Source organism: Kitasatospora sp. NPDC089509 (assembly GCF_044749365.1).
GTDB lineage: Bacteria > Actinomycetota > Actinomycetes > Streptomycetales > Streptomycetaceae > Kitasatospora.
Map to the genome: position 1 here is coordinate 56,693 of NZ_JBIVHS010000021.1, position 56,261 is coordinate 112,953.

The window sequence follows — 56,261 nt, forward strand, 5'->3', positions numbered from 1 at the left end:
GGACCTGCTGAACGACGCCTGGGGCGGAGTGGACCCGAAGCTCGCCGAGGTGGCCGCCCGGTACGACGCCGGGCTGGTCTGCACCCACGCGGGCGGCGCCGAGCCGCGCACCCGGCCGCACCGGGCCGGCTACCAGGACGTGATGGCGGACATCCTGCGGGTGACCACGGGGCTGGCCGAGCGGGCGGTGGAGCTGGGGGTGCGCCGGGACGCGGTGATCATCGACCCGGGGCACGACTTCGGCAAGAACACCCGGCACTCGCTGGAGGCCACCCGGCGGCTGCCGGAGATGACCGCCACCGGCTTCCCGGTGCTGGTCTCGCTCTCCAACAAGGACTTCGTCGGCGAGACCCTGGACCGGCCGGTGAACGAGCGGCTGCTCGGCACCCTGGCCACCACGGCGGTCTCGGCCTGGCTGGGCGCCCGGGTCTACCGGGTGCACCAGGTCGAGGAGACCCGCCAGGTGCTGGACATGGTCGCCTCGATCCGGGGCACCCGCCCCCCGGCGGTCGCCCGCCGGGGACTGGCCTAGATCTCGTCGCCGGGCCGACGGGCCTCGGCGAGGATCTTCAGGACCTCGTCGATCTCGTCGGTGATGTGGAACAGCTCCAGGTCGTGCGGGGCCGCCTTGCCCTGGGCGACCAGGGTGTTCTTCAGCCACTCGTAGAGGCCGCCCCAGTAGTCGCTGCCGAAGAGGATCACCGGGAAGCGGGTGACCTTCTTCGTCTGCACCAGGGTGAGCGCCTCGAACAGTTCGTCCAGCGTGCCGAGCCCACCGGGCAGCACCACGAAGCCCTGGGCGTACTTCACGAACATCGTCTTGCGGACGAAGAAGTAACGGAAGTTGAGCCCGAGGTCGACGAACTCGTTGAGCCCCTGTTCGAAGGGCAGCTCGATGCCGAGCCCGACGCTGAGGCCGCCGGCCTCCGAGGCGCCGCGGTTGGCGGCCTCCATCGCGCCGGGGCCGCCGCCGGTGATCACCGCGTAGCCGGCCTCGGCGAGGGCCCGGCCGATGGTCACCCCGGCCTCGTACTCGGGCGAGTCCGCCGGGGTCCGGGCCGAGCCGAACACGCTGATCGCGGGCGGGAGTTCGGCGAGGGCGCCGAAGCCCTCGACGAACTCGGAGGTGATCCGCAGCACCCGCCACGGATCGGTGTGCAGCCAGTCGGTGGGACCGGTGGTGTCCAGCAGCCGCTGGTCCGTGGTGCTGGTGCCGACCTGGTCCCGGCGCACCAGCACCGGGCCCTTCTGCTTCTCGGGCCAGGCCTTCTTCTTCCGCGGCACGCCGACCTGCTCGGGGCCGTGTCCGTAGTGCTTGTCGTCTCCTGTGCCTGTCATGACGAAACCCTACGCCGATCTTCCCCCGTTTTCAGGCAACGGGGGAAGGTCGGTTGGGCGACCGGAAGGTGGCGTTCGACCGCCGGTCCGGTCGGCGCGAACACTTTCGATTCAGCTGGTCAGCCAGGCGCGCAGGCACTCCTCGGTCTCCGCGATGGCGGTCAGCGAGCAGTGCTCCTCGCGCTTGTGGGCGAGGTTCGGGTCGCCGGGGCCGTAGTTGACCGCCGGGACGCCGAGCGCGCTGAACCGGGCGACGTCGGTCCAGCCGAACTTGGCCCGGGCCCGGCCGCCGGTGGCCGCCAGGAAGGCCTGGGCGGCGGGCTGGGACAGTCCGGGCAGGGCGCCCGGGGCGAAGTCGGTCACGGTCAGCTCGAAGCCGTCGAAGACCTCGCGGACGTGCTTCTCCGCCTCGGCCTCGCTGCGGTCCGGCGCGTAGCGGAAGTTGATGGTGATCACGCACTCGTCGGGGATCACGTTGCCGGCCACGCCGCCGTCGATCCGCACCGCGTTCAGGCCCTCGCGGTACTCCAGGCCGTCGATCTCCACCTGGCGGGGCCGGTAGTCGGCGAGCCGGGTGAGCACCTCGGCGGCGTGGTGGATGGCGTTGTCGCCGAGCCAGCTGCGGGCCGCGTGGGCGCGCACGCCGGTGAGCCGGATCTGGGCCCGCAGGGTGCCCTGGCAGCCGCCCTCGACCATGGCGCCGCTGGGCTCCATCAGCACCGCGAAGTCGGCGGCCAGCCACTCCGAGCGGTCCTTGGCGAGGTGGCCGAGGCCGTTGCGGTGGGCCTCCACCTCCTCGCAGTCGTAGAACACGTAGGTGAGGTCGCGGTTGGGCTCGGGCAGGGTGGCGGCGAGCCGCAGGGCCACGGCCACACCGGACTTCATGTCCGAGGTGCCGCAGCCGTAGAGCAGGTCGCCCTCGACGTGCGAGGGCAGGTTGTCGGCGATCGGCACGGTGTCCAGGTGGCCGGCCAGCACGACGCGCTCGGCGCGGCCCAGGTTCGTCCGGGCCACCACGTTGTTGCCGTAGCGGTCCACGGTCAGGTGCGGGTAGACGCGCAGGGCGGCCTCGACGGCGTCGGCGAGCGCCTGCTCGTCGCCGCTCACCGAGGGGAAGTCGACGAGCCGGGCGGTCAGCGCGCCACCGTCGATGGTCAGGTCCAGGGGCGTCGGGTTCGGGCTGCTCATGGCGTCAGCCTAGCCTCGCCGCGAAAGTCGTCCTGTGACGTGGAGTGCCCCGGGATCGGCAACCGGAGTGCGCCGCACACCCGTCCGAGTGGGTACGGTGTCGGATCAAGAAGGTGGGCGCGAGAGGGGCGATGGTGGCCAGGAAAAGGCGCAGCGAGGAGCTGGACGACGAGCTGGGCGACGAAGTGGCGCCCCGCCGCGGTCCGGTGCGCGCGCTGCTGCTCGTACTGGTCGGACTGCTCGGCCTGGCGATGGTCGCGGGTCTGGCGGTGGTCGGGATCTGGTGGTTCGGGTTCCGGCAGAGCGCCTCGGAGGAGTGCACGGTGAAGACCGCGGCCGGCAGCGGGACCCTGGAGCTGCCGCAGGCCGCCAACGCGGCGACGATCGCCGCGGTGGCGCGCTCGCGCGGGCTGCCGGACCGGGCGACGGCGATCTCGCTGGCCACCGCGATGCAGGAGTCCAAGCTGCGCAACCTCGCGGGCGGCGACCGGGATTCGATCGGCCTGTTCCAGCAGCGGCCCTCGATGGGCTGGGGCACCCCGGAGCAGATCGCGGACCCGGTGTACGCGACCAACAAGTTCCTGGACGGCCTGGTCAAGGTCCCCGGCTACACCCGGATGCCGCTGACCGACGCGGCCCAGGCGGTGCAGAAGAGCGGCTACCCGCAGGCCTACGCCAAGCACGAGACCAAGGCGACGCTGCTCACCTCGGCGCTGGCCGGCCGGGAGCCCGCCTCCTTCAGCTGTGTGGTGAAGGACTACGCCAAGCCGGACCCGGGCGACTCGCCGTCGCCGACCGCGGGCGCCTCGGCCTCCCCGGCCGCGCAGCCGGACCGCGCCCAGGTGCTGTCGGACCGGGTGCGCCGGGAGTTCGGGCGGACCGTCTCCGCGACGGCCGGCTACGCCTCGACCATCAAGGGCGCCGAGAACGCCGTCGCGCTGACCCCGGACCCGGCCGCCGCCGCGCTGACCACCTCGGCGGACGCCGGGGCCGACGCCGGGGCGAACGCCGAGCGGGCCAGCGGCTGGGAGGTGGCCCACTGGGCGGTCGCCCAGGCCCAGCAGCTGGGCATCGCGACGGTCGCCTACGACGGGAAGATCTGGCGCAAGACCGAGTCGGAGGACGGCTGGCAGTCCCAGACCTCGGGGACGTCGACCAAGCTCGTCCAGGTCACCGTGGCCCCGTACGGCAAGGGCTGACGGACAGGTGTTCGGGTAGCCGCCGGACGGGTGATTCCGGTCAACTCCGGTGGACCGGTCGCCCGTTCCGGCGGCCTTCGATGATGAACCGTCACTTCCCTTGACCGGGCGGGTCGGAAGGCATTCGGAGGGGTCCGGAGAGCACCCCCGCCGCGGTCGTACGATCCGATGGTCGGTCAGGCACTTTCCTTGCGCCGCCCGCAACCTTCTGGCTTCTCAAGCGGTAACAACGTCGTCCGCCAGGTCCTGTCCGCGCCCGGATCGTCCACCCGGGCGTCCACCGGCGGACGGGACGGACCCAGACCCCTTCGAGGAGCCCCATGTCTCACCCCCTCACGCGCCGGATCGCCCAGGCCGCGCTCGTCGTGGCGGCCGGAGCGACCCCGCTGGTCGCGGCCGGCTCCGCGTCCGCCCTGGGCGGGGACGCCCTGCTTCCCAAGAGCGACCTCGCGGCGCCGCTGGGCCAGCTGACCAACACCGACACCGGTTCCACCCTGCAGCACACCACCCACCAGCTCGGCCAGGCCGCCGGCACCACCGGTGCGGCCACCGTCGCCGCGGGCGTACCGGCCTCCGCCGACGCGGCCGGCAACATCGTCGCCCACCAGCTCCCCGAGGCGAACGAGAAGGCCAGCTCGCTGACCGCCCCGGTCGACCAGACCGCCGCCACCACCGGCCAGCTCTCCGCCGTCACCCCGAAGGTCGCCTCGGCCCTGGCCGGCAAGCTCGGCGAGGCCGTCACCGGCAAGGGCATGGGCACCCGCAGCGCCAACGCCGGCACCAGCCCGGTCGGCGGCCTCGGCCAGGCGGGCGCCCTCGCCCAGGCCGTGCCCGGCGCCGGCAAGCTCTCCAGCGCCGTGCCCAGCACCAGCGCCGTCACCGACGCGCTGCCGACCAGTGCGGTCGAGCGCGCCCTGCCGCTCGGCTCGGTCGAGCACGCGCTGCCCGGCGGCCTGCCCGCCACCGACGTGCTCGGCCTCGCGGAGCACGGCTCGGCCAACCGGCTCGGCGGCGCCGACCTCGGCCCGAACAACCCGCTGTCCGGCCTGACCAACTCGCTCGGCCCGGTCGGCGGCCTGCTCGGCGGCGTGAACGGCGGCAGCATCAGCGGCCTGCCGCTGTAGGCCCCCGGTACGTCCGCACACGCGCGAGGGGCCGGTGTTCCGTTCGGAACACCGGCCCCTCCGTCGTGCCGTCAGCGTGCCGCGGTGAGCCGCTCCACGGCCGCGGCGACCCGCTCGTCGGTCGCGGTGAAGGCGACCCGGACGAAGCTGCCGCCGGCCGGCCCGTAGAAGTCGCCGGGCGCCACCAGGATGCCCAGCGCGGCCAGTTCGGCCACCGTCTCCCAGCACGGGCGGTCCTGGGTCGCCCACAGGTAGAGGCTCGCCTCGGAGTGCTCGACCCGGAGGCCGTACGCCTCCAGCGCCGCCCGCAGCGCCGAGCGCCGGGCCGCGTACCGCTCCCGCTGCTCGGCGACGTGCGCGTCGTCCGCCAGCGCGGCGACGGTCGCCGCCTGGACGGGCGCCGGCACGATCATGCCGCCGTGCTTGCGCAGCCCGAGCAGCTCCTTGACCACCACCGGGTCGCCCGCCACGAAGGAGGCGCGGTAACCGGCCAGGTTGGAGCGCTTGGAGAGCGAGTGGACGGCCAGCAGGCCCTCGTGGTCGCCACCGCAGACGTCCGGGTGCAGCACCGAGACCGGCTCGGCCTCCCAGCCCAGCTCGAAGTAGCACTCGTCGCTGACCAGCAGCGCCCGGTGCTCCCGGGCCCACTCGACCGCTCGGCGCAGCTCGGCCGCGCCGAGCACCCGACCGGTCGGGTTGGACGGCGAGTTCACCCAGAGCAGGCGCACCCGGGAGCCGTCCAGCTCGTCCACCGAGTCGTACTCGACCGGCTCGGCGCCGCACAGCCGCGCGCCCACCTCGTAGGTCGGGTAGGCCAGCCGCGGGTAGGCGACCTGGTCGCCCGGGCCGAGGCCGAGCTGGGTCGGCAGCGAGGCCACCAGCTCCTTGGAGCCGACGGTCGGCAGGACGGCCGACGGGTCGATCCGCGCGCCGCAGCGGCGGTCCAGCCAGCCGGCGATCGCCTCGCGCAGCTCCAGCGGGCCCCAGACGGTCGGGTAGCCGGGGGTGTCGGTGTGGGCGGCCAGCGCCTTCTGGATCACCTCGGGGACCGGGTCGACCGGGGTGCCGACGGAGAAGTCGCACAGGCCGCCGGGGTGGGCGAGGGCGGTGGCCTTGTAGGGCTCCAGCTTGTCCCAGGGGAAAACCGGGAGCCGGTCGGAAACGCGGCGCGCCGCTCCCGGGTGGCCCGGGAACGGCGCGTGCGTGCTGTTGGTGTTCACAGCTCAGTAGCCACCGATCGTCAGTGGTCGGCGTTCTGCGGCGGCAGCGCGGCGATGAACGGGTGGTCCCGCTCGATCAGGCCGAGCTTGGAGGCGCCACCGGGCGAGCCCAGGTCGTCGAAGAACTCGACGTTCGCCTTGTAGTAGTCCTTCCACTCCTCCGGAGTGTCGTCCTCGTAGAAGATCGCCTCGACCGGGCAGACCGGCTCGCATGCGCCACAGTCGACACACTCATCCGGGTGGATGTAGAGGGAACGGCTTCCCTCGTAGATGCAGTCAACCGGGCACTCTTCGATGCACGCCTTGTCCTTCACGTCGACACAAGGCTGCGCGATGACGTAGGTCACGCTGTCGTTCCTCCTCGGAAGGGCCTGGCGGCCCGTTCTGTTCTGCTGCCGTGCGCGGTGAGCGCGGCGTCGTCGATGCCCGCCCCTAGTATCGCGGGTCGGAGCAGGCAAATGCACAGGAGGTGGCCGGATCATGACCCGAGACCAGCTGGAACGCCGTCCGGAAGTCCGGATAGATCGCTCTGACGTGGGTCTTCGGGTGTCCGTGCGGCGCCTCTCGGAGTTCGTGGACGACCGTCCGGTGTTCCGCGATGTGATCGGCGTGCTCACATCGTGGGACGATCACGGACTCACGGTCGAGCCGCGCGCGGGCGGTCCGGTGACCTTCCCGGAACGCCTGCTGGTCGCCGGGAAGACGGTGCCGCTCTTCCCGGTGCGACGGGCGCCGCAGCCCGCCGCCACCCCGGTCGAGCTGCAGCGCACCGCCGGCCGCGGCTGGCCCGGGGCCGAGCAGCGGGCCCTCGGCGCCTGGACGCTGCGCGCCGCGGCCGGGTTCACCCAGCGGGCCAACTCCGTACAGGCGCTCGGCGATCCGGGTCTGCCGCTGCCCGAGGCGCTGGCCGCCGTCCGGGACTGGTACGCGGCGCGCGGCCTGCCCGCCCTGGTCGAGGTGGTCACCCCCGGGACGGCGGGCGACCTCCGGGAGCTGCTCGGCCCGCCGCGCTCCCCCACCCAGGTGCGCACCGCCCCGCTGACCGCCCTGGCCCGCGTCGGGAGCGGGCACGACCGCGTCCGCCTCGCCCGGACCGCGGACGCCGACTGGATGTCGCTGTACGGGCGGCTGGGCGGGGACCCGGCGGTGCGCGAGGCGGCCCGGCAGGTGCTGCACGGCGGCCCCTCGGTCTGGTTCGCCACCGTGCCCGGCGCCCCCGGACAGCCGCCGCTGGCGATCGGACGCTGCGTCATCGACGGTCCGTGGGCCTGCTTCGGCGCGATCGAGGTGCAGCCGTACGCCCGGCGGGCCGGGCTGGCGACCGCGGTGATGGCGGTGCTCGCCGCCCGCGCGGCGGAGGAGGGGGCGAGCGGCGCCTACCTGCAGGTGGAGGACGGGAACGACGCCGCACTCGCGCTCTATGACGGACTCGGCTTCACGACCAGTCACACTTACCACTACGCACTCCTTCCCCAGGAGTAGCCGCCCGACCGTTCCATCCTGGTTTGTCCGCTTGTCCGTCCGTCGTACGAAGGCCGTCGCCGTCACCGTGACCGAGCAGAGCAGAGACCGCTTCCGGACCGCCGCCCGCGGCGAGCAGCCCGACCCCGTGCTGTTGTGCCTGCTCGCCGCCGCCGAGCACGACCCCGTCCTCGACCCGGGTGATCCGGGCGAACCGCCGGGCGTGGACACCCTGCTGGCCGCCTGCGAGGCCGCGCTCGAACGGCACGCGGCGGCCGTCCGGCTCGCCGTGGCCGAACGCTCGCCGTCCGGGCCCGAGGAGACCGCCGCGCTGCTCGCCGCCGTGCTCGGCGGGCGCGAACGGTTCCACGGGCGGCAGTCCGACTACCGGCGTCTGGAGTCCTCGCTGCTGCCCGACGTGCTGCGGCGCCGCCGCGGCCTGCCGATCATGCTCTCGCTGGTCTGGACGGCGGTCGGCCGGCGGGCCGGGCTCACCGTCCACGGCATCGCCCTGCCCGGCCACTTCATCGTCGCAGTCGGCGGCCCGACCGGCGGCGAGGAGTACGTCCTCGCCGACCCGTTCCACGGCGGCCGGCTGCTCGACCCGGCCGACGTCGAACACCTGGTCGCCCTCTCCGGGCAGGACTTCACCCCCGCGCTGCTCACCCCGGCCCAGCCGCTGGACATCGTGCTGCGGGTGCTCGGCAACATCCGGGCCTGGGCCGCCGACCGGCCCGAACAGGCCCGCACCCAGCTGTGGGCCACCGAACTCGCCCTGCTGCTCCCCCGGCACCCGGCCCAACTCCGGCTGGAACGGGCCGAACTGCTGGTCCGGATGGGCGACTTCCTCGGCGGCTCGGCGGAGATGGACTCCTACGCGCAGATCCTGGACGCCTTCGACCCGGACACCGCCGCCAAGGTCCGCCAGGAGGCCCGGGCGGCCCGACACCGGCTCAACTAGCGCGCCACCGACGTCACAGCCAGCCCTTCTCGCGGGCGATCCGGACCGCCTCGGTGCGGTTGCGGGCCTCGGTCTTCTGGATCGCCATCGACAGGTAGTTGCGGACCGTCCCCTCCGACAGGTGCAGCCGCCGGGCGATGTCCGCGTTCACCGCGCCGTCCGCGGCCGCGCCCAGCACGTCCCGCTCGCGCGCGGTCAGCGGATTGGCGCCCTCGGCCAGCGCGGCCGCCGCCAGCGCCGGGTCGATCACACGCTCGCCGCGCAGCACCCGGCGGATCGCCTCGGCCAGCTCGGAGGCGGGCGCGTCCTTCACCAGGAAGGCGTCCGCGCCGGACTCCATCGCCCGGCGCAGGTAGCCGGGGCGACCGAAGGTGGTCGCGATCACCACCTTCACCGCGGGCGCCGTCCGGTGCAGTTCGGCGGCCGCCTCGATGCCCGTCATCCCCGGCATCTCGATGTCCAGCACGGCGACCTGCACCTCGTTCGCCAGCACCGCCGCCACCACCTCGTCCCCGCGGCCCACCTGCGCGACGACGTCGATGTCCCCCTCCAGCCCGAGCAGCGCCGCCAGCGCCTCCCGGACCATCCCCTGGTCCTCGGCGAGCAGCACGCGGATCGAGGGGCTGTTCTCTGCGTTACCCATGGCCATGACCTTAGGGCCTGTCACTTCCCGGTACCGGCCGCGGGTATTCCGGTGGTCCGGCGGGGGCGCCGAGCGCCACACTGACCGGTATGCCGACCCTGGAACTGCTCCGCCCCGACCACGCGGGGGCGCTGCTCGCCTTCGAACTCGCCAACCGCGCCTGGTTCGCCCGGAGCGTCCCCGACCGCGGCGACGCCTACTTCGCGGAGTTCGCCGACCGGCACGCCGCCCTGCTCGCCGAACAGGCCTCGGGCGTCTCCTGGTTCCACGTGATCCTCGATCCGGCCGGGGTCCTGATCGGCCGGATCAACCTGGTGAACCGGCTGGACGGCGACGCCGAACTCGGCTACCGGGTGGCCGAGTCCGCCACCGGCCGGGGCGTCGCCACCGCGGCCGTCGCCGAGGTCTGCCAGCTCGCCGCCCGCGACTACGGCCTCGACACGCTGACGGCCGCCGCCCGGCCCGACAACCCGGCCTCGCTGGCCGTCCTGGCCCGCAACGGGTTCACGGTCACCGGGGAGTTCCTCCTCGCCGGCCGGCCCGCGCTGCGCCACCACCGCGTCCTGGACCAGACCGACTAGGTCCTGTCCGGCCGATCTTGGCGGATCGGCGCGCGGCTCCCCCAGCCTTCGGCCGGGAGGTACCCCCACTTCGCGCCCGGCTGGGCGTGCGCCCGAGTCGGCCTCGTACTGGACGTACTTGGACGATTCGGGCGTGCGTCCAGGCGGGATGCCCGGCGTCGCGCGCCCGGCAAGATCGGCCGGACAGGGCCTAGGAGGTCTTCGAGGACTCCGGGGCCGGCGCCGACACCGTCCGCAGCGGCACCGAGGCCCGCATCCGGAAGCCCTTGCCGTGCGCCCCCGGGCCGGTCTCCAGCCGCCCGCCGACCAGGGCGAGCCGCTCCTGGAGGCCGGAAAGCCCGTTGCCCGGCTGGGACTTGCCCGGGCCGCGCCCGTCGTCGGTGATCTGCAGGACCGCGTACCGCCCGCCGTCGCCCTCCCAGGTCTCGTCAGCCGTCACCGTGCAGACGGTGGCGCCCTCGCCGTGCCGGACGATGTTGGTGACGGCCTCGCGCAGCGCCCAGGCCAGCGCACCCGCCTCCTCGTTGGCCAGCGACGGCCAGGCGTCCACCAGCTCCGGCGCGGCCTCCAACCGGACCTGCGCGGCGGACAGGGCGGTCCGGGCGGCGGCGAGTTCGACCGGCAGGGTGGGCCGGCGGAAGCCGGTCACCGCCTCCCGGACGTCGATCAGCGACTGCCGGGCGACCTGCTCGATGTCGGCGACCTGGGCCCGGGCCGCCTCGTCCTTGCCCGCGTCCATGAACCGGCCGGCCAGCTCACTCTTCAGGGTGATCAGTGAGAGCGAGTGCCCGAGCAGGTCGTGCAGGTCGCGGGCGAGCCGCAGCCGCTCCTCGGAGGCGGCCAGATGGGCGACGGCGGCCCGGGCCTCGCGCAGTTCCTTCATGGTGGCGACCAGCCGCTGCATGCCGGTCATCGCGACACCGGAGAGGAAGGCGCTGAGAGTGAAGGTGGTGGTGTTGTCCGTACCGGCGTGGATCAGCAGCCCGGTCGCGGCGGTCAGCGCCGCCATGGCGAGCAGCGCGCGCAGCGCGTGCTTCACCGGGGTGATCACCGCGAGGCACACCGAGGCGTAGATGAACATGGTCAGGAACGCGCCGCCGAGCACCGCGGAGGAGGCCACGGCCAGGGCGATCATCGTCCCGACGATCACCTGGCAGGCCCGCGGCCGCATCCCGGCCTGCGAGCGGAAGATCACCAGCAGGACGTAGGCGCTCACGAAGAGCACCAGGCAGCCCCAGCCGAGCACCTGCGCGGCCGGGCTGTGACCGCCGTTCACCAGGTCGCTCGCCGGGTAGAGCAGGTAGAGCATCCACAGCAGCATCCAGGCGACCTTGACCAGCATCTGCCGCCTGGTCTCCACCGCGGCGCCCGGGACGTTCATGAACGACGCGCGCGCCGGACCCGCCTCCGGCGGTTCGTCGGTGCGGTGGGTCCGGCGTTCGTCACTCATGTGGATCATCATGCCTGGCGGGCGTCGCGCCGGTACAGCGCCGCCGCGGCGGCCACGAAGACGGCGAAGAAGGCGGCCAGTCCGGCGACCGCGACCAGGTCCAGGGAGTGCCCGGGCTGGATGAAGACGGCCAGCTTGTTGTACAGGAACACCGGGTTGAACCGGGCGAACTTCTCCAGCGAGCCGGCCACCGGGAACCAGGTGCCGCCGAGCAGCGCCATCGCCATGTAGACGATCATCACGATCGGCTGCACCGCGTCCGGCGCCGCCGCGTAGCCCAGCGCCACCCCCAGCGCGGCGAACACGAAGCTGCCCAGCCAGAGCGCGACCACCAGCCCGGCCCACTGCGCCGCGGTCAGCGAGACGCCCTGGCTCGCCCCGACCGCGAACACCACCAGGATCGCCGGCAGCGTGGTCACCGCGGTCGCCGCGATCTTGCCGACGGTGTACGCCCGGCCCGGCAGCGCGGTCAGCCGCAGCTGGCGCGTCCAACCGCTCTTGCGCTCCAGCGAGATCCGCTGGGCACTGCCGGTGAGCACCGCACCGACCGCGCCGAAGGTGGCCATCGAGACCATGAAGTAGGTCTTCACCGGCACGCCGCCGGCCTGGTTGCCGGAGCCGTAGGCGTTGATGAAGAACACGTACATCAGCGCCGGGTAGACGACGGTGAAGAACAGGTAGCGCCGGTTGCGGAGGGTCCGCAGGATCTCCAGCTTGATCAGGGTGGTCATCGCGCGTTCTCCTCGGCCAGGTCCTGCTTGTCCAGCTCGCCCGTGATGGTCAGGAAGGCCTGCTCCAGGCCGACCCCGGTGACCTCCAGCCCGCGCGGGTACAGGCCCGCCCGGTAGATCGCGGCCACGCCCGCGTCCGCGTCCGCGGTGCGGATCCGCACCGTCCGCACCCCGGGGACCCGGGCGGTGACGTCCAGCGACTGCACCCCCGGCAGCGTGCGCAGCATCCCCTCGTCGAAGAACTCCCCGTCCGCGTCGTGGAGTTCGAAGGCGATCCGGCGGGCCCCGGCGCGCGCCTTGATCTCCGCGGAGCTGCCGTCGGCGATCAGTCGGCCCCGGTGCAGCACCAGCACCCGGTCGGCGATCGAGTCGGCCTCCTCCAGGTAGTGGGTGGCGAACAGCACCGTGCGCCCGGCGTCGGCCTGCGCCCGCATGCTCGCCCAGAACGCCTGCCGGACGCTGACGTCCATGCCGGTGGTGGGCTCGTCCAGCACGATCAGGTCGCTGTCCCCGGCGATCGCCAGGGCGAAGCGGACCCGCTGCTCCTGGCCACCGGACAGCTTGTCGACCCGGCGCTCGGCGAACTCCTCGATCCCCGCGTCGGCGAGCACCTCCGGGACCGACCGGCCGCGCGGATGCACCTTGCAGGCGAGTTCGACGATCTCGCGGACCTTGACGTCGGTCATCAGCCCGCCGCTCTGCAGCATCGCGCCGACCCGGCCGTCCGCGATCGCCGACCGCGGGGTGCCGCCGAACAGCGTGACGCTGCCCCGGTCGGGCTCGCGCAGGCCGAGCAGCAGGTCCAGGCTGGTGGACTTCCCGGCGCCGTTCGGGCCCAGCAGGGCGACGGTCTCGCCCGGCCGCAGCACCAGGTCCAGGCCGTCCACGGCGCGCACCCGCCCGTAGCTCTTGCCGACGCCGCGGAAGGCGGCCACCTCGGTAACCATTCGCCCGGCTCCTCTCCTCTGATGGTGTCGCGTGCGGGGCTGTCCGCGCACCACCACAGAGTCCCGCGCGGGCGGGGGCCGGCGGCAGTGTCGGCCGTCGTGCCTTCGGTATGACGGATGTCATGCCGACGGCCGGCCCCCACCGCCCGGGGGCCGGCCGTCGAATCCGCTGGTCGGGGGCCCCTACAGCCCCAGCGAGCGCTTCACGAAGTCGACCTGGAGCAGCAGCAGGTTCTCCGCGACCTCCTCCTGCGGCGTCATGTGGGTGACGCCGGACAGCGGCAGCACGGTGTGCGGGCGCCCGGCCGCGAGCAGCGCCGAGGAGAGCCGCAGGGTGTGGGCGGCCACCACGTTGTCGTCGGCGAGGCCGTGGATGATCATCAGGGGGCGCTCCAGGCCGGCCGCGTAGCCGGTCAGCGAGTTCTCCCGGTACACCTCGGGGCGCTCGGCCGGGTGGCCCAGGTAGCGCTCGGTGTAGTGGGTGTCGTACAGCTCCCAGTCGGTCACCGGTGCCCCGGCCACGGCCGCGTGGAACACGTCCGGGCGGCGCAGCACGGCGAGCGCGGACAGGTAGCCGCCGTACGACCAGCCGCGGATCGCGACCCGGTCGAGGTCCAGCGGGAACTCCCCGGCGAGCGCCCGCAGCGCCTCGACCTGGTCGTCCAGGGTGGCCCCGGCGAAGTCGAAGGCGATGGACTTCTCCCAGGCCGGCCCGCGCCCGGGGGTGCCGCGGCCGTCGGCGACGACCACCGCGAAGCCCTGGTCGGCGAACCACTGCGAGTTGAGGTGCGGGTTGTGCGCCTGGACCACCCGCTGGCCGTGCGGGCCGCCGTACGGGTCCATCAGGACGGGCAGCAGGCCGTCCCGCTCCCGGTCGTAGCCGGTGGGCAGGAAGACCGCGGCCGGGATGCGGCGCTCGCCGGCGAAGCGGAAGACCGGGCGGGCGGTGATCACCGGGGTCTCGGCGTGCGAGGCGATGACAGCCACGTCGTCGACCACCACGCCCTCCGGGAGGTCCCGGGCGACCTGCACCAGGGTGCCGGGCAGGTCGGGCTCGGCGGTGGCCCGGACGGTGATCCCGCCGGCGTGCACCGCGCTGGTGACGGAGGTGAACGGACGGCCGTTGGAGGACTCCCAGGCCAGCCGCCGGCCGTCGTGGCCGATCCGGCCGACGGCGATCCAGCCGGGCTCCGGGTCGGTCTCCGCGACGCCGCCGGAGGCGCTGAAGAACACCTCCCGCTCGGTGACCGCGATCACCGAGCGCAGGTGCAGGTCGGGCCCGGTGACGGCCCGGTCGCCGACCACCAGCGCCCGCACTCCCCCCTCGTCGGAGATCCGGACCAGCTTGCCGTCCGGGGTCCAGGCCGGCACGCCGGGGAAGGCCTCCAGCCAGACCTCGTCGCGCTCCTCGAACAGCAGCTCGGTGGCGCCGGTGGCCGGGTCCAGGCCGAGGACCTGCTGGGCGCGCTGGTCGCGGGACTGGACGAGCAGCAGCGGCGCGCCGCCCTCGGACCAGTGCACCCGGGCCAGGTACGGGAAGGCCTGGCGGTCCCAGACCACCTCGGTGCGACCGCCGTGCAGGTCGAGGACGAAGAGGGCGACCTCGGCGTTGGCGGTGCCGGCCGCCGGGTAGGCGACCTCGGCGGGCTCTCTCTCCGGGTTGGCCGGGTCGGCGATCCACCAGCGGCGCACCGGGCTGTCGTCGGCGCGCTCGACCAGCAGCCGCTCGCCGTCCGGGGACCACCAGAAGCCGCGGCTGCGGTCGATCTCCTCCTGGGCGATGAACTCGGCCTGGCCCCAGGTGACGTTCGGGCCGTCCGGCTCGGCGAGCGCCCGGTCGCCGCCGCCGTCGGTGCGGGTCAGCCGCAGTTCGCCGGCCGTGTTGGCGTACGCCACGTGGGTGCCGTCCGGGGACGGCCGCGGGTCCAGCAGCGGCCCGCGGGCGGGCAGTTCGGCGGTGGCGCCGGTGCCGAGGTCGGCGGTGAACAGCCGGCCGGACAGGGCGAAGGCGGCCAGGGCGGCCTTGGCGTCCAGGGCGTAGCCGACGATCCCGGCCGAGCCCTCCCGGCTGCGCTCGCGGCGGGCCTTCTCGGCCGGCGAGAGGTCCTCCTCGCCGCCGCCGAGCAGCGCGGCCGGATCGGCGGCGATCCGCTCCTCGCCGGTGGTGGTGTCGAGGGTCCAGAGCAGGTTGGCCCGGTCCTCGCCGGACCGGGAACGGAGGAAGACGACCCGCGAGCCGTCCGGTGCGACGGAGAAGGAGCGGGGGGCGCCGACGGTGTAGCGCAGGGTCCGCGCGTACTGCCGGGGGAAGGTGTCCGCAGGGGTGTGGGAGGTCATGGCACCAGACCCTACGACGGCGGACTCCCACGGCCGGGTGACTGACGATCACTCGTTCGGAGCATCCCTCCCGAGTACGCCCCAAAGGCCCCCAAACCCCCTCCGACCGGCCCATGCGCCCCAGGAGTGCCCTCGTGCCCCGGCGCGCGCGGACTCACTGAATGTAATGCTCCCCTTACCCATCGGGTATGACTGGTCAGGCGAGTGATCGTCGGACCCCGTCCCGGGCCCCGGTCACCCGACCCCGGTTCCCGTACGGTCCCACGGCCGCCCTCCGCGGAGGGCGGCGCCCGAGAAGGGGTATGAGCCCACATGGCCATGAACATCTCCGCAGCCGTGCTGATGCTCGTCATCGTGGCGGTGCTGATCCGCCGCTCCGGCCTCAAGCTGGCGCACGCCGTCGTCTGCGCGCTGCTCGGCTTCTACCTGGCCTCCAGCTCGATCGCGCCGTCGATCAGCCAGGTCACCAGCAACCTCGCCGGGATGATCAACGGCCTGAAGCTCTGACCCCGCGGTCGCGGTCGTTAGGCTTCCCCCATGACCGCGACTACCGGCCGCCGCCTCCTCCTGGTGCACGCCCATCCCGACGACGAGTCGATCGGCAACGGCGCCACCATGGCCAGGTACGCCGCCGAGGGCGCCCGGGTGACGCTGGTGACCTGCACCCTCGGCGAGGGCGGCGAGGTGATCCCGCCCGGGCTGGCCCATCTGACGGCCGATCGGGAGGACACCCTCGGCGCGTACCGGATCGGCGAGCTGACCGCGGCGATGGGCGCCCTCGGCGTCGCCGACTTCCGCTTCCTCGGCGGCCCGGGGCGCTACCGCGACTCCGGGATGATGGGCGTGCCCGAGAACGACGTCCCCGGCTGCTTCTGGCGGGCCGACGTGGACGAGGCCGCGGGCCACCTGGTCGCGGTAATCCGCGAGGTGCGGCCGCAGGTGCTGGTCACCTACGACGAGAACGGCGGCTACGGACACCCGGACCACATCCAGGCGCACCGGGTCGCGATGCGGGCGTACGAACTGGCCGCCGACCCGGCGTACGCCCCGGAGTCGGGCGCCCCCTGGCGGATCGCCAAGGTGTACTGGAACCGGATGCCCCGCTCGGTGCTCGACGCCGGGCTCGCCGCCACCGCCGCCGCGGCGCGCTTCCCCGGCACCGCCCGACCCGCCGACGTCCCCGGGGTGGTGGCCGACGAGGTGGTCACCACCGTGCTGGACGGCGCCGGCCACGCCGGGCGCAAGGCCGCCGCGATGGCCGCCCACGCCACCCAGATCACCGTGGACGGCGACTCCTTCGCGCTCTCCAACCACCTCGGCCAGCCGCTGTTCGCCACCGAGTACTACCAGCTGGTGCGCGGCCAGGCCGGGCCGGAACGGCCCGAGCGCGACCTGTTCGCGGGCCTCGACCACCAGCCGGCGCCGCAGGCCGCGACGCCGCACGACCCGACTCCGAGCGAGGGGAACGCCCGATGACCGCGCCCGCCGCCAAGCCGAAGCGCCCCTCCGTCGTGGTGGCCGTGCTCGGCACCCGCGAGGAGCGACTGGCCGAGCCCCAACCCCCGCGCGCCGCCCGGATCGCGGCGTATGTCCTGTTCTTCCTGCTGGGCGTCGCGGTGTCGGTCTGCGGATCCTTTGTGCAGGCCCTGTGGCCGCCCGTGGGGGTTCTGCTGGCGCTCGCCGCCACCGCCGCGACCTTCTACGCCGGCCTGCGGGTCACCGGCACCCGGCTGGGCGCCGCGGTCCCCGCGGGCGGCTGGTTCCTGGCGATGCTGCTGATGATGGTGCCCCGGCCGGAGGGCGACAACGTGCTGTGGTCCAACGCCACCTCGCTGGCCTGGCTGTTCGTCGGCTCGATCCTCGGCGTGATCTGCGCCACCCTGCCCACCCGCACCAGCTGGTTCCCCGGAGTGCCCAACCCCCCTCGCTGAGCCCGGCCGACGGCCGCGTACGGTAGCGCGCACAACGCGCAGTCAGGACCACTCCGCCGTACTCTCATACCGGAGGAACCGGACGTATCAGGATCTGTCCGAAGCCGTTCACCGCTCAGTTCTTCCCAGTATGGTGGTCCCGCAGTACGTCGTACCCGACCGCCGTTTGCCCCAGGCCCGGCGACCACGAACCGCGGTCGCGCCGCACGGCCCGCCCGCGAACCCGGAGCAGAGCAGCATTGAGCAGCCGCGAATCTGACAACGCCAACCCGACGCCCCGGCGCACGGGTCCGGACGCCTACCCGTCGGGCACGCCGCCCTACGGCACCCCGGGCCCGGGCTTCCCCGGCGGCGACCGGGCCGCGGCCGACACCGGGTCGGGCGGCGAGGACGACGGTCCGAAGACCGAGACCACCCTGACCACCCGGGTCCGGATCAACATCCCCGGCTCGCGCCCGATCCCGCCGGTCGTCGTCCGCAGCACCGTCAAGAACGAGACTGCCCGGAACGATGACGGCCCGACCGAGCAGGCCCCGGCCGTCGACCCGGCCGGCCCGCGGCACCGCTCCGCGCCCGCCTCGCCGGTCTCGCCCGTCCTCGGCGTGATGGAGGGCGGCGGACCCCAGGGCACCCCGCCGAACCTGCCGCCGGAGTGGCAGATCCCGCCGATCCCGCCGGCCACCTCGGAGTCCGAGTCCACCGGTGCGTGGTTCCGGCCGCGGCAGAAGAAGGCCCCGGCCGCCGAACCCGCCCCGGCCGCCGTGCCGGCCGGTGCCCCGGCCGTCCCGGAGGCCCCGGCCGGGCCGGGCGCCGCCGAGGCCCGTCCGCAGGCCGCCCCGAACGGTGCCCGCCCGGCTCCGGCCGCCGACCGGACCCGGTCGGACGGCCGCCCGGTGCCGGCCCAGGGCAAGGCCCCGAACCCGGGCGCCGGGCCCGCCCCCGCCGCCCCCGGGTCGCCGTACGGCGCCCAGGCCCCGGTGGAGGAGCCCGGCGTGTACGAGGCCGCCGGCCCGTTCGCGCCGGTCGCCGACCCGTTCGCCCCGACCGACCCGTTCGCCCCGACCGCTCCGACCGGCCCCGACGCCGGTGCGCGCGGCCCGCGCGGCGACCGTAAGCAGCGGCAGGCGCCCCAGCAGGGCGGCCTGCCCCAGAACGGCCTCCCCCAGCGCGCGCCCCGGGCCGACGGAACCCGACCGGGCGGCCCGCAGCCGGGCGGCCCGCAGCCCACCGGCCCGCTGCCGGGCGGTGGCCCGCAGGCCGGGCCGAACCCCGAGGACACCTCGGTGGACGGCTTCGCGCCGATCCGCGAGAACACCCCGCCGCCCGCCGCCATACCCGGCCTGCCCCCGCACGGCACCGACGGCCGCCCGCAGCCGGGCCTGTTCGCCTCGGCACCGACCGGTACCGACCCGTTCGCCGCCCAGCGCCCGGTCGGCCCCGGCCAGGACCCGTTCGCCGCCCCGGCGGCGCCCGGCGGGCTCTTCCCCGGCGCGCCCCAGCCCGCCGCACAGCCCGCCCCCGGCGGGCCCCGGCAGGCCGACCGCGACCCGGAGGCCACCGCGGTCACCCCGCTGCCGACCCCGGCTCCCGGCCCCCAGGCCGGCCCCGGTGCCGGTCCCGTCCCCGGCCCGGGCGCTGTCCCCGGCCCGGGTGCCGTTCCCACGCCCGGCCCGGTGCCCGCCAAGGCCAAGGCCGAGCCGGCCGCCCCCGCCAAGGGCAAGGGCAAGGCCAAGCGCGGCGGTGCGAAGAAGCTGGTCAAGCTCGGCGTCTACGCCGTCGGCGGGGTGCTCTTCCTCGGCGCCGCCGCGTACGGCACCGGCCTGATGCTCAACCAGTCCGACGTCCCCAAGGGCACCGTGGTGCTCGGCACGGACATCGGCGGCAACGGCCGCGACCAGGCGATCCACGCGCTGGACGAGTCGGTCGGCAAGGTCGGACAGCAGCCGCTCAAGCTGAAGATCGGCGACCAGTCGGTCGACCTCGACCCGACCGTCGCCGGGCTCGGCTTCGACACCACGGCCACCGTGGACGGTCTCGCCGCGCACAGCTACAACCCGGTCGACGTGATCAAGTCGATCAAGGGCGGCACCAAGGCCGTCGCCCCGGAGGTCCGGGTCGACCGCGCCAAGCTCAAGGCCGCGCTGGACTCGCTGGCGGCCGGCTCCGGCCAGGGCCTCCAGGAGGGCTACGTCAAGTTCGCCGACAACGGCGACCCGGTCGTGGTCCCCGGCAAGGCCGGCCAGGCGGTGGACTCCAACGCCGCCGTCGACGTGGTCGAGCAGGCCTACCGCGACCGCGCCGCCGGCAAGCCCGACCAGCCGATCGCGCTCGCCGTCACGGCCGCCCAGCCCAAGGTCTCCACCCAGGCCCTGCAGGCCGCCGCCGACAGCCTCGGCAAGCAGGTGACCAGCGGCAAGGTGCACATCGTGGCCGGCACCAAGTCCTGGGACTTCGGCCCCAAGACCGCGGCCAAGGTGCTCACGCTCGCCCCGGACGCCTCCGGCAAGATCGCCCCCAAGTGGGACCTCGACGCGCTGAGCACCCAGCTCAACGGCGTGTTCGACAAGGTGAAGGCCAAGAAGAACGGCCAGACCGCCGCGATCACCCCGCAGGACGTCGCGGACGCCGTCACCTCGCTGTTCGACAAGACGGGTGACAAGGAGCGCACCTTCAAGTTCACCGTCGCCTGACGAACCGGACACGAACGAGGGGCTGGCCCACCGCATCGAACGGATGCGGTGGGCCAGCCCCTCGACAACTCCCCCTCCCGGTCAGCAAGATGTGACGCCACACCATCCGCCACAGTCACCCCGGGAGTCACGCCGATGGGCCGCCGCCTCCAGCACCACCGGACGGCACTGCTCGCCGGTCTCACCGCCCTGACGCTCTCCCTCGCGCTCTGCTCCTGCTCCTCCGGGACGGACGGCACGGCCGCCGCCGACGCGGTGCCGGGCGCCACCGGGATGCCCAAGCTCACCGCGGTCGACATCAACGCCCACGACCGCGGCCGGCTGCGCCAGGGCGGCACCCTGAACCTGGCGATCGCCCAGTTCTCCCACCAGTGGTCGCCGATCCACACCGACGGCACCGAGTCCTCGACCGTCGCGGTCGCCAAGCCGCTGCTGCCGACCTTCTTCCGCTCGGACGCGGCCGGCACCCAGACCGTCAACCCGGCCTACCTCCAGGAGGCCCACGCCGAGGTCAGGGACGGCCGCCAGGTGGTCACCTGGACGCTCAACCCGAAGGCCCACTGGTCCGACGGCACCCCGATCACCTGGCGCGACATCGAGGCCAACTGGCGTGCCATGAACGGCAAGGACCCGGCCTACCGCCCCTCCAGCACCTCCGGCTTCGAGCTGGTCGACTCGGTCGAGCGGGGCAAGGACGACTTCCAGGCCGTGATGACCTTCGACCGGCCGTTCTCCGAGTGGCAGTCGATGTTCAACAGCGCCGCCAACGCCCCGCTGCTGCCCGCGAGCAAGGTCGCCACCCCGGACCTCTTCAACTCGGCCTACCTGGACGCGATCCCGCTCACCGCCGGCCCGTTCAAGGTCGACCGGCTGGACCCGGCCGCCCAGACCGTCACCCTGGTCGCCGACCCGACCTGGTGGGGCGACAAGCCGATGCTGGACCGGATCGTCTTCCACGCCATGCTGCCCGACGCGATGCGCACCGCCTTCGCCAAGGGCGCGATCGACCTCCTCGACAACGGCCCGGACCTGGCCGGCTACCAGGCCATCAGGAACACCAAGGGCGCGGCCGTCCGCCGGGCCGGCGGCCCGGACTTCCGCCAGCTCACCCTGAACGCCCGGTCCCCGCAGCTCGCCGACCCGACCGTCCGCCAGGCGGTCTTCCAGGCGATCAACCGGGACGCCCTGATCCGCACCGACCTCAACGGCCTGGACTGGCCCGCCGTCCCGCTCAACAACCACCTGCTGGTCGCCAACCAGAACGGCTACCGCGACAACTCGCTGGGCCTGTCCCGCTTCGACCCGGCCGAGGCCGCCCGCAAGCTGGACGCGGCGGGCTGGAAGCTCGACGGCGACGTCCGAAAGAAGGACGGCCGCGAGCTCGACCTGCGGATGGTCGTCCCGGCCGGGGTCACGGTGGCCCAGAACGAGACGGCCGCCCTCACGAAGATGTTCAAGGACGTCGGCATCAAGCTCACCCCGGTGACCGCCGGCCCCAACGAGTTCTTCGACAAGTACGTCAACCGCAACGACTTCGACCTCGCCGCCTACGCCCTGCTCGGCACCCCGTTCCCGGCCAGCGGCAGCCGCGCGAGCTACGTCCAGGGCAGCGCCACCAACCGGGCCGGCGCGGGCAGTCCGGCGGTGGACGCCGCCCTCGACCGGGCGGCCGGCGCGACCGACGCGGGCAGCACCTCCGAGGCGATCAACCAGGCCGACGGCGAGCTCTGGAAGGTGGCCGGCGTGCTGCCGCTCTACCAGCGCCCGCAGCTGTACGGCGCCCGCGCCGACCTCGCCAACATCGGCGCCCAGGGCCTGTCCGACATCGTCTGGGAGAACGTCGGCTTCACCAAGTAGCGGCCCCGCCCCGGGCCCCGCCCGGCTCAGCCGTGCAGGGTCTCCCGCCAGTAGTGGCAGGCGCTGCGACGACCCGGCAGCTCGGCGCCGTGCTCGTCCGCGATCGGCACCAGCGGCGGGAGTTCGCTCCGGCAGAGGTCCTGCACCCGGTCGCAGCGCGGGTTGAAGGCACAGCCCTCCGGGATCCGCAGCAGGCTGGGCGGCAGGCCCTTGATGGCGTGCAGGTCCTGGCCCTTCTGGTCCAGCCGGGGGATGGAGTCCAGCAGACCCCGGGTGTACGGGTGGGCCGGCCGCGCGTACAGCTCGTGCACCGGCGCGGTCTCGACGATCCGGCCCGCGTACATCACCGCGATCTTGTCCGCGACGTCGGCCACCACGCCCAGGTCGTGGGTGATCAGGACCAGCCCCATGTTGAACTCGGCCTGCAGCTCGGCCAACAGGTCCATCACCTGGGCCTGCACCGTCACGTCCAGCGCGGTGGTCGGCTCGTCCGCGATGATCAGGTCGGGCTCCAGGGAGAGCGCCATGGCGATCATGATGCGCTGCCGCATCCCGCCGGAGAACTGGTGCGGGTAGTCGCCGACCCGCTGCCTGGCGGCCGGGATCCGCACCCGGTCCATCAGCTCGACGGCCTTGGCCTTCGCCTCCGCCCGCGACAGCCCCTGGTGCACCCGGTACATCTCACCGAGCTGGTAGCCCACGCTGAGCACCGGGTTGAGGGCGGACAGCGCGTCCTGGAAGATCATCGCGATCCTCCGGCCCCGGACGGTCCGCCGGAGCCGGGGGCTCATGGTCAGCAGGTCCTCGCCGCGGAACATGATCCGCCCCGCGGTGATCCGCGCGGGCGGCGCGTCCAGGATGCCCATGACCGCCTGGGCCGTCACCGACTTGCCGGAACCGGACTCGCCCAGCACCGCCAGCGTCTCCCCCGCCGCCACCGAGTAGCTCACCCCGTTCACGGCCCGGGCGACACCGTCCTGGGTGTGGAACTCGACGTGCAGGTCCTCGACCTCCAGCAACGGGGTCCCGGGTACCAGGTTCTCCCGGCCGCCGCCGGTCACCTCCACCACGTCCATCCGGGCAGCCCTCCTCCGCGCAGCAGCGAGCAACGACAGGCGCAGAGCAACTATCAAGGAACGGCGTGCACTTGGGGAGTGCGCTGCAGATCTCGGTTCCATCACGGCGAAGGGCGCGCCCTCCGGCGGGAGGACGCGCCCTTCGGTACCGCACGGGTCAGTCGGCGCTCTGCCCGCCTTCGCGCTCCGCAGCGTCACGCTCCGCAGAGCTCTGCCCGATCTCGCGCTCCGCGGCGAAGTGACAAGCCGAGTCGTGCACCGCCGCCCCCGCCAGCCACCCCGGGGCGGCCAGCAGCGGCACCTCCACCGCACACCGCTGCTCCGCCTTCCAGCAGCGGGTCCGGAACCGGCACCCGGAGGGCGGGTTGGCCGGCGAGGGCACGTCGCCGGTGAGCACGATCCGGTCCCGGGTCTCGCGCGCCGTCGGGTCCGGCACCGGCACCGCGGAGAGCAGCGCCTGGGTGTACGGGTGGGTGGCGTGGTCGTAGATCTCGGTGTCGCTGCCGATCTCGACCATCCTGCCCAGGTACATCACCCCCACCCGGTCCGAGATGTGCCGGACGATGGAGAGGTCGTGGGCGATGAACATGTACGAGAGGTTGAACTCGCCCTGCAGCTGCTCCAGCAGGTTGATCACCTGCGCCTGCACCGAGACGTCCAGCGCCGAGACCGGCTCGTCGCAGATGATGATCTCCGGCTTGAGCGCCAACCCCCGGGCGATGCCGATGCGTTGACGCTGACCGCCGGAGAACTGGTGCGGGTACCGGTTGATGTACTCCGGGTTGAGCCCGACCACGTCCAGCAGGTCCTGGACGGCCCTGCGGCGGTCGCCCTTGGGCGCCACCTCGGGGTGGATCCGGAACGGCTCCCCGATGATGTCCCCGACCGTCATGCGCGGGTTCAGCGAGGTGTACGGGTCCTGGAACACCATCTGGATGTTGCGCCGGACGGCCTTCAGCGCCGATCCCGACAACCGGGAGATCTCCTCCCCCTTGTACCGGACGGACCCCCCGGTGGCCGGTTCCAGGTTCATCAGCACCTTGGCCAGCGTGGACTTCCCGCAGCCGGACTCGCCGACGATGCCGAGCGTCTCGCCCTGCCGCAGGTCGAAGCTGACCCCGTCCACCGCCTTGACCGCGCCGACCTGCTTCCTGAACAGCACGCCCTTGGTCAGCGGGAAGTGCTTGACCAGGTCCCGGACCTCCAGGATCGGCTCGCCGCGCGGCACCGGCTGCCCGAAGGCGATCCCCTCCGGCACCACCGCGCCCAGCGCGCTGGACCCGTTAGCGGCCATGGAGGGTCTCCTTCCAGAAGAAGCAGGCGCTGCCGCGCCCGGTCAGCGGCAGCCCGTCGTCGCCCTCGACCGGGAACAGCTCCGGCACGTCGGTCCGGCAGACCTCCTGCGCCCGGGGGCAGCGCGGGTTGAAGGCGCAGCCCCGGGGGATCCGCAGCAGGTTGGGCGGCAGGCCCTTGATGGCGTAGAGCTCCTGGCCCTTCTGGTCCAGCCGCGGGATGGAGTCCAGCAGCCCCCGGGTGTACGGGTGCGCGGGCCGGGCGTAGAGCTCGTGCACGGGCGCGGTCTCGACGATCCGCCCGGCGTACATCACCGCGATCTTGTCCGCGACGTCGGCGACCACACCGAGGTCGTGGGTGATCAGGATCAGCCCCATGTTGTACTCGGCCTGGAGTTCCGCGAGCAGGTCCATCACCTGGGCCTGCACGGTGACGTCCAGGGCGGTGGTGGGCTCGTCGGCGATGATCAGGTCCGGTTCCAGGGCCAGCGCCATGGCGATCATGATGCGCTGGCGCATGCCCCCGGAGAACTGGTGCGGGTAGTCGTTGACCCGCTGCTTGGCGGCCGGGATGCGCACCCGGTCCATCAGCTCGACGGCCCTGGCCTTGGCCGCCGCCCGTGACAACCCCTGGTGGGCCCGGTACATCTCGCCGAGCTGGAAGCCCACGCTGAGCACCGGGTTGAGGGCGGACAGCGCGTCCTGGAAGATCATCGCGATCTTCCGCCCGCGGATCCTCCGCCGCTCCTCCTTGCCCATCTTCAGCATGTCCCGGCCGCGGAAGCGGATCTCCCCGCGCGGGATCCGGGCCGGCGGCATGTCCAGGATGCCCATGATCGCCTGGGCGGTCACCGACTTGCCGGAGCCGGACTCGCCCAGCACCGCCAGCGTCTCCCCGGCCCGGACGCTGTAGTCGACCCCGTTGACGGCCCGGGCGACGCCGTCCCGGGTGACGAACTCGACGTGCAGGTCCCGGACGTCGAGCAGCGGCCCCTGGTAGGGCGCCTCCCGCCCGGTCCGGCCGGTGTCCACAGCTGTACTCACGACGCGCTCCCCTCGCTCAGCGAAGCTTCGGGTCGAGGGCGTCGCGCACCGCGTCGCCCAGCATGATGAAGGCCAGCACGGTGACGGAGAGCGCCGCGGCCGGGAAGAACAGCACGTACGGTGCCGTGCGGATCACCTTCTGGGCGGAGGAGATGTCGATGCCCCAGGAGATGGTCGGGTCCTGCAGACCGATGCCGAGGAAGCTCAGCGTCGCCTCGGTGGCGATGTAGCCGCCGAGCGCGATGGTGGCGACGACGATCACCGGGGCGATCGCGTTCGGCAGGATGTGCCGGAACATCAGCCGTCCGGTCCCGGCGCCGAGCGCCCGGCCGGCCATCACGTAGTCGGACTGCTTGACGGTCAGCACCGCGCCGCGCATGACGCGGGCGATCTGGGTCCAGCCGAGCACGCCGAGGGCGATCACCACGCTCCACACCGTGCGGGTGGCGAAGGCGTTCAGCAGCACCAGGGCGCCGAGCAGCAGCGGGATGCCGAAGAAGATGTCGATGATCCGGGAGATCACCGCGTCCACCGCGCCGCCGAAGTACCCGGCGACCATTCCGGTCAGCCCGCCGAGCACGGTGACCGCGGCGGTCACGAAGACACCGACGGTGATCGAGGCGCGGGCTCCGTACACCACCCGGGCGAAGATGGAGCGGCCCTGGGCGTCGTAGCCGAACCAGCCGGCCCCGAACACGTCGCCCCAGTTCGGCCGGCGCAGGTAGTCGTTCACCAGGTCGGCCCGGCGCGGATCGGCGTCGGTGAAGGCGTACGGGAAGACCGCCATCACCACCAGCAGCAGGATCAGCACCGCGGAGATCAGGAAGATCGGCCGCCGGCGCAGGTCCCGCCAGGCGTCGCCCCAGAGGCTGCGGGCCTCCTCCCGCTTCTCCACGTCGCGTTCGACCAGGGTCTCCTGCTCGACCGCCATGCCCTGTTCCCCCGCGTAGTCCAAGCGCGCGACGCCGGGCTTGGGGTTCGGCTTGGTCGAGTCCTCGTCGTGCAGGTCAGGCATAGCGGATCCTCGGGTCCAGGACCGCGTAGAGCAGGTCGACGAGCAGGCTGGCGACCAGGTAGACGATCACCAGGACGGTCACGATGCCGACCACGGTGGGTCCTTCCTTGGTGTTGATCGCCCGGTACAGGACGTTGCCGATGCCCTGCACGTTGAAGATGCCCTCGGTGACGATCGCGCCGCCCATCAGGGCGCCCAGGTCGGTGCCGAGGAAGGTGATCACCGGGATCAGCGAGTTGCGCAGCAGGTGCCGCAGCACGATGGTGCGCCGGGGCAGGCCCTTGGCGACGGCCGTGCGCATGTAGTCGGCCCGCAGGTTCTCGCCGATCGAGGTCCGGGTCAGCCGGGCCACGTAAGCCAGCGAGAGCGAGCCCAACACCACGGCGGGCAGCACGAGTTGGGACAGGTCATAGCTGTCCTGGACGGTCGGCGTGACCCAGCCGAGGTTGGTGGCGAAGACGGTCTGGGCGATGTACGCCAGCACGAAGACCGGGATCGAGATCACCACCAGGGTCAGGATCAGCACCAGGGTGTCCGCGACGCTGCCGCGCCGCAGCCCGGAGACCAGACCGAGGGCGAGGCCGAGGACCATCTCGAACACGAAGGCCAGCAGCGCGAGCCGGATGGTGACCGGGAAGGCGCCGGCCATGATGTCGGAGACCGGGCGGCCGGTGAAGCTGGTGCCGAAGTCGCCCTGGAACAGGTTCCCCATGTAGTGCAGGTACTGCTTCCAGACCGGCTGGTCCAGGAAGTACTTGTGCTTGATGCTGGCCACCACGGCCGGGTCGGCCGCCTTCTCCCCGAACAGCGCCGCCACCGGGTCACCCGGCAGCGTGTAGACCATCAGGAAGATCAGCAGCGTGGTGCCGAAGAACACCGGGATCATCTGCAGCACCCGCCGCAGCACGTAACTGCCCATCCGAGCCTCCTTCCAGGGCGCGCCCTGCGCGCGTGGCCGACCCGGGCCGGTCGGCCGAGAGGACCGGGCCCCGCCCCCCGTGCGGGGAGGGCGGGGCCGTGTGTGGGGCCGATCAGCCCTTGACCTCGACCTGGGTCCAGGCCGGGTTGCCGAAGGAGTCGAACTTCACGTTCTGCACCTTGTTCGAGTAGCCCGAGTTGGTGCGGTAGTACCAGAGCGGGATGGCGGGCATGCCGCTCGGCAGCACGGCCTCGGCCTGCTGGTAGCCGGTCACCGTGTCGGCGACGCTGGCGGCCTCGTCGGCCTTGGTGGCCGCGTCGTCGAACTGCGGGCTGCTGTAGCCGAAGTCGTTGGAGGCCGCGCCGGTGCGGTACACGTCGGACAGGAAGTTGGCGTTCAGCGGGTAGTCCTGCACCCAGCCGGTGCGGAAGGCGCCGTTGAGCTGGTGCGCGGTGATCGCCGCGCGGGCGGTCTTGAAGTCGGGCTTCGGGTCGCCCAGGCAGTCGACGCCGGTGCTCTGCCGGATCGAGTTGCAGACCGCGTCGACCCACTCCTTGTGGCCGCCGTCCGCGTTGTAGGTGATCAGCAGCTTGTTGTTGGGGACGCCGCCGCCGTCCTGGATCAGCTGCTTGGCCTTGGCCGGGTCGAACTTGCAGTAGTCGCCGCAGGCGCCGTCCTTGTAGCCCTCGACGCCCTCGGCGACCCAGGCGGTGGCCGGCTTGCGGGAGCCCTGCAGCACGGTCTTGGTGATGGTGTCGCGGTCGATCGCCATCGACAGGCCCTGGCGGACCTTGGCCTTGTCCGGCGCGGACCAGTCGGCCTGGTAGAGGGTGAAGCCGATGTTCTGGATCGCGCCCTGCGGGGCGTCCACCGCCCGGTCCCCGAGGTCGCCCTTGTACGTCGCCAGCGCGGACGGCGGCACCTGGTCCATCACGTCCAGGTTGCTGGACTGGAGGTCCGCGTAGGCGGCCTCGGACGTGGTGTACATCTTGAAGACGATGCCGCCGTTCTTCGGCTTGTCCACGCCCTGGTAGTCCGCGAAGGCCTTGGTGACCACCTCGGTGTTGTGCGACCAACTGACGAACTGGTAGGGCCCGTTGCCGACCGGCTTCTGCCCGTACCCGGCCGGGTCCTTGAAGAAGCCGTCCGGCAGCGGGGAGAAGGCGATGTAGCCGAGCTTGTACTCGAAGTACGAGACCTTGTGGCTCAGCTTGACGGTGAAGTGCAGGTCGTCGGTGACGGTCAGTCCGGACATCTTGTCCGAGGTCGGCTTCCCGCCGGCCGGGTGGACGTCCTGGTAGCCCTCGATGTCGGAGAACCAGGAGCTGTTGATCTGGCCGTTGGCCGGATTGGCGGACCAGTTCCAGGAGTCGACGAAGTTCTTGGCGTGCACCGGGGTGCCGTCGTGGAACTTCCAGCCGTCCTTCAGCGTGACGTTGAAGGTCTGCGAGTCGCTGGTGTCGATCTTGTCCGCGACCTGCATCCGGATCTTGGCGTTGCTCGGGTCGTAGTCCACCAGCCCCTTGAAGAGGTTCTGGATGATGCGACCGCCGCCGACCTCGTTCGCGTTGGCGGGCTGCAGCGGGTTCTGCGGCTCGCTGCTCTGGTAGCTGAAGGACTTGCCGGCGTCCGACGAGCTGCTGCCGCCGCCTCCACCCCCGCTGCTGCACCCGGCGGTGGCCACCAGGGCCACGGACGTCGCAGCGGCGAGGACCAGGCGGGCACGGGCGGCTACGGGCATGGAGGTCCCTCCTCATGGGGTGTGTGTCGCATCACACCCCATGAGAAGCGGCCCTCGGCGACGGCGCGAGCCGGGTGCACCCGGACGGGTGCCGTGACCCCCCTCCCGAGTTGACGCGGCGTCCGTCCCGGGGAGCACGCCGGAGCGGCCCCCGGGAACGCCGGAAGGGCCCGTGGCCGGAGCCACGGGCCCTTCCGGGTGCGTACGGGACGTCAGGCCGCGGCCGACTCCCGGACCTCCGGGAAGTGGCAGGCCGACTCGTGCGCGGCCGGGCCCTCCAGGGTGGTCGGGATCGCCAGCAGCGGGATCTCCTCGGCGCAGCGGTCCTCCGCCTTCCAGCAGCGGGTGCGGAAGCGGCAGCCGGACGGCGGGTTGGCCGGCGAGGGGATGTCACCGCTGAGGATGATCCGCTCGCGGGACTCGCGCGCCGTCGGGTCCGGCACCGGCACCGCGGAGAGCAGCGCCTGGGTGTACGGGTGGGTGGCGTTCTCGTAGATCTGCTCGTCGGAGCCGATCTCGACCATCTTGCCCAGGTACATCACGCCGACGCGGTCGGAGATGTGCCGGACGATGGAGAGGTCGTGCGCGATGAACATGTACGACAGGCCGAACTCGCCCTGCAGCTGCTCCAGCAGGTTGATCACCTGCGCCTGGACGGACACGTCCAGGGCGGAGACCGGCTCGTCACAGATGATGATCTCGGGCTTGAGCGCGAGGCCGCGGGCGATGCCGATGCGCTGGCGCTGACCGCCGGAGAACTGGTGCGGGTACCGGTTGATGTACTCCGGGTTCAGACCCACGACGTCCAGCAGGTCCTGGACCGCCTTGCGGCGGTCGCCCTTGGGCGCCACCTCGGGGTGGATCTCGAAGGGCTCCCCGATGATGTCGCCGACCGTCATGCGCGGGTTCAGCGAGGTGTACGGGTCCTGGAACACCATCTGGATGTTGCGGCGGACGGCCTTGAGCGCCGAGCCGCCCAGGGTGGAGATGTCCTCGCCCTTGAACAGCACCTGGCCGGAGGTGGCCCGCTCCAGGTTCATCAGCACCTTGGCCAGCGTGGACTTGCCACAGCCGGACTCGCCGACGATGCCGAGGGTCTCGCCCTTCTCCAGCTCGAAGCTGATGCCGTCGACGGCCTTGACCGCGCCGACCTGCTTCTTGAAGAGCACGCCCTGGGTCAGCGGGTAGTGCTTGACCAGGTCCTTGACCTCCAGGATCTTCTCAGCCATGGAGGGTCTCCTTCCAGAGGTGGCACGCGCTGCGGCGGCCGGCGAGCTCCGCGCCGTCCTTGTCCGTCACGTGGTGCAGCGCCGGGGTCTCCGTGCGGCACAGGTCGGTGGCGACGTCGCAGCGGGGGTTGAACGCGCAGCCGGCCGGAACCTTCAGCAGGTTCGGGGGCAGACCCTTGATCGCGTACAGCTCCTGGCCCTTCTGGTCCAGGCGCGGGATCGAACGGAGCAGACCCTTGGTGTACGGGTGCGCGGGGTTCGCGTACAGGTCGTGCACCGGGGCGGTCTCGACGATCCGGCCCGCGTACATCACGGCGATCTTGTCCGCGACGTCGGCGACCACGCCGAGGTCGTGGGTGATCAGGATCAGGCCCATGTTGTACTCGGCCTGCAGCTCCGCGAGCAGGTCCATCACCTGGGCCTGGACGGTGACGTCCAGGGCGGTGGTGGGCTCGTCGGCGATGATCAGGTCGGGCTGCAGCGACATCGCCATGGCGATCATGATGCGCTGGCGCATGCCGCCGGAGAACTGGTGCGGGTAGTCGTTCACGCGCTGCTTGGCAGCGGGGATGCGCACCCGGTCCATCAGCTCGATGGCCTTGGCCTTCGCCTCGGCCTTGGAGGCACCCTGGTGCACCCGGAACATCTCGCCGAGCTGGTAGCCGACGCTGAGCACCGGGTTGAGGGCGGACAGCGCGTCCTGGAAGATCATCGCGATCTTCCGGCCGCGGACCTTGCGCCGCTCCTCGTTGCTCATCTTGAGCATGTCCTGGCCGCGGAACAGGATCTCGCCCTGGGTCACCTTGCCCGGGGGCATGTCCAGGATGCCCATGATGGTCTGGGCCGTCACGGACTTGCCGGAGCCGGACTCGCCGAGGACGGCGAGGGTCTCGCCGGCCGCGACGGAGTAGTTGACGCCGTTCACGGCCTTGGCGATGCCGTCCCGGGTGTGGAACTCCACGTGGAGGTCCTTGACCTCCAGAAGCGGGGTACCGACTTCGAGACGGTCGTCATTCTGCTGGTTGTTCTCGATCACGGTGGTCATCGGGTCGTCACCTCTTCTCTCAGCGGAGCTTCGGGTCGAGGGCGTCGCGCACCGCGTCGCCGAGCATGATGAAGGCCAGCACGGTCAGGCTCAGCATGCCGGCGGGGAAGAACAGGGCGAACGGCGCCGTACGGATCACCTTCTGGGCCGAGTTGATGTCGATGCCCCAGGAGATGGTCGGGTCCTGCAGACCGATGCCGAGGAAGCTCAGCGTGGCCTCGGTGGCGATGTAGCCGCCGAGCGCGATGGTCGCGACCACGATCACCGGGGCGACCGCGTTCGGCAGGATGTGCTTGAACATGATCCGGCCGGTACCGGCGCCGAGCGCCTTGGCCGCGGTCACGAAGTCGGACTGCTTGATCGTGATCACCGAGCCGCGCATGACACGGGTCATCTGGGTCCAGCCCAGGGCGACCAGCGCGAAGACCACGCTCCAGACGGTGCGCGAGGTGAAGGCGTTGAGGATCACCAGGGCGCCGAGCAGCAGCGGGATGCCGAAGAAGATGTCGGTGATGCGGGAGATGAGCGTGTCGATCCAGCCACCGAAGTAGCCGGCGAGCATACCGGTGATGCCACCGAGGATAGTGACGCCGACGGTGACGCAGATGCCGACCACGACCGAGGCGCGGGCGCCGTAGATGACGCGGGCGTAGATGCTGCGGCCCTGGAGGTCGTAGCCGAACCAGTCCGCCCCGAAGAAGTGGGTGTAGTCCGGCTTCGTCAGGTAGTGGTTGCGCAGGTCGCCGGCGCGCGGGTCCACCGAGGTGAACAGGCCCGGGGCGATCGCGATGACGATCAGCAGCAGGATCAGCAGCGCGGAGATCACGAAGATCGGCTTGCGGATCAGGTCGTGCCAGGCGTCGGAGCCGAGGCTGCGGGGCTTCTCGGGCTTGGCGGCCGCCACGACGGCGGTCTGGGCCGGGGTCTCCTCGACCGTCTCGTTCTTGGTCAGGTCAGGCATAACGGATCCTCGGGTCCAGGACCGCGTAAAGCAGGTCGACGATCAGGCCGGCGGCCAGGTACACGAGCACCAGGAAGGCGACGAAGCCGGAGACCGTCGCACCGTCCTTCAGGTTGATCGCGTGGTAGAGCGCGTTGCCGACGCCCTTGACGTTGAAGATGCCCTCGGTGACGATCGCGCCGCCCATCAGGGCGCCCAGGTCGGTGCCGAGGAAGGTGATCACCGGGATCATCGAGTTGCGCAGCAGGTGGGTGCCGATCACCTTCCGGCGCGGCAGGCCCTTGGCCACCGCGGTGCGGACGTAGTCGGCCTTGATGTTCTCGGCTATGGAGGTACGGGTGAGACGCGCGACGTAGGCCAGCGACAGCGAGCCGAGCACCAGAGCCGGCAGCACCAGCTGGGTGAGGTCCATGCTGTCCTGGACCGTCGGGGTGACCCACTTGAGGTTGGTCGCGAAGATCGTCTGGAAGATGAAGCCCAGCACCGGGACCGGGATCGAGATCAGCAGCAGGGTGAAGACCAGCGCGCCCTTGTCGAACGCCTTGCCACGGCGCAGACCGGCGAACAGGCCGATGCCGATGCCCAGCACGATCTCGATGGCGAACGCGAACAGCGCGAGCCGGACCGTGACCGGCAGCGCCTCGGTGATCTTGTCGATCACCTGACGTCCGTCCAGGGGGGACGTGCCGAAGTCGCCGGTGAGCAGCTTGCCCATGTAGTCCAGGTACTGGCTGACCAGCGGCTTGTCGAACCCGTACTGGTGCCGCAGCGCGGCGAGCTGCACCGGGTCCGGCGCCTTGTCGCCCCACATCGCTGCCACCGGGTCACCGGGCAGCGCGTGCACCATGAAAAAGATGAGTGCGGTTGTTCCGAGGAACACCGGGATCATCTGGAGCAGTCGCCTCGCGACAAAGCGCCCCATCGTGCCTCCATGTATGACTCTGCCGGGCCCGTCAACCCGGCAAGAGATAAGTCGGCGTGCCAACGGCCGGTGCCAGTCCTCGCCCTTGTGGGGATGGGACGGGCACCGGCCGTTGTCACCGGGTCAGGCGGTGCCGACCGATTACTTCTTCTTCTTGACCTCGACGTCGGTGTAGACCGGGTCGCCGAAGGAGTTGAACTTCACGTTCTGGACGTTGTTGGAGTAACCCGAGTTGGTCTTGTAGTACCAGAGCGGGATCGCCGGCATGTCCTTGGCCAGAACGGCCTCGGCCTGCTGGTACAGCTCCGCGGTCTTCTCCACCGTGGTGGCGGCGTCGGCCTGCTTGGCCAGCGCGTCGAACTCGGGGCTGGAGTAGCTGGCGTCGTTCGCCGCGGCACCGGTGCCGTAGACGTCGCGCAGGAAGTTGGCGTTCAGCGGGTAGTCCTGCACCCAGCCGGTCCGCATCATGCTGGAGACCTGCTTCTTGGTGACGATGTCACGCGAGGTCTTGAAGTCGGGCTTCGGGTCGCCGAGGCACTCGACACCGGTGGCCTGCTTGATCGAGTTGCAGACCGCGTCCACCCACTCCTTGTGACCACCGTCGGAGTTGTAGAGGATGGTGATCTTGTTGCCGGGGACGCCGCCGCCGTCGGCGATGAGCTGCTTCGCCTTGGCCGGGTCGTACTTGCAGGCGTCGCCGCAGGTGCCGGCCTTGTAGCCCATGACGCCCGGCGCCACGAACGAGTCGGCGGGCTGACGGCTGTTGTTCAGCACGGTCTTGGTGATGGTGTCGCGGTCGATCGCCATCGACAGGCCCTGGCGGACCTTGGCCTTGTCGGTACCCTGCCACTCGGGCTGGTACATCGCGAAGGAGATGTTCTGGATGGCGCCCTGGGCCTGGTCGATCGCCCGCTTGCCCAGGTCGTCCTTGTACTTCGGGAGGTCGGTCGAGTCGACCTGGTCCAGCACGTCCAGGGTGTCGGACATGAGGTCCTTGTACGCGGCCTCGGGGGCGGTGTAGTTGCGGAAGACGATTCCGCCGTTCTTCGCCTTGTTGGTGCCGGTGTACTTGTCGTAGGCCTTCAGCGTGATGGCCTTGTTGTGCTCCCACGAGACGAACTGGTAGGGGCCGTTGCCGACCGGCTTCTCGCCGTAGCCCTTCGGGTCGCTGAAGAACCCGGTGGGGAGCGGGAAGAAGGCCGAGTAGCCGAGCTTGTACGTGAAGTACGAGACGGGCTGCGTCAGTTCGATGGTGAAGTGGGTGTCGTCGACGACCTTGAGGCCGGTCATCTCCTTGGCGGTCGGGTCGCCCTTGTCCGGGTGGACGGCGTCGTAACCGACGATGTCGGAGAACCAGTCGGAGTTGATCTGGTTGTTGGCCGGGTTGGCGGACCAGTTCCAGGAGTCGACGAACGACTTGGAGGTGACCGGGGTGCCGTCGTGGAAGGTCCAGCCGGACTTCAGCGTGACGGTGTAGTTCTTGGCGTCGGTGGTCTCGATCTTGTCGGCCACCTGGTTGCGCAGTGCACCGGTCGCGGGGTCGTAGTCGACGAGGCCCGTGAAGAGCTGCTTGACGATACGGCCGCCCTGGTTCTCCATGGCGTTGGCCGGCTGCAGCGGGCGCTGCGGCTCCGCGCTCTGGAAGCTGAACGTGCCGTTCGGGTCGACCGCGGCGCTGTCCGAGCTCCCGCCGGAGGTGTCGCTGCTGCCGCTGCTGCTACAAGCAGTCGCGGCGAGCGCGACAGCAACAGCTGCGACAACCCACTTGGCCTGGCTCACACCACGCATCGGTGTGCCTCCTGAATTCGACGTTTGCGACGAGGAAGGCAGCGCGGAACGGTGATCACCGGGTCCGCATTGCCGTCCGCGCTCGTGGTTTCGGCGCGCACCCCTGCGCGTTCACCCTTGACCCGAGCCTGACTGCACCCACTATCCGTCACGCACGGACACGAAAGTGACCAGTGACGATCTCAATTAGGTCACATGAACAGTCGGTAAGTTTCGAAAACCGGACATATGAGACATAGCCAGACAGGCACCAAACGGACAGTCGTCACGGATGACGAACTGTCACGTTCGCTCAGCGGACACCTGGGTGTGATGAGCGCTATTCGGTGAATAGCGGCCCGGGCAACTTGGAGTAGTTGAAAAAGTTCGCCCCCCTCTCCATCGGAAAGGGGGGCGAAGCATTCCGGCCAAAGGCCGATCAAGCCGTCCGGATCACACCTTCTTGGCGCGCGAGGCGGTGCGGCCGCGGTCCTTCTGGTCGAGGACGACCTTGCGGATGCGAACCGTCTCCGGGGTCACCTCGATGCACTCGTCCTCGCGGCAGAACTCCAGCGACTGCTCCAGCGAGAGCTTGCGCGGCGGGACGATCGACTCGGCCACGTCAGCGTTCGAGGAACGCATGTTGGTGAGCTTCTTCTCCTTGGTGATGTTCACGTCCATGTCGTCGGCGCGCGAGTTCTCGCCGACGATCATGCCCTCGTACACCTCGGTGCCCGGGTCGCAGAAGAGCACGCCGCGCTCCTGCAGGTTGGTCATCGCGAAGGCGGTGACCACACCGGCCCGGTCGGCGACCAGCGAGCCGTTGTTGCGGGTGGTCAGCTGGCCGAACCACGGCTCGTGACCCTCGTGGATCGAGTGGGCGATGCCGGTGCCGCGGGTGTTGGTGAGGAACTCGGTACGGAAGCCGATCAGGCCGCGGGACGGCACCACGAACTCCATCCGGACCCAGCCCGAGCCGTGGTTGGACATGTTGTCCATCCGGCCCTTGCGGATGCCCATGAGCTGGGTGACGGCACCCATGTGCTCCTCGGGCACGTCCACGGTCAGGCGCTCGACCGGCTCGTGGGTCTTGCCGTTGACCTGCTTGGTGACCACCTGCGGCTTGCCGACGGTCAGCTCGAAGCCTTCCCGGCGCATGGTCTCGATCAGGATGGCCAGCGCCAGCTCACCGCGGCCCTGCACCTCCCAGGCGTCCGGGCGCTCGGTGTCCAGCACGCGCAGCGAGACGTTACCGATCAGCTCGCGGTCCAGGCGGTCCTTCACCTGGCGGGCGGTGACCTTGCGGTCCACCTTGACGCCGGCCTTGGCGTCGGCGCCCTTGCCGGAGCCACCGCGGCCGACCAGCGGCGAGGTGTTGGTGCCGATGGTCATCGAGATGGCCGGCTCGTCCACCGTGATGAGCGGCAGCGCGATCGGGTTCTCCGGGTCGGCCAGGGTCTCGCCGATCATGATCTCGCCGATGCCGGCGACGGCGCAGATGTCACCGGGGCCCGCCACCTCGGCCGGCTTGCGGGTGAGCGCCTCGGTCATCAGCAGCTCGGAGATGCGGACGTTCTGGATCGAACCGTCGCGCTTGATCCAGGCCACGGTCTGGCCCTTGCGCAGCTCGCCCTGCTCGACGCGGAGCAGCGCGATGCGGCCGAGGAAGTTGTCGGCGTCCAGGTTGGTGACGTGGGCCTGGAGCGGCGCGTCCTCGTCGTAGCTGGGGGCCGGGACGTGCTCCAGCAGGGTGGAGAAGAACGGCTCCAGGTTGGTGCTGTCGGCCGGGACGGTGCCGTTCTCCGGCTTGGTCAGCGACGCGACGCCGTCACGGGCGCAGGCGTAGACGATCGGGAACTCGATCTGCTCCTCGTCCGCGTCCAGGTCGAGGAACAGGTCGTAGGTCTCGTTGATGACCTCGTCGATCCGGGAGTCCGGACGGTCGGTCTTGTTGATGCACAGGATGACCGGCAGGCGCTGGGCGAGCGCCTTGCGGAGCACGAAGCGGGTCTGCGGCAGCGGACCCTCGGAGGCGTCGACCAGCAGGACGACCGCGTCCACCATCGACAGACCGCGCTCGACCTCGCCACCGAAGTCGGCGTGGCCCGGGGTGTCGATGATGTTGATGGTGATCGGCGCGCCACCGTCCTTCGGGTGGTACTTCACCGCCGTGTTCTTCGCGAGAATGGTGATGCCCTTCTCGCGCTCCAGGTCGTTCGAGTCCATCATGCGGTCGTCGAGGTGCTGGTGGGCGGCGAAGGCGCCGGCCTGCTTCAGCATGGCGTCGACCAGCGTGGTCTTGCCGTGGTCGACGTGGGCGACGATGGCGACGTTACGGATGTCGTTGCGCGTGGGCATGCCTAGCTGATTCTCCCGGAATCGTGGGTTACGGCGGGCCCGGCCGCGAGACGCGCACCGGCGGCCCTTCGGCCGCGCCACCCGTTCCGCCTGCTACTACCGGTCCACCCGCCGGGCATCTGGACATGCCTCGGCTTTTCCCTATGGTACGGGGAAGCGCCCAGCGGGGCAGAAACGAGCAGGTCGGGCGGGATCAAGATCACAACCGGGTCACCCGCTCGTCACCCGCCGGTCGCGTGCCGACCGCCCGCCGTTCGCCGCCCGCCGGGCTCCCGGGACGGCTACCGCTTCCAGCCCACGTCCTGGAACCGCGGCCAGCCGAAGCCGAACGCGCCGACCCCGGTGACCCCGGTCCGCACCCCGACCAACTCGGGCCGCTGGTAGAGCGGCACCGAGTGGCCGAGCTGCCAGATCCGGACGTCCGCCTCCTGGAGCAGGTCCAACCGGGCGGCCGGGTCGAGCTCGGCGGCCGCCCGGTCGAACAGCCGGTCGATCTCCTCGGTGCCGCTGCGGCCGTAGTTGGCGCCGACGTCGGGCGTGCCGTCCGGATCCGGCCGGGGCTTGGCGTACGCGGCCCGCTGTTCGGCGGCCGGGCTGGGGCCGACCGGCCAGGAGAAGAGCGCCAGGTCGTAGTCCCCGGCGGCCAGGTGGTCCTGGACGAAGGTCCCGGCGGGCGCGGTCTGCAGCCGCACCACGACCCCGTACTCGGCGAGGTCGGCGGCCAGCGCGTCGGCGGTGCGCCGGGCGATCGCCGAACCGGCCGGGACGAGCAGGCCGAGGGCCAGCTCCTTGCCGTCCTTGGTCCGGGTGGCGCCGCTGGCCAGCTTCCAGCCCGCCTCGTCCAGCAGCCGGGCCGGCTCCGCCGGTGCGGTCGCGGCGCTGTCGTCCCGGTAGCCGTCCTGGTCCGCGGCCAGCAGGTGGCTGCCGAGCGGGGCGCCGGGCAGGCCGAGCGGGCCGAGCGCGGCCTCGGCGATCCGCCGCCGGTCGACGGCCCGGCCGATCGCCTTCCGTACGGTCGGGTCGGTGAGCGGGCCGCGGGTGGCGTTCAGGGTGAGCTGGGTGAGCGAGGCGGCGGACGCCCGGTGCACGGTGACCCCGGGCAGCGACTCGGCCCGCCGCAGCGCGAGCGCCGCCGCCTCGGGCGCCGGGACGGGCGGGGCGGGCGGAGCGGCGGCGGCACCGCCCGTGCGCGCGGCGGTGGCACCGCCCGAGGGATCGGCGGGGGGCGCCGCCGAGGGGGCGGCCGGCTCCGCCCGGTCCACCGCGGCGGTGAGCGGGGCGACGTCCAGCCGGCCCTGGTCCAGCGCGTCCAGCCGCCGTTCGGGCGCCGACGCCAGGAAGTCGATCCGGTCGGTCTTCGGCAGGTCCCCCCACCAGAGCGGGTTGCGCTCCAGGGTGACCTGCCCGCCCTCGGCGTCGTACCGGGTGAGGGCGTACGGTCCGGCGCTCAGGTGGCCGGTGCCGGTCAGCGCCCGGTTGAAGGCCTCCGGCCCGGACGTCTCGGCGGCCGGGTAGAGCGGCCCGAACAGCGCCCGCCACTCGGCGTAGGGCCGCCGGAAGGTCACCTTGACCTCGTGCGGATCGCCGCCCGGGGTGACCGAGTCGATGGCGTCGTACCCGGCCGCCCGGGTGCCCCGGTAGGCCGGGTCCAGCCCGGACAGGGCGGCCCGCTGGGCGGTGAGGTCGGCGGCCGACAGCGGGGTGCCGTCGCTCCAGACGGCGTGCGGGTTGAGCCGGTAGGTGACCACCTGCGGCTGCTGCCCGGGCGGGGTGGACTCGGCGCCGACCAGGTAGTCCGGGTCGGGGACGAGCCGGCCGTGCTCGTCGGGCCGGAACAGCGAGGGGTACAGCGCGTGGGCGAGCAGCGCCGCGTCGGCGCCGGCGTCCCGCTGGTAGACGTTGAGCGTGGCCGGGACGCCGTCCAGCGCCCAGTGCAGCGTCCCGCCGTCCCGGACGGCGCCGCGGTCGGCGGGCCGGACGTCCCCGGTGGTGGCGCTGGGATCGGCCTGGGCCGGTGCGGCCGAGGGCCCGCGGGCCGGGTCGTCGGAGCAGCCGCCGAGACCGGCGGCGAGCAGCAGCGCGACGGCTGCGGCGGTGAGCTGGCGGACGCGCATGGCGGCCATCGAACGCCGCCCGCCCGGCCCGGCCGGTGCCGACACGGCGGGCCGCCGGGCGACTGCACCCGGACGGCCCACACCCGGACGGGCCCTACAGCCCCAGTTCGAACCAGACGATCTTGCCCTTGGGCGTGCGCCGGCTGCCCCAGCGCTCGGCCAGCAGGCTGACCAGCTGCAGGCCGCGCCCGCCCTCGTCGGTCTCCTGGGCGCGCCGCTGCCGGGGCTGGGCGTAGCCGTCGTCCCAGACCTCGCAGACCATGCTGCGGTCGCGCAGCAGCCGCAGCCGGATCTCGCCCCGGCCGTGCTTGAGGGCGTTCGTGACCAGCTCGCTGACCAGCAGCTCGGTGGTGTCGACCAGCTCGTCCAGGCCACGGGCGAGCAGCCAGCTGCAGGCCAGTTCGCGGGCCTTGGCGACGGAGGTGGGCTCGGGCGGCAGGAACCAGTTGCCGACGGCGTCCTCGGGGAAGGCGTGCACCTTGGCCATCAGCAGCGCGATGTCGTCCTCGCCGTGGTGCGGGTCGAGTTCGCCGAGGACGTGGTCGCAGAGGTCCTCCAGGCCCCGGCCCCGGTCGGCGAGCGCGGCCCGGAAGGCGCGCAGGCCCTCGTCCAGCTGGTGCTTGCGGCTCTCCACCAGGCCGTCGGTGTAGAGGCCGAGCACGGCGCCGTCGGGGAGGGTCAGCTCGACCTCCTCGAAGGGCTCGCCGCCGACGCCGAGCGGCAGTCCGGGCGGCACGTCGAGCATCCGGGCGGGCTCGCCCGGGCTGAGCAGGACGGGCGGCAGGTGGCCGGCGTTGGCGAACACGCAGCGGCGGGTGACGGCGTCGTAGACGGCGTAGACGCAGGTGGCCAGGTAGACCTCGCGGGCCTCCTCGTCGGCCGTCGAGGTGAGCCGGCCGTACGGGGTGGGCGGGCCGGCCGGGACGGAGTCGTCGCCGAGGCCGCGGGCGATCTCGTCCAGCGCGCCGAGCACCTCGGCCGGGTCGAGGTCGAGCATCGCCAGGGTCCGGACCGCGGTGCGCAACTGGCCCATCGCGACGGCGGCCCGCAGGCCGCGGCCCATCACGTCGCCGATGACCAGCGCGGTGCGGTTGCCGGGCAGCGGGATGACGTCGAACCAGTCGCCGCCGACCTCGGTGTTGTTGTTGCTGGGCAGGTAGCGGCAGGCGATCTCCAGGCCGCTGGCGGCCGGGTTGCCCGGGGGCAGCAGGCTGCGCTGGAGGATCAGCGCCCGCTCGTGCTCGCGGCGGTAGAGCCGGGCGTTGTCGATGCAGACGGCGGCGCGGGCGACCAGTTCCTCGGCGATCGCGACGTCGCGGGCGTCGAAGGGCTCGCTGCCGATCGCCCGGGAGAGCTGGACCAGGCCGAGCACCTGGTCGCGGGCGACCAGCGGGACGATCAGGGTGGAGCGCAGCAGCGGGTCGCGGCCGGGCTCGGGGACGACGCTGCGGCCGGTGCGCAGCGCCCGGGCGTGCGGGGAGCGGCGCGGGTAGCAGAGGGTGCCGCCGGCCTCGGCGATCGGCAGGCCGGTGACCGAGCCGAGCACCGAGGAGGCGCCGCCGATCACGCTGGAGACGGCGACCCGGCGCAGTTCGCCGCTGCCGTCGGTGAGCACGGTGTCGCCGAGCCGGCCCGCGCTGGGGACGGTCTCGCCGGAGAGCAGCGCGGTGTACAGGTCGACGGTGGCGAGGTCGCAGAACGGCGGGACGACGACGTCGAGGAGCTCCTTGGCGGTGGTCTCCAGGTCGAGGGTGGAGCCGATGTGCGCGCTGGCCTCGTTGAGCAGCGCGAGGTTGCGGCGCACGCCGTCGGCCTCGCGCTCGGCGACGTGCCGGCTGGTGACGTCGGAGACCTGCCCGGCCACGCCGATCGGCTGCCCGGCGGAGCCGTTCAGCCGGTACAGCGAGACGGCCCAGAGCCGGTTGCCCTCGCGGGTCGGGACGGCGCTGTGGAAGCGCAGGTCGAAGACGGGTTCGCCGGTGGCGAGGACCTTGCGCAGGGCGGCGCTGAGCCGGTCGGCCTCGGACGGCGGGAAGAGGTCGTGCGGGGTGAGGCCCTCCAGGTCGGTGGGGACGAGCCCCATCCCGGAGGCGAAGGCGTCGTTGACCCGCTGCAGCCGCAGCCGGTCGTCGAAGAGCACGAAGCCGGTGGGCGTCTGCCCGAAGACGGCCTCGGAGGCGGCGAGGTCGGTCTCGATCCGGCGCAGTCGGCCGAGGTCGACGGCCAGACAGGTGGCGCCCGCGGTGGGCAGGGCGCTGTCGGGCATCAGGTAGAGCTCGGCGAGGCCCTCGCCGCCGCCGGCGTCCCGGTAGGGGGTGGTGCCGACCCACTCCTCGCCGGCCAGGGTGCGCTCCAGCCGGGCGCGGCCGCGCCGCCAGAGTTCGCGGGGGACGAAGGTGGTGATCGGGTCGGCGCCGACGGCCTCCACGGCCGGGATGCCGAAGAACTCGGCGGCGCGCTCGCTCCACTGGCTGATCCGCCCGTCGGGGCCGATCGCGAAGGTGGCGACCCGGATGTAGTCGTAGATCGAGCCCGGGTCCCCGGCGCCCCAGGGCCGGGGATCGCCGGTGGGGTGGGCGCCGCGGACCGGGTCCGCCGCACCGGTGCCCGGCGGCGGCGCCGGTACGGGCAGGTGCGGTGAACCGGCCTGCCCGGGCACGGCGACATGACCGCTGCTGCTCGGCGCGTTCCGCGCCGGAGTGCTGTTCAACGGACCGACCCCTCCAACCCGCGACCGTCCGGATGTCGAGAAGACCGAGTATTCATCATCGAGGGGTACGTTCACACGCCCTCAACATCACAACATCAGATCGGGCGAAGGTTTTTGTCCTACCGCCCGCGCAACCACAATGCCACGCCCGCGCCCCCTTCCGGAGCGCGCGCTCCCCCAGGGCGCCCGATGGCATGTGCAGCACTGTTCTCCTGCGGTTCTACTCGCGTCACTCGCCGGAGTCATTACCCGGCAGCGCGAGCTCGAACCAGACCACCTTGCCGATCCCCTCGGCCCGGGCGCCCCAGTGCAGCGCCAGCCGGTGGACCAGCTCCAGGCCCCGGCCGCCCTCGTCGGCCTCGGCCGCGTGGCGCTCCCGGGGCGGGTCCGGCAGCGGGTCGGAGATCTCGACCAGCAGCGTCTCACCGAGCGTCAGCCGGACCCCGATCGGGGCGCTGGCGTACCGGACGGCGTTCGTGACCAGCTCGCTGACCAGCAGTTCGGCGGTGTCGGTGAGCTCCTCGACGCCCCATTCGGCGAGCGCGGAGCGGACCAGCCGACGGGCCCGGGAGACGGCGGTGGGCTCGGCGGGCAGGGTCCAGCCGGCCGTCGGGGTGCCGGCCTGCCCGTGCCCGAGCCGGGCCAGCAGCAGCGCGACGTCGTCCGGCTCCCGGCCCTGCTCCATGGTGTCCAGCACCGCCTCGCAGGCGGCCTGGATGGAGGCGTGCGGCTCCTGGAGCACGGTGACCAGCCGACCGAGGCCGACGTCCAGGTCCTTGTCCCGGGACTCCACCAGGCCGTCGGTGCACAGCGCCAGCAGGCTGCCCTCGGGGATCTTCAGTTCGACCGATTCGAACGGGACGCCGCCCACGCCGAGCGGGGCCCCGGAGGGCAGGTCGAGGATCCGGCCGGCGCCGCCGAGCAGCGGGCCGCCGGTGCGGGTCGGCTCGGTGGCCTCCTCGCCCGGCACCACCAGCACCGGCGGGATGTGCCCGGCCTTGGCCACCGTCAGCTTCGCGGTGCCCGGGTCGAAGACGGCGTAGACGCAGGTCGCGAGCAGCGCCTCGTCCGGGCCCTGGGCGAGGTCGTCGGCCAGCTCGTGGACGTGCCGCAGCAGGACGTCCGGGGGCAGGTCGAGGGCGGCCAGCACCCGCACGGCGGTGCGCAGCCGGCCCATGGTGGCGGCGGCCCGCAGCCCGTGGCCCATCACGTCGCCGACCACCAGCGCGGTACGGTCACCGGGCAGCGGGATGACGTCGAACCAGTCGCCGCCGACCTCGGTGCCGCTGCTGCCGGGCACGTACCGGTAGGCGACCTCGACGCCGGTGGGCTGCGGGACCTGCTGCGGCAGCAGGGTGCGCTGCAGGGTGAGCGCGGCGGTGCGCTCACGGGCGTACAGCCGGGCGTTGTCCAGCGAGCTGCCGGCCCGGTCGGCGAGTTCGACGGTGAAGGCGAGGTCGTCGCGGTCGAAGCCCTCGCGGTAGCCGGCCCGGCTGACCAGCAGCAGGCCGATCACGATGCCGCGGGCGCGCAGCGGGACGACCAGCATCGAGTGCACGCCGAGGTCGTGGGCGGCCTGCAGCTTGGGGTCGCCGGGGTAGGTGACGTCGTCCAGCTGGTCGGCGCCGGAGAGCAGCTCGGGCACGCCGGTGCGCAGCACCCGGCCGCAGGCGGAGTCCTCGGCGAAGGTGATCCGGGCACCGCGCCGGAGCATCACCTCGACCTCGGGCCCGTCCTGGACGGAGGCGGTCCCGAGCTGGAGCAGCGAGGTGCGCCGGTCGTGGCCGTGCCGGGGGAGGTCGTCGCCGTGGGCGACGGCCTGGAGCAGGACCACCGCGGAGTGGTCGGTCAGCCGGGGGACGACCGAGCTGGCGAGCTCCTGGGCGATCCGGGAGGCGTCGAGCAGGTCGCCGACCCGGGAGCCGAACTCGTTGAGCAGCGACAGCCGGCGCCGGGCGTGCTCGACCTTGGCCACCGCCCGGTAGCGCTCGGTCACGTCCATCACGGTGCCGGAGATGCCGAGCACCCGGCCGGCCCGGTCGGTCATCCGGCTGTAGGAGATCGAGCGGTAGCCGGCCCGGGTGGTGACCGGGGAGGCGAGGGTGACGTCGATGACCGGCTCGCCGGTGGCCAGCACCTGGCGCTGGATCGCGGTGATCTCGTCGGCGGCCCGCTCGGGCAGGGTCTCGCCGGTGGTGCGGCCGACGTGGTCCTCCAGGGCGACGCCGTTCATCTCGGCGAGGGTCTGGTTGACGGCGGTGTACCGCAGGTCGGTGTCCAGGATGGCGATGCCCAGCGGGGACTGCTCGAACAGCGCGTCGCGCACCGCGAGGTCCCGCTCGACGGCCCGCACGGCGGCCGCCTCGGCCAGGTTGACCTGGAGGAACGGGGTGCCGTCGCCGTCCACCAGCAGGGAGATCCGGGCGTCCACGGCGACCGGCACGCCGTCCCGGTCGCGCAGCTCGGCGTTGCCCGCCCAGCGCCCGTGCCGCAGGGTGTCCTGCACCGCGGCCCGGATCCGGGCGACCTGTTCCTGGTCCGGGATCAGCTCCTCGATCCGGCGGCCGACCAGCAGCTCGCTCGGCCAGCCGAGCAGCTCCTCGGCGGCCGGGCTCCACAGCACCACCCGGCCCGCCGTGTCCAGGATCGCGATGGCGACCTTGAGCATGTCCAGCAGGCTGCCGCCGGGCGGCGCGCCCAGGCCCTGCCGGGCGTCGGCCGGTCCGCCGGGGAACGGCCGGCCGGGGCGGCTGCGCGGGCCGGGCTGGACGCCGGACTCGGGGACGGCCAGGGTCGGCGCCGGCTGGACCGGCCGGGCGGCCCCCGGGACGCCGGGCTCACCGCGCCGGCGGCCGGACGGCGGCTGCGGGGCGGCCGGGCGGGCGGCACGGCGCAGCCGGGCGCGGGCCGCGGCGCCTCCCCGTCGCGCTCCCCCGCCGCCGTTCCCGGTACTCGACACCGACGGGGCCTCCGGCTCTGGTCGTGATCGGCGCCACCGGCTGGGACGGCTCACCGACCGGTGACGAATAGTGCCGAAAAGTGACATACCCAGCAGGGCTCAGGCTATCCCGGCAGCCGGGTCGTCTTGTCCGATTGACCTATCCGGCGGCTTGCGCGTCGTCCGCCGCCGCGAGCAGCTCGACGACGTGCGGCAGCACCTCGCGGTCGTGCCCGATCCAGTCCACCGAGTCCAGCTCCGCCGGGGCCAGCCAGCGCAGTTCGTCGTGGTCCTGCAGCGGGCTCGGCTCACCGGCCAGCAGCTCGGCGGCCCAGAACCGCAGCTCCAGCCCCGGCCGCACGGCCCACCCGCCCGGCAGCCGCCGCAGCGCCCGGGCCCGGACGCCCAGCTCCTCCCGCAGCTCCCGCTCCAGCGCCTGCGCCTCGGTCTCGCCGGGCTCGGCCTTGCCGCCGGGGAACTCCCAGCGCCCGGCGACCGCCGCGGGCGCGCTGCGCCGGGCGGCGAGCACCTGGCCGGAGCGGATCAGCACACCGCCGACGACGATCCGGGGCGGGGCGGCGGCGGGGGTCTCGACGGAGGTCTCGTGGGCCTGGTCCATGCCCCAGACCCTACGGGGCCGGCCGTGGTGCCCCGGCCGGCGTGGGGGTCCGGCCGGGGCACAGCGGTGACCCTACGGACCGCTCGCTACCGGCAGGTACGGGCGGGGTTAACGCCGGGTAACCCGGGCCTCGGACCTCGGGCTCTCCGGCCCACCGGTCTCAGGCCCGCAGGTCGGGCACCTGCTCGCCGGTGGACAGGCCCAGTGAGCGCCGGATGTCCAGGCTGACCGGCACCGTCCGGTCGACCAGTGCCCGGGCCCGCCCCAGATCGCCCGTCAGGTCGTCGCCGGTGGCGGCGGCGTCCCAGGCGACGGCCGCCTGGGACTGGGTCCCGGCCAGCTTGTCCACCTTCGACTGGATGTCGGTCGGCCACTCGGCCGTCGGCCGGCGCAGCGCGGCGGCCTCGGCCCGGGAGGCGGTGGCCATCCGCCGGGCCCAGGAGCGGTACTCGGCCTCGGCGGCGGTGACGTCCTTCTTCGGCTCGTCCGCGTAGGCCGTGTTGAAGCCCCGGATCGCCTCCAGGTACGCCAGCTGGACCGAGGTCAGGGAGCGGCGGTCGGTCCGGACCGTCCCCAGGTGCTGGTCGTCGGGGTCCTCGAAGGCGCAGGTGACGTACCGTTCGCCGACCGCCCAGTTGCCCGCGCTCGGGTAGAGGTAGACGTCGTCCATGCCGTCCGGGACGGCCCACTGGTCCAGCGCGTAGTCGTCCAGCACGGTGCGGCACAGCGCGGCCGCCCGCTGCCGCACGACCGCCTCGCCCGGGTACGGACCGCCGCCGTCGGGGACCTTGGCGGTGCCGGCCACCTCGCCGTTGTGCCGCTCCGAACAGGCCACCCGCCGCACCCAGTAGACGGTCTCGTCGCCGTTCTCGTCCGGCTTCCCGCTCGTCCCGGGCGAGGCGTAGCAGTCCCCTGCCTTCAGGGCGGACCAGCGGACCGACCCGTCCGGCGGCCGCTGGGCGTACCGGCCGCCGCGGCCGTCCCGTACCGAGCCGAAGTCCCCGGCGCCCAGGGCGAGCGAGAGCAGCAGGGTGCCCACTACCCCGAGCACCAGGCCGGTCACCGCCATGCCGCGGCCGCGCTCCCCACGGCGCCTGATCTGGGTCAGCGCGACGATCCCGAACACCAGGGCGACCGGTGAGAGCAGGGTCAGACCGGTGGCCAGGGAGCCGACGGCGAAGCCGTTGGTGCGCGGCTCCGGCCGGGGGGCGTAGGGGTTCTGCGGGTACGGCGGCCGGGCGTGCGGGTGCGCGTGCACGTCCGGGTGGGGGTACGGGTGGCCGGGCCGCGGGCCGGACTCGGCGGCGGGCGGCACCGAGGCCCAGCCGCCGGCGGGCAGCGGCGGCAGCGGCGGCTGGGGCGGGGCCTGCGAGGGCGCGGGGGCGGGCGGCGCCCAGGGATCGGCGGCGGCCCGCGGAGCCGACTCCGGGTCCGGGTCCGACGCGGGTGCGGGGGCCACCCGGCCGGGCTCCTCAGCGGCCGTCAACTCCCGTTCCCCGACGTCCGGGTCCTTGCGGAAGTCCACCCGCGGGTCCGGCCCCGGTACGGCGGGCGGCTCGGACTCAGGCTCGGACACGTGGACTCCCCCGACCCGCCGGGGCAGGCCTCGACTCGGTGCTTCGGCTTCGACGCCGCCTCCCGGGCCGGACGGGCCCGGGGCGAACGGTCGCGCGACTTTACCCGATCTTTCCGAAACACCGCCCGACCCTCACCGCCCCGGCCCCTCCTCCCGGACCCGGGCCAGGATCTCGCCGTGGAGCATCGAGAACCAGCCGTCCCCGGCGGCGCTCCACTCCCGCCAGCCCTCCGCGATCCGGGCCAGCTCCTCCCGGTCCGCGAAGCCCCGCTCCACCGCCGTCCGCCCGAACGCCGTACCGGTCACCCGGTCCGCCCACATCCCGCCCCACCACTCGCGCCGCTCGGGCGTCGCGAAGGTCCAGGTCCCGGTGCTCGCGGTGACCTCGGTGAAGCCGGCCGCGCGGGCCCAGGACAGCAGCCGCCGACCGGCGTCCGGCTCGCCGCCGTTGGCGCGGGCGGTGCGCCGGTACAGCTCCAGCCAGCGGTCCAGCGCGGGCGCCTCCGGGAACCAGGTCATCGAGGCGTAGTCGACGTCCCGGGCCGCCACCAGCCCGCCGGGCGCCGTCACCCGGCGCATCTCGCGCAGCGCGGCCACCGGGTCGGCCACGTGCTGCAGCACCTGATGGGCGTGCACCACGTCGAACTCGCCGTCCCGGTAGGGCAGTCGGTGCACGTCGGCGAGTTCGAACACCACGTTGGACAGGCCGCGCCCGGCGACGTACCCGGCGGCCTGCTCCAGCACCTCGGCGGAGGTGTCCACGGCCACCACCCGACCGCTCGGGCCGACCAGCTCGGCCAGGTCGGCGGTGATCGTCCCGGGACCGCAGCCGACGTCCAACAGCGCCTGCCCGGGCCGCAGTTCGCCCAGCAGGTAGGCGGCCGAATCGGCCGCGGTGCGGGAGCGGTGCGAGCGCAGCACGGCCTCCTGGTGGCCGTGGGTGTAGGCGGCGGGCCGTGCTCCGGACATGGGTTCCCCCTGGGGCGTGGTCGATGTTCGCCGACGTTCTGCCGGCATTCCGTCGACGTCCCGCCGGTGTTCCGGCGGGCCGTTTCCGCGACACCCCGACGCTACGCTCCATCCCGGATGACGAGAAGAACCGTCTCACATTCCGGCCGACGGACCGCCCGACCGCACCCGGCCGCCGTACCGTGGAAACGCCCCGACCGAACGGCCCCGACAGAACGGTCCCGCCCATGCCCGGCCCCGGCCAGCGCCCCTTCGTCCTGCTGAGCGCCGCCGTGTCGCTCGACGGCCACCTCGACGACGCCTCCCCCGACCGGCTGCTGCTCTCCAACGCCGCCGACTTCGACCGGGTCGACCAGGAACGGGCGGCCGCCGACGCGATCCTGGTCGGCGGCAACACGCTGCGCGCCGACAACCCCCGACTGCTGGTCAACGACCCCGCGCGGCGGGCCGCCCGGGTGGCCGCCGGCCGGCCGGAACACCCGCTGAAGGTGACGCTCAGCGCGAGCGGGGCGCTCGACGCCGACCTGCGGTTCTGGCACACCGGCGGCGCGAAGCTCGCCTACACCACGGCGACCGGGGCGGCGGCGCTGCGGCCGCGACTGGACGGACTGGCCGAGGTGGTCGCGCTCGGCGACTCGGTGGGCCTCGGCGCGGTGCTGGACGACCTGGGCGCACGCGGGGTGCGCCGGCTGATGGTCGAGGGCGGCGGCGGGGTGCACACCCAGTTCCTCGCCCGGGGCCTGGCGGACGAGCTCCAGCTGGCCGTCGCCCCGTTGCTGGTCGGCCAGGCCGAGGCGCCGCGGTTCGTCCGCCCGGCCGCGTTCCCGGGTGGCCCGGCCCGGCGGATGCGGCTGCTGGAGGCACGTACGGTGGGCGACGTCGTCCTGCTCAGGTACGCCCCGAAGGAGCCCGCGCCGTGAACCGCCCCGCGCCGAACCGTCCCACCGCCACCGACCTGGACCACCTGCGCCGGGCGGTCGCGCTCTCCCGCCGCTGCCCGCCCTCGGCGACGGCCTTCTCGGTCGGGGCGGTGATCGTCGGCGCCGACGGCGAGGTGCTGGCCGAGGGCCACAGCCGGGAGACCGACGCGCACGACCACGCCGAGGAGGCGGCCCTGGCCAAGCTCCCGGTCGGCGACCCCCGGCTGCGCGGGGCGACCGTCTACAGCAGCCTGGAGCCCTGCGGGCAGCGCGCCTCGCGGCCGGTGCCGTGCGCCCGGCTGCTGATCGCGGCAGGCGTGCCGCGGGTGGTGGTCGCCTGGCGCGAGCCGGATCTGTTCGTCACCGACTGCCAGGGCACGGCCCTGCTGGAGGCCGCCGGGGTCGAGGTGGTGGAGCTGCCGGAGCTGGCCGAGGAGGCCCGGGCGGTCAACGCCCACCTGCTCCGCTGATCTTTTGTATCATCGAGGAACAAAGAGCTCACCTTCCCCGCCCCCCAGGAGCCACCCCATGACCGCCGCCCCCGTCCGGCTCACCGCCCGCGCCCTCCTCCTCGACATGGACGGCACCCTGGTCAACTCCGACGCCGTGGTCGAGCGCTGCTGGACCCGCTGGGCCGAACGGCACGGCCTCGACCCGGTCGCGGCGCTCACCGTGGTCCACGGCCGCCAGGGCCACGCCACCATGGCCGTCCTGCTGCCGGACCGCCCGGTCGAGCTCAACCTCGCCGAGAACGAGCAGATGCTCGCCGAGGAGCGCGCCGACACCGAGGGGGTCGTCCAGGTCCCCGGCGCCGACGCCTTCCTCGCCTCGCTGGCCGACCTCCCGCACGCCCTGGTCACCTCCGCCGACCTGCCGCTCGCCCGGGTCCGGATGGACGCGGCCGGCCTGCCGATGCCGCCCGTCCTGGTCACCGCCGAGTCCGTCGGCGCCAGCAAGCCCGACCCCGAGGGCTTCCTCAAGGGCGCCGCCGCACTCGGCTTCGCCCCCGCCGACTGCGTCGCCTTCGAGGACTCCGGGGCCGGCATCGCCGCCGCCCGCGCCGCCGGCATGCCGGTCGTCGGCATCGGCCCCCGCGCCGCCGCCCACCACCCCGACGCCCTCGCCCCGACCCTCGAAGCCGTCACCGTCACCACCGCCCCCGACGGCACCCTCACCATCACCGTCCGCCCCTGACCGACCCGCCGGAGGGGCCCGCGCCTTGCCGCCCCATCGACACGGACGTACAGTTTCCTGTACCTGTCGGAGGAGTCAAGCCATGAAGACGATGACCTATTCGGAGTCCCGTGCGCGCTACGCCGAGGTACTCAACGCGGTCACGGACGACCGGGAAGAGATAGTGATCACCCGCGCCGGGCGCGAACCGGTGGTCATCGTCTCGCTGGAGGACTACCAGTCCCTCAAGGAGACCGCCTACCTCCTGCGGAGCCCCGCGAACGCCCGGCGTCTGCTGGCCTCCATCGAGGAGTTGGAGAGCGGCGGAGGGACCGTACGGGAGCTGGCGGACCCGGAGTGAAGATCACGTTCGCCTCCCGGGCCTGGGAGGACTACCTGTGGTGGCAGGCCCAGGACCGCAAGACCCTCAAGCGGATCAACACGCTGATCGCCGATGTCACACGCAACGGCAACGAGGGGATCGGAAAACCGGAACCGCTCAAGCACGGGTTCCAGGGCTACTGGTCACGCCGGATCAACGACGAGCACCGCTTGATCTACAAGGTCACCGACGACTCGATCCTGATCGCCCAGTGCCGCTACCACTACGAGAACTGAACCGGCGGCACGGACACCGAAGGGGCCGGACTTCCAGCGGAAGTCCGGCCCCTGGCACGCGAGTTGCGAGACCCGTCAGACGTTGAAGCGGAACTCCACCACGTCGCCGTCCTGCATGACGTACTCCTTGCCCTCGATCCGGGCCTTGCCCTTGGCGCGGGCGTCCGCGATGGAGCCGGTCTCGACCAGGTCGTCGAAGGAGATCACCTCGGCCTTGATGAAGCCCTTCTGGAAGTCGGTGTGGATGACTCCGGCGGCCTCGGGGGCGGTGGCGCCCTTCTTGATGGTCCAGGCGCGGGTCTCCTTGGGGCCGGCCGTCAGGTAGGTCTGCAGGCCGAGGGTGTCGAAGCCGACCCGGGCGAGGGTGGCGAGGCCGGGCTCCTCCTGGCCCATCGACTGGAGGAGTTCGAGCGCCTCGGCGTCGTCGAGCTCGATCAGCTCGGACTCGATCTTGGCGCTCAGGAAGATCGCCTCGGCCGGGGCGACCAGCGCGCGCTGGGCGTTCTTGAAGTCCTCGTCGGCCAGCTCGTCCTCGTCCACGTTGAAGACGTAGAGGAAGGGCTTGGCGGTGAGCAGGTGCAGCTCGCGGATCGGGGTGGTGTCGAAGCCGGCCTCGAAGAGGGTCTTGCCGGTCTCCAGGACCGCCTGGGCGGCCTCGGCGGCGGCCAGCACGGGGGCGGTGTCCTTCTTGAGGCGCGCCTCCTTCTGGAGCCGCGGCAGGACCTTCTCGATGGTCTGGAGGTCGGCCAGGATCAGCTCGGTGTGGATGGTCTCGATGTCGTCCTTGGGCGACACCTTGCCGTCCACGTGCACCACGTCCGGGTCGGTGAAGGCGCGCACGACCTGGCAGATCGCGTCCGACTCCCGGATGTTGGCGAGGAACTTGTTGCCCAGGCCCTCGCCCTCGCTGGCGCCGCGCACGATGCCGGCGATGTCGACGAAGTCGACGGTGGCCGGGAGGATGCGCTGCGAGCCGAAGATCTCGGCGAGCTTGGCCAGCCGCGCGTCCGGGACGCCGACGACGCCGACGTTCGGCTCGATGGTGGCGAACGGGTAGTTGGCCGCCAGCACGTCGTTCTTGGTCAGGGCGTTGAACAGGGTCGACTTGCCGACGTTCGGCAGGCCGACGATTCCGATCGTGAGCGACATGAAGCGCAGTCCCGTGGGCTTGGAGGAGTTGGGTCGGCACCGTACGGGCCGACCCCCAAGTCTACGGGCAGCGCCTCGACCCGCTCACGCCTCGGTCGGCGCGGGCAGCGGCTCCAGGAACTCCAGCCGGTTGCCGAGCTTGTCCGCGGCGTAGAAGCGGCGGTGGCCGGGGTGGTTGTCGTCCCAGGTGACCTCGTGGCCGTGCGCGGTGAGCCGCTCGGCCAGGGCGTCCAGCGAGGTCACCAGGATGCCCGGGTGACCCTTCCGGGCCGGACGGAAGTCCGGGGTGACGCCGAGGTGCACCTCGACCCCGCCGCCGCGGAACCAGCAGCCGCCGCGGGCCGCCAGCACCGGCGGCTTCGGCAGCTCGGTCATGCCGAGCACCCCGGACCAGAAGGCCCGGCACTCGTCCTCGGCGCCGGCCGGGATGTCGAGCTGGACGTGGTCGAGGCGTTCGAAGGTGAATCCGGCAGTCATGGCAGCCCCCGTACGGTCATCGGATGATCAAGGTCGGTCGACTCGGCCGAGCAGGTCAGCGCGTTGAGTGACGATCACAGGAGTACGCCATCCGGGGACACGGGACAAGACCTGAACGGTCCATTACACAGTGTGGCGATGATCGGACCGTACGTTGGGCGGGTGGAGCAGAGCATCCGTACCCAGCCGCCAGGTCCCAGACGCCGTCCGCCGAACGGCGCGGCCCCGGCCTCCGTCCCCGGTCCTGGCCGGGCCCCCGAGAGCGCCGGGGCCTCCGCCGCGTCCCCCTCCCGGCTGCGCCCGGTGGCCGACCGGCCCGCCGCCCGGCAGGCCCCGAAGCGCCGGCTGCGGGTGTACGGGCGGCGCCGGACCGGTCGGCCGACCCGGCTGACCGCGATCGGCACCGGCGTGGTCGCGGTGCTGGCCACCCTCGCGGTGGCGGGCCTGGACCGGCTGCTCTTCGACGACCTGGGCTGGCTGTTCGGCCTCGGCTACCTGGTGGTCTGCTTCCAGCTGGCCGTCCGGGTCCGCTACGCCGACCTGCTGGCCGCCCCGATCAGCGGGCCGATCGCCTTCGCGGTGGGCCTGCTGGTGCTCGCGCCGGTCAACTCCTCCGGCGTCACCGCCCAGGTGGTGGCGCTGGCGACCGGGCTGGCGCTGCGGGCCGGCTGGCTGTTCTCCGGCACCGGGCTGGCCGCGCTGATCGTGCTCGCCCGCTTCGTCGCCCAGCGCCGGATCCACCGCTCCCGCTGACCGCTCCGCCCGGCGCGCGGGCCCGGTCGGCCCGCCGCCCGGTCAACCCGCCGCACCCGGTCAACCCGCCGCCCGGGCCGCCGCCATGGCGGCGCCGACGATGCCCGCGTCGTTGCGCAGCTCGGCCGGTACCACCCGCGCCCCGCGGTCCTTCAGCAGCGGCAGGAACTTCTCGTGCTTGCGGCTCACCCCGCCGCCGATCACGATCAGCTGCGGCGAGAAGAGCATCTCCACCAGGTCCAGGTACTCGTCGACCCGACCGGCCCACTGCTCCCAGGTCAGGTCGTGCCGCTCCTTGGCGGCCGAGGAGGCCCGGCGCTCGGCGTCCTTGCCGCGCAGCTCCAGGTGGCCCAGCTCGGTGTTGGGCACCAGCACGCCGTCCACGAAGAGCGCGCTGCCGATGCCGGTGCCGAAGGTGAGCACCAGGACCACCCCGGGCTCGCCCCGCCCGGCGCCGTGCGCGGTCTCGGCGAGGCCGGCCGCGTCCGCGTCGTTGAGCACGGTCGCGGGCAGGTCCAGCGCGTCCCGGAACAGCGCCTCGGCGTCCACGCCGATCCAGCCCTTGTCCACGTTGGCCGCCGTCCTGGTGCGGCCGCCGACCACCACGCCGGGGAAGGTCAGCCCGACCGGACCCCGGTGGTCGAAGTGCCGGACCACCTCGCGGACGGCGGCGACCACGGCCGCCGGTTCGGACGGCTGCGGGGTGAGCACCTTGTGGCGCTCCTGGGCGAGCACACCCCGGGCGAGGTCGACCGGGGCGCCCTTGATGCCCGAACCGCCGATGTCCACGCCGAATACCGCCGTCATCACTCCGCCCTCCGCCGTCCGGCCGTCGGACCGGCTTGTCCACAGCCTGTGCACAAAGTTACGAGAGCGGGGGCGGGGGCGCACAGCAAAGCGCAGACGACGGAGGACCCGGCGCCCGCACCGGGCACCGGGTCCTCCGGGAAAGGCCTACCGCGAAGGGCCTACAGCTTGCCCGCGGCCTCGGCGCGCAGGTCGCGGCGCAGCTCCTTGGGCAGCGAGAAGGTCAGGTGCTCCTCGGCGGTCTTGACCGTCTCCACCGTGTCGTAGCCGCGCTTGGCCAGGAACTCCAGCACGCCGTCGACCAGGATCTCCGGGACGGAGGCGCCGCTGGTCAGGCCGACCGTGGTGACGCCCTCCAGCCAGGACTCCTCGATCTCCTCGGCGAAGTCGACCAGGTGGGCCGCCTTGGCGCCGTACTCCAGGCCGACCTCGACCAGGCGGACGGAGTTGGAGGAGTTCTTGGAGCCGACCACGATCAGCAGGTCGGTCTCGGCGGCCAGCTGCTTGACCGCGACCTGGCGGTTCTGGGTGGCGTAGCAGATGTCGTCGCTGGGCGGGCTGACCAGCGCCGGGAAGCGCTTCTTCAGCTCGCCGACGGTGGCCATGGTCTCGTCCACCGACAGCGTGGTCTGGGACAGCCAGACGATCCTGGACTCGTCCCGCACCTGCACGTTGGCGACGTCCTCGGCGCCGTCCACCAGGTGGATCCGGTCCGGGGCCTCGCCCATGGTGCCGATGACCTCCTCGTGGCCCTCGTGGCCCACCAGCAGGATGTCGTAGCCCTCGTCGGCGAAGCGCACGGCCTCCTTGTGCACCTTGGTGACCAGCGGGCAGGTGGCGTCGATGGTGGCGAGCCGGCCGGCCCGCGCCTCGTCGTGGACGGCCGGGGCGACACCGTGCGCGGAGAACACCACGATCGAGCCCTCGGGCACCTCCTCCGTCTCGTCGACGAAGATCGCGCCCTTCTTCTCCAGGGTCTGCACCACGTACTTGTTGTGGACGATCTGCTTGCGGACGTAGATGGGGGCCCCGTACTGCTCCAGGGCCTTCTCCACGGCGATCACGGCGCGGTCGACACCCGCGCAGTAGCCCCGGGGGGCGGCGAGCAGGACACGGCGCTGCGCGGTGTTGGACATGGCTCCATCGTACGGGCGCGCGGGAGTCGCACCGCCCGGGGCGCAGACCCTCACCGAGCTCGGACACCTTCCGGTCGCAAAGGGTCGGGAAATACCCAACTGTGGTCTCCATGAGCGCCGTGAACGAGCAGCCGCCGCCGAGCGGCCTGCGCCGCACCCTGGGCGTCCGCGATCTGATGGTCTACGGACTGCTGTTCATCGCCCCGATGGCCCCGGTCGGCGTGTTCGGCGTGCTGGACGCCAAGAGCCACGGCGCGGTCGCCACCGTCTACCTGGTGGCCACGGTGGCGATGGGCTTCACCGCCCTCTCGTACGCCCAGATGGTGCGCGCGGTGCCGCAGACCGGTTCGGTGTTCGCCTACGCGCGGGCCGGGCTGGGCGAGGGGCCGGGGTTCGTCGCCGGGTGGATGGCGATGCTGGACTACCTGCTGATCCCCGCGGTGGCCTACCTGTTCTCCGGGATCGCGCTGCACTCGCTGGTCCCGGGGGTCTCGCGCTGGCTGTGGACGGCCATCGCGGTGCTGGTGACCACGGCGCTCAACCTGATCGGGGTGCGGACGGCGGCCGCGGTCGGCTTCGCGGTGCTGGCGCTGGAGATCGCGGTGCTGGTGGTGTTCGTGGTCGCGGCCGCGGTGGTGCTGGCACAGGACGGCGCGCGGCGCGGCTGGGCCACCCCGTTCACCGCCGTCGGGGACTTCTCGGCCACCGCGGTGCTCTCCGCGGTGTCCGTGGCGGTCCTCTCCTACCTGGGCTTCGACGCGATCGCCGGCTTCGTCGAGGAGGCGGTCGGCGCCTCGGCCGCGGTGGCCCGGGCGGTGCTCTGGTGCCTGGCGCTGGCCGGGGCGCTGTTCGTCGTCCAGACCTACCTGGCGGCGCTGCTGGAGCCGACCACCCCGCAGCAGCTGGCCGCCGACCCGGCCGCCCAGGGCTCGGCCTTCTACGACACCGTGGAGGCCGGCATCGGCCACTGGCTGCACGTGCTGGTGGCGGCCGGCAAGGCGATCGGCGCGGCCTTCGCGGCGCTCGCCGGGCAGGCCGCGGCCGGGCGACTGGTCTTCGCGATGGGCCGGGACGGGCGGCTGCCGCGGCCGCTCGGCTCGGTCGACCCGGGCAGCGCGTTGCCGCGCCGGGCGCTGCTGGCGGCCGCGGTGGTCACCATGGCGGCGGCGGTCTGGGCGGCGACCCGGGACGACGGGCTGGACCAGCTGACCTCGGTGGTGAACGTGGGCGCGCTGACCGCCTTCGCGCTGCTGCACGCCTCGGTGATCGGCTGGT

The 56,261-nt window shown here is 72.7% G+C and carries 47 protein-coding genes and 1 pseudogene (2 of these 48 running past the window's edge); 17 read left to right on the forward strand and 31 right to left on the reverse strand.

Annotated features, from left to right (window positions below; translation table 11 throughout):
* Nucleotides 1-532, forward strand: the 3' portion of a protein-coding gene (folP, locus tag ACIP4P_RS32980; RefSeq protein ID WP_400924938.1) for a dihydropteroate synthase. It extends 281 nt beyond the left edge of the window; 532 of the gene's 813 nt are visible here — the last part of the coding sequence; its start codon lies off the left edge, out of view; it ends in the stop codon at nt 530-532.
* On the opposite strand, the gene ACIP4P_RS32985 is transcribed toward folP, so the two are convergent.
* Nucleotides 529-1,338, reverse strand: a complete 810-nt coding sequence (locus ACIP4P_RS32985; protein WP_400924773.1) for a TIGR00730 family Rossman fold protein — start codon at nt 1,336-1,338, stop codon at nt 529-531. The two genes, folP and ACIP4P_RS32985, sit on opposite strands and share 4 nt — an antisense overlap.
* Nucleotides 1,339-1,449: 111 nt before the next feature.
* Nucleotides 1,450-2,526, reverse strand: coding sequence for a succinyl-diaminopimelate desuccinylase (gene dapE / locus ACIP4P_RS32990; protein ID WP_400924775.1), 1,077 nt, complete (start codon nt 2,524-2,526; stop codon nt 1,450-1,452).
* 134 nt (nt 2,527-2,660) lie between these two features.
* On the opposite strand from dapE, the gene ACIP4P_RS32995 reads away from it, so the two are divergent.
* A complete protein-coding gene (locus ACIP4P_RS32995) occupies nt 2,661-3,725 on the forward strand; it encodes a hypothetical protein (protein WP_400924777.1) in 1,065 nt (354 codons plus the stop codon).
* A gap of 320 nt (nt 3,726-4,045) precedes the next feature.
* Nucleotides 4,046-4,849: a hypothetical protein gene (locus ACIP4P_RS33000; RefSeq protein ID WP_350511848.1), complete on the forward strand. Its 804-nt coding sequence runs from the start codon at nt 4,046-4,048 to the stop codon at nt 4,847-4,849.
* Nucleotides 4,850-4,920: 71 nt separating this feature from the next.
* Here the strand turns inward: ACIP4P_RS33000 and dapC are convergent, their stop codons facing one another.
* Nucleotides 4,921-6,069, reverse strand: coding sequence for a succinyldiaminopimelate transaminase (dapC, locus tag ACIP4P_RS33005; protein ID WP_400924780.1), 1,149 nt, complete (start codon nt 6,067-6,069; stop codon nt 4,921-4,923).
* Nucleotides 6,070-6,089: 20 nt separating this feature from the next.
* Nucleotides 6,090-6,416 (reverse strand): ferredoxin, encoded by a 327-nt coding sequence (gene fdxA / locus ACIP4P_RS33010; RefSeq protein ID WP_350511846.1) that lies wholly within the window; start codon nt 6,414-6,416, stop codon nt 6,090-6,092.
* A gap of 133 nt (nt 6,417-6,549) precedes the next feature.
* Here fdxA and ACIP4P_RS33015 point away from each other — a divergent pair, with 133 nt between their 5' ends.
* Both ACIP4P_RS33015 and ACIP4P_RS33020 read left to right on the forward strand, forming a co-directional pair.
* The gene (locus ACIP4P_RS33015) at nt 6,550-7,551 is read left to right on the forward strand and encodes a GNAT family N-acetyltransferase (RefSeq protein WP_400924782.1); all 1,002 of its coding nucleotides are present in this window, start codon (nt 6,550-6,552) and stop codon (nt 7,549-7,551) included.
* A gap of 31 nt (nt 7,552-7,582) precedes the next feature.
* Nucleotides 7,583-8,491, forward strand: a complete 909-nt coding sequence (locus ACIP4P_RS33020) for a transglutaminase family protein (RefSeq protein ID WP_400924784.1) — start codon at nt 7,583-7,585, stop codon at nt 8,489-8,491.
* Between the two features lie 13 nt (nt 8,492-8,504).
* On the opposite strand, the gene ACIP4P_RS33025 is transcribed toward ACIP4P_RS33020, so the two are convergent.
* Nucleotides 8,505-9,134, reverse strand: coding sequence for a response regulator transcription factor (locus ACIP4P_RS33025; RefSeq protein WP_350511843.1), 630 nt, complete (start codon nt 9,132-9,134; stop codon nt 8,505-8,507).
* An 89-nt stretch (nt 9,135-9,223) separates the two neighbouring features.
* Between ACIP4P_RS33025 and ACIP4P_RS33030 the strand changes: the two genes are divergently transcribed.
* A complete protein-coding gene (locus ACIP4P_RS33030; protein WP_400924787.1) occupies nt 9,224-9,715 on the forward strand; it encodes a GNAT family N-acetyltransferase in 492 nt (163 codons plus the stop codon).
* 190 nt (nt 9,716-9,905) lie between these two features.
* Here ACIP4P_RS33030 and ACIP4P_RS33035 read toward each other — a convergent pair whose 3' ends face one another.
* The 4 genes from ACIP4P_RS33035 to ACIP4P_RS33050 form a co-directional block, all read right to left on the reverse strand.
* Nucleotides 9,906-11,165: a sensor histidine kinase gene (locus ACIP4P_RS33035; RefSeq protein WP_400924789.1), complete on the reverse strand. Its 1,260-nt coding sequence runs from the start codon at nt 11,163-11,165 to the stop codon at nt 9,906-9,908.
* A gap of 8 nt (nt 11,166-11,173) precedes the next feature.
* The gene (locus ACIP4P_RS33040; RefSeq protein ID WP_400924791.1) at nt 11,174-11,896 is read right to left on the reverse strand and encodes an ABC transporter permease; all 723 of its coding nucleotides are present in this window, start codon (nt 11,894-11,896) and stop codon (nt 11,174-11,176) included.
* Complete coding sequence (locus ACIP4P_RS33045) at nt 11,893-12,843, reverse strand: ABC transporter ATP-binding protein (RefSeq protein ID WP_400924793.1); 951 nt, start codon at nt 12,841-12,843, stop codon at nt 11,893-11,895. The genes ACIP4P_RS33040 and ACIP4P_RS33045 overlap by 4 nt, the downstream gene beginning before the upstream one ends.
* A gap of 183 nt (nt 12,844-13,026) precedes the next feature.
* On the reverse strand, nt 13,027-15,180 hold the full coding sequence (locus tag ACIP4P_RS33050) for a prolyl oligopeptidase family serine peptidase (RefSeq protein WP_400924795.1): 2,154 nt from the start codon (nt 15,178-15,180) through the stop codon (nt 13,027-13,029).
* Between the two features lie 312 nt (nt 15,181-15,492).
* Here ACIP4P_RS33050 and ACIP4P_RS33055 point away from each other — a divergent pair, with 312 nt between their 5' ends.
* The 5 genes from ACIP4P_RS33055 to ACIP4P_RS33075 all read left to right on the forward strand — a co-directional run bounded on the left by ACIP4P_RS33055 (nt 15,493) and on the right by ACIP4P_RS33075 (nt 21,658).
* Entirely contained in the window at nt 15,493-15,687 is a 195-nt protein-coding gene (locus ACIP4P_RS33055; protein ID WP_350511837.1) for a DUF2304 domain-containing protein, read from the forward strand.
* Between the two features lie 30 nt (nt 15,688-15,717).
* Nucleotides 15,718-16,656, forward strand: a complete 939-nt coding sequence (gene mshB, locus ACIP4P_RS33060) for an N-acetyl-1-D-myo-inositol-2-amino-2-deoxy-alpha-D-glucopyranoside deacetylase (protein ID WP_400924798.1) — start codon at nt 15,718-15,720, stop codon at nt 16,654-16,656.
* Complete coding sequence (locus ACIP4P_RS33065) at nt 16,653-17,111, forward strand: DUF6113 family protein (RefSeq protein ID WP_400924800.1); 459 nt, start codon at nt 16,653-16,655, stop codon at nt 17,109-17,111. The genes mshB and ACIP4P_RS33065 overlap by 4 nt, the downstream gene beginning before the upstream one ends.
* Nucleotides 17,112-17,350: 239 nt before the next feature.
* Complete coding sequence (locus ACIP4P_RS33070) at nt 17,351-19,801, forward strand: peptidoglycan binding domain-containing protein (protein ID WP_400924802.1); 2,451 nt, start codon at nt 17,351-17,353, stop codon at nt 19,799-19,801.
* A 135-nt stretch (nt 19,802-19,936) separates the two neighbouring features.
* Nucleotides 19,937-21,658 (forward strand): ABC transporter family substrate-binding protein, encoded by a 1,722-nt coding sequence (locus ACIP4P_RS33075; protein WP_400924804.1) that lies wholly within the window; start codon nt 19,937-19,939, stop codon nt 21,656-21,658.
* Between the two features lie 26 nt (nt 21,659-21,684).
* Here ACIP4P_RS33075 and ACIP4P_RS33080 read toward each other — a convergent pair whose 3' ends face one another.
* The 18 genes from ACIP4P_RS33080 to ACIP4P_RS33165 form a co-directional block, all read right to left on the reverse strand.
* Nucleotides 21,685-22,734, reverse strand: a complete 1,050-nt coding sequence (locus tag ACIP4P_RS33080) for an ABC transporter ATP-binding protein (protein WP_400924806.1) — start codon at nt 22,732-22,734, stop codon at nt 21,685-21,687.
* A gap of 157 nt (nt 22,735-22,891) precedes the next feature.
* Nucleotides 22,892-24,028, reverse strand: a complete 1,137-nt coding sequence (locus tag ACIP4P_RS33085) for an ABC transporter ATP-binding protein (RefSeq protein WP_400924807.1) — start codon at nt 24,026-24,028, stop codon at nt 22,892-22,894.
* Nucleotides 24,018-25,070, reverse strand: coding sequence for an ABC transporter ATP-binding protein (locus ACIP4P_RS33090; protein ID WP_350511830.1), 1,053 nt, complete (start codon nt 25,068-25,070; stop codon nt 24,018-24,020). Before ACIP4P_RS33090 ends, ACIP4P_RS33085 begins: the two co-directional genes overlap by 11 nt.
* Before the next feature lie 16 nt (nt 25,071-25,086).
* A complete protein-coding gene (locus ACIP4P_RS33095) occupies nt 25,087-26,085 on the reverse strand; it encodes an ABC transporter permease (RefSeq protein ID WP_400924810.1) in 999 nt (332 codons plus the stop codon).
* A complete protein-coding gene (locus tag ACIP4P_RS33100) occupies nt 26,078-27,004 on the reverse strand; it encodes an ABC transporter permease (RefSeq protein ID WP_350511829.1) in 927 nt (308 codons plus the stop codon). Before ACIP4P_RS33100 ends, ACIP4P_RS33095 begins: the two co-directional genes overlap by 8 nt.
* A 112-nt stretch (nt 27,005-27,116) precedes the next feature.
* Nucleotides 27,117-28,745: an ABC transporter substrate-binding protein gene (locus ACIP4P_RS33105; protein WP_400924812.1), complete on the reverse strand. Its 1,629-nt coding sequence runs from the start codon at nt 28,743-28,745 to the stop codon at nt 27,117-27,119.
* Nucleotides 28,746-28,957: 212 nt separating this feature from the next.
* On the reverse strand, nt 28,958-29,974 hold the full coding sequence (locus tag ACIP4P_RS33110) for a dipeptide ABC transporter ATP-binding protein (RefSeq protein WP_350511827.1): 1,017 nt from the start codon (nt 29,972-29,974) through the stop codon (nt 28,958-28,960).
* Nucleotides 29,967-31,019, reverse strand: coding sequence for an ABC transporter ATP-binding protein (locus ACIP4P_RS33115; RefSeq protein WP_400924814.1), 1,053 nt, complete (start codon nt 31,017-31,019; stop codon nt 29,967-29,969). Before ACIP4P_RS33115 ends, ACIP4P_RS33110 begins: the two co-directional genes overlap by 8 nt.
* A gap of 19 nt (nt 31,020-31,038) precedes the next feature.
* Nucleotides 31,039-31,980, reverse strand: coding sequence for an ABC transporter permease (locus ACIP4P_RS33120; protein ID WP_400924816.1), 942 nt, complete (start codon nt 31,978-31,980; stop codon nt 31,039-31,041).
* Nucleotides 31,973-32,902: an ABC transporter permease gene (locus tag ACIP4P_RS33125; protein ID WP_400924818.1), complete on the reverse strand. Its 930-nt coding sequence runs from the start codon at nt 32,900-32,902 to the stop codon at nt 31,973-31,975. Before ACIP4P_RS33125 ends, ACIP4P_RS33120 begins: the two co-directional genes overlap by 8 nt.
* Nucleotides 32,903-33,043: 141 nt before the next feature.
* On the reverse strand, nt 33,044-34,690 hold the full coding sequence (locus tag ACIP4P_RS33130; RefSeq protein WP_350511823.1) for an ABC transporter substrate-binding protein: 1,647 nt from the start codon (nt 34,688-34,690) through the stop codon (nt 33,044-33,046).
* Between the two features lie 432 nt (nt 34,691-35,122).
* On the reverse strand, nt 35,123-37,027 hold the full coding sequence (gene typA, locus ACIP4P_RS33135; protein WP_350511822.1) for a translational GTPase TypA: 1,905 nt from the start codon (nt 37,025-37,027) through the stop codon (nt 35,123-35,125).
* 281 nt (nt 37,028-37,308) lie between these two features.
* Nucleotides 37,309-39,141 carry an ABC transporter family substrate-binding protein gene (locus ACIP4P_RS33140; RefSeq protein ID WP_400924821.1) on the reverse strand — a complete coding sequence of 611 codons (1,833 nt, stop codon included), beginning with the start codon at nt 39,139-39,141 and terminating at the stop codon, nt 37,309-37,311.
* Between the two features lie 94 nt (nt 39,142-39,235).
* Entirely contained in the window at nt 39,236-41,851 is a 2,616-nt protein-coding gene (locus ACIP4P_RS33145) for a SpoIIE family protein phosphatase (protein ID WP_400924823.1), read from the reverse strand.
* Nucleotides 41,852-42,080: 229 nt separating this feature from the next.
* Entirely contained in the window at nt 42,081-44,810 is a 2,730-nt protein-coding gene (locus ACIP4P_RS33150) for a SpoIIE family protein phosphatase (RefSeq protein WP_400924824.1), read from the reverse strand.
* A gap of 139 nt (nt 44,811-44,949) precedes the next feature.
* Nucleotides 44,950-45,408 carry a (deoxy)nucleoside triphosphate pyrophosphohydrolase gene (locus ACIP4P_RS33155; RefSeq protein WP_400924825.1) on the reverse strand — a complete coding sequence of 153 codons (459 nt, stop codon included), beginning with the start codon at nt 45,406-45,408 and terminating at the stop codon, nt 44,950-44,952.
* Nucleotides 45,409-45,568: 160 nt separating this feature from the next.
* Nucleotides 45,569-46,984, reverse strand: coding sequence for a DUF4190 domain-containing protein (locus ACIP4P_RS33160; RefSeq protein ID WP_400924827.1), 1,416 nt, complete (start codon nt 46,982-46,984; stop codon nt 45,569-45,571).
* 132 nt (nt 46,985-47,116) lie between these two features.
* Nucleotides 47,117-47,953: a methyltransferase domain-containing protein gene (locus tag ACIP4P_RS33165; protein ID WP_400924829.1), complete on the reverse strand. Its 837-nt coding sequence runs from the start codon at nt 47,951-47,953 to the stop codon at nt 47,117-47,119.
* A gap of 227 nt (nt 47,954-48,180) precedes the next feature.
* Between ACIP4P_RS33165 and ACIP4P_RS33170 the strand changes: the two are divergent.
* The 4 genes and pseudogenes from ACIP4P_RS33170 (at nt 48,181) to ACIP4P_RS33185 (ending at nt 50,664) form a co-directional block, all read left to right on the forward strand.
* Nucleotides 48,181-49,343 (forward strand): annotated as a pseudogene (locus tag ACIP4P_RS33170) (dihydrofolate reductase family protein).
* Between the two features lie 58 nt (nt 49,344-49,401).
* Nucleotides 49,402-50,067, forward strand: a complete 666-nt coding sequence (locus ACIP4P_RS33175) for an HAD-IA family hydrolase (RefSeq protein WP_400924831.1) — start codon at nt 49,402-49,404, stop codon at nt 50,065-50,067.
* Nucleotides 50,068-50,149: 82 nt separating this feature from the next.
* A complete protein-coding gene (locus ACIP4P_RS33180; RefSeq protein ID WP_400924833.1) occupies nt 50,150-50,407 on the forward strand; it encodes a type II toxin-antitoxin system Phd/YefM family antitoxin in 258 nt (85 codons plus the stop codon).
* Entirely contained in the window at nt 50,404-50,664 is a 261-nt protein-coding gene (locus ACIP4P_RS33185) for a Txe/YoeB family addiction module toxin (RefSeq protein ID WP_400924834.1), read from the forward strand. Before ACIP4P_RS33180 ends, ACIP4P_RS33185 begins: the two co-directional genes overlap by 4 nt.
* 75 nt (nt 50,665-50,739) lie before the next feature.
* On the opposite strand, the gene ychF is transcribed toward ACIP4P_RS33185, so the two are convergent.
* Both ychF and ACIP4P_RS33195 read right to left on the reverse strand, forming a co-directional pair.
* Nucleotides 50,740-51,813 carry a redox-regulated ATPase YchF gene (gene ychF, locus ACIP4P_RS33190; protein ID WP_363429966.1) on the reverse strand — a complete coding sequence of 358 codons (1,074 nt, stop codon included), beginning with the start codon at nt 51,811-51,813 and terminating at the stop codon, nt 50,740-50,742.
* An 84-nt stretch (nt 51,814-51,897) separates the two neighbouring features.
* Complete coding sequence (locus ACIP4P_RS33195) at nt 51,898-52,290, reverse strand: VOC family protein (RefSeq protein WP_400924836.1); 393 nt, start codon at nt 52,288-52,290, stop codon at nt 51,898-51,900.
* Between the two features lie 138 nt (nt 52,291-52,428).
* Here ACIP4P_RS33195 and ACIP4P_RS33200 point away from each other — a divergent pair, with 138 nt between their 5' ends.
* Nucleotides 52,429-53,043 (forward strand): DUF6542 domain-containing protein, encoded by a 615-nt coding sequence (locus tag ACIP4P_RS33200; protein WP_400924838.1) that lies wholly within the window; start codon nt 52,429-52,431, stop codon nt 53,041-53,043.
* Between the two features lie 60 nt (nt 53,044-53,103).
* Here ACIP4P_RS33200 and ppgK read toward each other — a convergent pair whose 3' ends face one another.
* Together ppgK and ACIP4P_RS33210 are read right to left on the reverse strand one after the other, a co-directional pair.
* Complete coding sequence (ppgK, locus tag ACIP4P_RS33205) at nt 53,104-53,850, reverse strand: polyphosphate--glucose phosphotransferase (protein WP_400924840.1); 747 nt, start codon at nt 53,848-53,850, stop codon at nt 53,104-53,106.
* Nucleotides 53,851-54,011: 161 nt separating this feature from the next.
* Nucleotides 54,012-54,986, reverse strand: a complete 975-nt coding sequence (locus ACIP4P_RS33210) for a 4-hydroxy-3-methylbut-2-enyl diphosphate reductase (protein ID WP_350515091.1) — start codon at nt 54,984-54,986, stop codon at nt 54,012-54,014.
* 110 nt (nt 54,987-55,096) lie between these two features.
* On the opposite strand from ACIP4P_RS33210, the gene ACIP4P_RS33215 reads away from it, so the two are divergent.
* Nucleotides 55,097-56,261, forward strand: partial view of an APC family permease gene (locus ACIP4P_RS33215; RefSeq protein WP_400924842.1) — the 5' portion only. Its footprint extends 194 nt past the window's final position; the window shows 1,165 of its 1,359 coding nt (coding positions 1-1,165); the start codon lies at nt 55,097-55,099; its stop codon lies off the right edge, out of view.

What these genes read in the sequence shown, in the direction of transcription:
- ACIP4P_RS32985 (WP_400924773.1), bottom strand. Translation starts at nt 1,338, where the DNA reads ATGACAGGCACAGGAGACGACAAGCACTACGGACACGGCCCCGAGCAG.
- dapE (WP_400924775.1), bottom strand. Translation starts at nt 2,526, where the DNA reads ATGAGCAGCCCGAACCCGACGCCCCTGGACCTGACCATCGACGGTGGC.
- ACIP4P_RS33000 (WP_350511848.1), top strand. Translation starts at nt 4,046, where the DNA reads ATGTCTCACCCCCTCACGCGCCGGATCGCCCAGGCCGCGCTCGTCGTG.
- ACIP4P_RS33015 (WP_400924782.1), top strand. Translation starts at nt 6,550, where the DNA reads ATGACCCGAGACCAGCTGGAACGCCGTCCGGAAGTCCGGATAGATCGC.
- ACIP4P_RS33025 (WP_350511843.1), bottom strand. Translation starts at nt 9,134, where the DNA reads ATGGGTAACGCAGAGAACAGCCCCTCGATCCGCGTGCTGCTCGCCGAG.
- ACIP4P_RS33030 (WP_400924787.1), top strand. Translation starts at nt 9,224, where the DNA reads ATGCCGACCCTGGAACTGCTCCGCCCCGACCACGCGGGGGCGCTGCTC.
- ACIP4P_RS33035 (WP_400924789.1), bottom strand. Translation starts at nt 11,165, where the DNA reads ATGAGTGACGAACGCCGGACCCACCGCACCGACGAACCGCCGGAGGCG.
- ACIP4P_RS33040 (WP_400924791.1), bottom strand. Translation starts at nt 11,896, where the DNA reads ATGACCACCCTGATCAAGCTGGAGATCCTGCGGACCCTCCGCAACCGG.
- ACIP4P_RS33045 (WP_400924793.1), bottom strand. Translation starts at nt 12,843, where the DNA reads ATGGTTACCGAGGTGGCCGCCTTCCGCGGCGTCGGCAAGAGCTACGGG.
- ACIP4P_RS33050 (WP_400924795.1), bottom strand. Translation starts at nt 15,180, where the DNA reads ATGACCTCCCACACCCCTGCGGACACCTTCCCCCGGCAGTACGCGCGG.
- ACIP4P_RS33055 (WP_350511837.1), top strand. Translation starts at nt 15,493, where the DNA reads ATGGCCATGAACATCTCCGCAGCCGTGCTGATGCTCGTCATCGTGGCG.
- mshB (WP_400924798.1), top strand. Translation starts at nt 15,718, where the DNA reads ATGACCGCGACTACCGGCCGCCGCCTCCTCCTGGTGCACGCCCATCCC.
- ACIP4P_RS33065 (WP_400924800.1), top strand. Translation starts at nt 16,653, where the DNA reads ATGACCGCGCCCGCCGCCAAGCCGAAGCGCCCCTCCGTCGTGGTGGCC.
- ACIP4P_RS33075 (WP_400924804.1), top strand. Translation starts at nt 19,937, where the DNA reads ATGGGCCGCCGCCTCCAGCACCACCGGACGGCACTGCTCGCCGGTCTC.
- ACIP4P_RS33080 (WP_400924806.1), bottom strand. Translation starts at nt 22,734, where the DNA reads ATGGACGTGGTGGAGGTGACCGGCGGCGGCCGGGAGAACCTGGTACCC.
- ACIP4P_RS33085 (WP_400924807.1), bottom strand. Translation starts at nt 24,028, where the DNA reads ATGGCCGCTAACGGGTCCAGCGCGCTGGGCGCGGTGGTGCCGGAGGGG.
- ACIP4P_RS33095 (WP_400924810.1), bottom strand. Translation starts at nt 26,085, where the DNA reads ATGCCTGACCTGCACGACGAGGACTCGACCAAGCCGAACCCCAAGCCC.
- ACIP4P_RS33100 (WP_350511829.1), bottom strand. Translation starts at nt 27,004, where the DNA reads ATGGGCAGTTACGTGCTGCGGCGGGTGCTGCAGATGATCCCGGTGTTC.
- ACIP4P_RS33105 (WP_400924812.1), bottom strand. Translation starts at nt 28,745, where the DNA reads ATGCCCGTAGCCGCCCGTGCCCGCCTGGTCCTCGCCGCTGCGACGTCC.
- ACIP4P_RS33110 (WP_350511827.1), bottom strand. Translation starts at nt 29,974, where the DNA reads ATGGCTGAGAAGATCCTGGAGGTCAAGGACCTGGTCAAGCACTACCCG.
- ACIP4P_RS33115 (WP_400924814.1), bottom strand. Translation starts at nt 31,019, where the DNA reads ATGACCACCGTGATCGAGAACAACCAGCAGAATGACGACCGTCTCGAA.
- ACIP4P_RS33120 (WP_400924816.1), bottom strand. Translation starts at nt 31,980, where the DNA reads ATGCCTGACCTGACCAAGAACGAGACGGTCGAGGAGACCCCGGCCCAG.
- ACIP4P_RS33125 (WP_400924818.1), bottom strand. Translation starts at nt 32,902, where the DNA reads ATGGGGCGCTTTGTCGCGAGGCGACTGCTCCAGATGATCCCGGTGTTC.
- ACIP4P_RS33130 (WP_350511823.1), bottom strand. Translation starts at nt 34,690, where the DNA reads ATGCGTGGTGTGAGCCAGGCCAAGTGGGTTGTCGCAGCTGTTGCTGTC.
- typA (WP_350511822.1), bottom strand. Translation starts at nt 37,027, where the DNA reads ATGCCCACGCGCAACGACATCCGTAACGTCGCCATCGTCGCCCACGTC.
- ACIP4P_RS33140 (WP_400924821.1), bottom strand. Translation starts at nt 39,141, where the DNA reads ATGCGCGTCCGCCAGCTCACCGCCGCAGCCGTCGCGCTGCTGCTCGCC.
- ACIP4P_RS33155 (WP_400924825.1), bottom strand. Translation starts at nt 45,408, where the DNA reads ATGGACCAGGCCCACGAGACCTCCGTCGAGACCCCCGCCGCCGCCCCG.
- ACIP4P_RS33165 (WP_400924829.1), bottom strand. Translation starts at nt 47,953, where the DNA reads ATGTCCGGAGCACGGCCCGCCGCCTACACCCACGGCCACCAGGAGGCC.
- ACIP4P_RS33175 (WP_400924831.1), top strand. Translation starts at nt 49,402, where the DNA reads ATGACCGCCGCCCCCGTCCGGCTCACCGCCCGCGCCCTCCTCCTCGAC.
- ACIP4P_RS33180 (WP_400924833.1), top strand. Translation starts at nt 50,150, where the DNA reads ATGAAGACGATGACCTATTCGGAGTCCCGTGCGCGCTACGCCGAGGTA.
- ychF (WP_363429966.1), bottom strand. Translation starts at nt 51,813, where the DNA reads ATGTCGCTCACGATCGGAATCGTCGGCCTGCCGAACGTCGGCAAGTCG.
- ACIP4P_RS33195 (WP_400924836.1), bottom strand. Translation starts at nt 52,290, where the DNA reads ATGACTGCCGGATTCACCTTCGAACGCCTCGACCACGTCCAGCTCGAC.
- ACIP4P_RS33200 (WP_400924838.1), top strand. Translation starts at nt 52,429, where the DNA reads ATGATCGGACCGTACGTTGGGCGGGTGGAGCAGAGCATCCGTACCCAG.
- ppgK (WP_400924840.1), bottom strand. Translation starts at nt 53,850, where the DNA reads ATGACGGCGGTATTCGGCGTGGACATCGGCGGTTCGGGCATCAAGGGC.
- ACIP4P_RS33210 (WP_350515091.1), bottom strand. Translation starts at nt 54,986, where the DNA reads ATGTCCAACACCGCGCAGCGCCGTGTCCTGCTCGCCGCCCCCCGGGGC.